Genomic DNA, 54967 nt, shown 5'->3' with positions numbered 1-54967 from the left:
TCTGATCGACGCGGACGGCACGGGTTCGGCGATCAGAGAATGCCGTTTTCCTGCATGAAGGTGCGGTAGCTCTGCAGCTCCTGCTGGAACGACTCGCGCAGCTTCTCGGGGTCGTCCTCGAACGCCTTTTCGACATGCGGGCTGTTCTTCAGGTATTCGGCGTATTCGGGGCTGTCGACGACCTTGCGGAAAGCCGCGCGCAGCTTCGCCTTCACGTCGTCCGGCGTGCCCTTCTTCAGGAAGATGCCCTGCCACTGATGGGAGATCGGGTAGACGTAGCCGAGCTCCTGGATGGTCGGGACGTCGGGCAGGGCGGGCGAGCGGGTCTCGTTCAGCACCACGAGGGTGCGGATCTTGCCGGCCTTCTCGTGCGGCATGATCTGGCCGATCGTGCCGAGCGCCGCCGGCACGTGGCCGCCGAGCAGGTCGCGCATGGCGTCGCCCGACCCCTGATAGGGGATGTGGATGACGGTGGCGCCGGCCGCGGAGAAGGCGGAAATGATGTGCTTGTGGTGGATCGAGCCGATCTTGTTGCCGGCGATGCCGATCGTGCCGGGGGCCAGCTTGGCGGCGGAGACGAGGTCGCCGAAGGTCTTGTACTTGCTGTCCGAGCGTACCGCGAGGCCGTAGATGAACTTCTCGACCTTCACCAGGAATTCGAGGTCGTCCGGCTTCACCGAGAAGGTCGGCAGGTTCATGTAGCCCGAGAAGCTGGCGCTCGCATGCAGCAGCGTGTAGCCGTCGGCGGGCCGGCTCATGACGTAGACGGCGGCCTCGTTTCCGGAACCCGCGCCCTTGTAGACGACGTTGACCGGGGTGCCGAGCACGTCCGGCTTGGCGAGCACCTGCGCCATCAGCTGGCACCACATGGCCGCGGTGGAGCCGGGCGAGGTCGAGCAGACCAGCTCGATCGGCTTGTCGGGAAAGGACTGGGCCTGAACGGCGGGTGCGCTCACGGCGGACAGAACTATGGCCGCGAGGCCGGCGGCGAACTTCATCATCGCGTTTCCTCCAGCGTTCTCCGGCGGCCTGGTTGTTCTGGTGGGTCCGCCGGTTCGACATGCGCCCTCATGGCGCGGGCAGTCGGCGTGAGCGGGGCTATTGGCGCAGCCCCGCGCACGCATGGTCGCTCAGCTCTTCGGTTCGAAGCCCTTCTCGTAGAACGCGCCGGTCTCCTGGCCGTCGGCGGCGATGCCGGCGATGCCGAAGGACAGGTCCTTGACCACGAAGAAGTAGACGTCCTCCTCGGGCAGGGCGACGGTGGCGTGAACCTTGTTGGCGGGGAAGAAGATCAGCGTGCCGGGGCCGGCGATCTTTTCCTCCTCACCCTCGATATGCACGCGCAGCCGCCCCTGCACGACGTAGTTCCACTGCTCGTTGGGATGCGAGTGCGGGCGGGCGCCGGTGCCCTTGGCCTTGCGCATCAGGCCGACCTGCGTGCGCTCGCCTTCGACGACCGACCCGAAGGCGGAGCTGTAATGTGCGCCGGCGGCCATCTTGGCGACGTTCGGCAGGTCGAACACATAGGCGCCGTCTCCCGCCTTGATCGCCCCTTCGTTCTTCGTCTTCCGCTCGGTGGTGGCGTCTGCGAGCATGGGCGTGATCCTCTCTTTGATTGCTGGTCCGACGGCCTCGTCCGGGCCGCTTCGGAATAAATGTCCGGACTTGGGTGGGCAGCGCTCCTGCGGGGGCGGCAGATCAAGTCCGGATGATAACGACAGATGGAGAATGTTCGAACATTTCATCCGAGTCAATTAATTCGCTGGGAAATCGCGCGCGCGCGACACCGTATGCCGACACAGGTGCGAGAGGCGCGTGCCGCTCCCGGCGCTGTCGCCAGCGCGTTTCGCCTTAAATGTCCAGACAATTAGGTGTGCATAGCAGCAGGCCCGGGGAGCCCGAATCCAGCCTCCGATGGCGCTCCCGGGCGGCTTTGCGCCGATCGGCGAGCCATGCCCGGTCAGTATGAGCCAATGGCGAAAGAGTATTTGAACGTCATGGCTCCCCATGGTCCGCTTGCCGGCAAATAACGCCGCAATCCGCGCCGCCGGATCCAAGAAGCCGCCATGTCGAGGCGGCCGGTTCGCGCGGGACGATCAGGGAGTTCCGTAGATGCCGCGCCTGTCGCCCAAGGGTATTGGTCTTGCCATTGTTGGCGCCGGCCGCGTGGGCCTCTTTCGCGGCGCCGTCGCGGCCCGCCATCCCGCAGTCGAATGGATCGGGCTCGCCGAGATCGATCCCGAGAAGGGCCGGCGGGTCGGGGCGGAGATCGGTGCGGATTTCGTCACCACCAGCCATGCCGAGTTGCTGAAGCGCCCGGAGGTGACGGCGGTCATCGTCGCCACCGACGAGCACCTGCATGTCGACCCGGTGATGGCCGCGCTCGAGCGCGGTCTGCCGATGCTGATCGAGAAGCCGCTCGCCACCCATCTCGACGATTCCGCCCGCGTGCTGCGCGAGATCGAGGCCGCGGGCGTCGACGCGGTGGTCGGCTACACCCAGCGCTTCCGCCGCCGCTGGCTGGCGGCGAAGGAGAAGGTGCGCACCGGGGCGCTGGGCGACGTCACCATGGTCACCTCGCGCGCCTTCATGAACCGGCTGGTCGCGATCGACAATTACCGCCGCTCCAACGCGCCCGAGACCATCTCGCCGATGGTGATCTCGGGCACGCACGCGCTCGACATCGTCATGTGGTACCTCGAGGCCAAGCGGCCGGTGGAGGTCTATGCCCGCTCGGTCGACAAGGTGCTGGGCCCGGACTGGCGCGGCATCGACGGCACCGCCGGCATGATCATGATGGAGGACGGCTCCCTCTATCACCTCAACATCTCCTGGGCGCTGCCGGTGACCTGGCCCGGCGCGGTCTACAGCCTCGAGGTCGGCATCGTCGGCACCAGCGGTGTGCTGACCATCGACGACACGCATCGCGACATCGTGCTCGCCGTGTCGGCGCCGCAGGAGGAGGGCTACCTGCCGGACCGCAGCCGCCTCGTCGACTTCATGGGCAGCTATCCGCCCGGCGACATGGCCCTCGGCGAACTGCGCGGGCCCATGCGCACCGAGACCGAATCCTGGCTCAACCGCATCGCGCTCGACCTGCCCACCCAGCACGCCACGGCGGCGGAGGCGCACAACCGGCTGATGCTCACCAAGGCGCTCGACCTCTCCGCCAAGCTTCGGCGGGCGGTGAAGTTGCCGCTGGAAGTCGAGGGAGAACGCGAACTCATGCGCGAGGCCGCTATGGCCTGACGCATCCGCAATCGTCACAGCAAGTCGAAGCGGGGCCATTCACAACAAAAACCGGCGCCGCAACCCTGGGAGGGAACGATGAAAGCGTCTACGCCTGTCACCCGTCGTGCCGGCCTCGCCGTCCTTCTGAGCGCCGCCGCCGGCCTCGCCTTGGCCTCGCCCGCGAGCGCGCAGTCCGACTACCCGAACCAGCCGATCACGGTCATCGTGCCGTTCGCGCCGGGCGGGGCGTCGGATTTCGCGGCCCGCCTGCTGCAGCCGCGCCTGTCGGAGATCCTCGGCCAGCAGATCGTGGTCGAGAACCGCGACGGCGCCGCCGGCAATGTCGGCATGGACATCGCCGCCCGCGCCAAGCCGGACGGCTATACGCTGTTCCTCGGCAATGTCGGCACGGTGTCGATCAATCCGTACCTGTTCTCCAGCCTGCGGGTGAAGCCGCTCGAGGACTTCATCCCGATCTCGATCGTCGCCGACACGCCCGGCCTGCTGATCGCCAATCCGGCCTTTCCGCCCAACAACGTCAAAGAACTGGTCGAGTACGTGAAGGCACGGCCGGGCGAGGTGAACTTCGCCTCGCCTGGGACCGGCTCGGTGAACCGGCTGGAGATGGAGGCGTTCCGCCGCGAGGCGGGGCTCGACATGGTGCACGTGCCCTACAAGGGCGGCGCCGGTCCGGCGACCGCCGACGTCATGGGCGGCCATGTCAGCCTTATGTTCGTCACCATCTCCTCGGGCATCAACCATGTGAAGGGCGGGCGGCTGAAGGCGCTCGGCGTCACCACCCGCGAGCGTGTGGAGCAGCTTCCCGACGTGGCGACCATGGCCGAGCAAGGCTACCCCAAGAGCGTGTCCTCCTCCTGGCAGGGCCTGCTGGCGCCGGCCGGCACGCCGCAGCCGATCATCGACAAGCTGCACGCGGCGGTGGTCGAGGCGATGAAGGACGAGACCATCAAGAAGCGGATGGCCGAATCCGGCGTCATCGCCGTGTCGAGCCCGAGCCCGGCGGACTTCAAGGCCTACATCCAGGCCGACGCCGCCAAATGGAGCGGGGTCATCCAGGAGATCGGCGCCAAGGCCGACTGACGCTCCCTAGACAACGGGCCGGCCCGCCGCCGGCCCGTCCATCGCCCGCCCGGCAGCGCTAACCGGCGCCGGCCGGCGGGAAGAGGTCCAGACCCCAGGGGGCGCATATATGGACATCAAGGTTTCATCGGATTTCCTCACCGGGCTGCTGTTCTGCGGCCTCGGCGCCGTGGCCATCATCATCGGCTCCAGCTACCCGATCGGCACGGCCTCGCGCATGGGTGCGGGCTATTTCCCGCTGATGATCAGCTCGGGCCTCGTCCTGCTCGGCGGCATCCTCATCATCCGCTCCTTCCTCGTCGAGACGGCGGAGGTCGGGCATGTCGATTTCCGCCCGCTGCTCATGCTGGTGGTGAGCATCCTGCTGTTCGGCCTGCTGATCGAGAGCTGGGGATTCCTGGTTGCGGGCGTGCTCGTCGTGGTCGGGGCGCGCGTCGCCGGGCGCCACTACGCGCCGCTGGAGACCGCGCTGCTCGCGGTCGGGCTGGCGGTCTTCTGCCTGCTTCTGTTCGTCTACGGGCTGGGCCTGCACCTGCCCGCCACGCATCTGTGGTGAGGGTTCGGCATGGAACTGTTCCACGACATCGGACTGGGCTTCAGCGTCGCGCTGACGCCCTGGAACCTCGTCTACGGCTTTCTCGGCGTGCTGCTCGGGACCATCATCGGCGTGCTGCCGGGGCTCGGTCCGGTGGCGACCATCTCCATCCTGCTGCCGGTGACCTTCACGCTGCCGGCGCCGGCAGCGCTGATCATGCTGGCCGGCATCTATTACGGCGCCCAGTATGGCGGCTCCACCACGGCGATCCTCGTCAACCTGCCGGGTGAAAGCTCCTCGGTCGTCACCGCGATCGACGGCTACCAGATGGCGCGCAAGGGCCAGGCGGGACTGGCGCTTGCCACCGCCGCGCTGTGCTCCTTCATCGCCGGCACGCTGGCGACGGTGGTGATCGCCGTCGCGGCGCCGGCGCTGGCGGAGGTGGCGCTGGACTTTGGGCCGGCGGACTATTTCTCGCTGATGCTGTTCGGCCTGGTGGCGGCGGTGATCCTCGCCCATGGCTCGGTCGTGAAGGCGGTCGGCATGATCCTGGTCGGCGTGCTGCTCGGCACCATCGGCATCGACGCCAATACCAGCCTGGAGCGTTTCACCTTCGGCATTCCCTCGTTCGGCGACGGCATCGACTTCGCCGTCGTCGCCATGGGCATGTTCGGCATCGGCGAGACCATCTCCAATCTGGAGCAGAAGGATTCGGCCCGCACCTTCGTGAAGGAGGTGACCGGGCTATGGCCGCGCTGGGCCGACATGCGCCGCTTCATCAAGCCGGCGCTGCGCGGCACCGCGCTCGGCGGCTGCCTCGGCCTGCTGCCGGGAGGCGGGCCGGTGCTCGCCTCGTTCTCGACCTATGCGCTGGAGAAGAAGCTGTCGAAGCGGCCGGCCGAGTTCGGGCGCGGCGCCATCGAGGGGGTGGCGGGGCCGGAGGCCGCCAACAACGCCGCCGCCCAGACCGCCTTCATCCCCATGCTCACGCTCGGCCTGCCCTCGAGCGCGGTGATGGCGCTGATGATCGGCGCGCTGATGATGCAGGGCCTCTCGCCCGGGCCGCAGCTCATGAACCAGCGGCCCGACCTGTTCTGGGGGCTGATCGCGTCGATGTGGCTCGGCAATCTGATGCTGGTGGTGCTCAACCTGCCGCTGGTCGGCATCTGGGTGAAGCTGCTCTCGGTGCCCTACCGCATGCTCTATCCCGCGATCATGCTGTTCTGCTGCATCGGCGTCTACAGCATCAACAACAACGCGCTGGACGTGGTGATGGCAGCGGTGTTCGGGGCGTTCGGCTACATCATGAAGCGCCTGCATTGCGAGCCGGCGCCGCTGCTGCTGGGCTTCATCCTCGGCCCGATGATCGAGGAGACGCTGCGCCGGGCGCTGCTGATCTCCCATGGCGACCCGATGGTGTTCCTCCAGCGGCCGATCAGCCTGTCCTTCCTCGTCATGACGGTGCTGCTGCTGCTCGTCCTCGTCGCGCCGATGATCCGGGTCACGCGCGAGCGGGCCTTCGAGGAAGGCGCGGACTGACGTCGCCTCCACCGACGCAAACGAAAACGGCCGCGCCCGAAAGCGCGGCCGTTCTGCCGTGAGCGGCGCGCGGTCTCAGGCCGCTCCGGCAAGCGTGCGCGGCTGCGGGGAGATGTCCGGCAGCGCGCTGAACAGCCCGCGCTGGGCGTGCGCGTCGATTTCCGCGCGCAGCAGCCCCATCACCGCCTGCACGGCCGCGCTCACCTTGTCCCCCACATGGGAGAGCATGATGGTGCGGCTGAGATTGACGCCGCCGATGGCGACGCCGGTGAGCTGTCCCTCGTCGATCTCCTTGCGGAAGGCCGAGATCGGCATGATGGTCACGCCCCGCCCGCGCAGCAGCATGCGGCGGATCGCTTCCACCGCGTCGACCTCGCAGTCGATCTCGAGGCACACGCCGTGCGAGGCGAGCTGCTCGTCGACGAGGCCGCGTATGCCGCGGGTGACGAGCATCGGCGTCGCGGCGAGCTCGTCGAAGGTGACGACCGGAGACACCCCGCGCGACTGGCGCGGCATGACCACGACGATCGGCTCGGTGACCACGGCGGTGAAGCGCAGGGCGCGGTTCGGCGGCGGGTTGGTGAGCAGGGCGATGTCGACCTGCCCGTTGACGAGGTCGGTCTGCAGCCGCCGGGTGAACTCCTCGACGATGGTGAGGCTGATCGCCGGATGGGCGGTGGTGCAGCGCTCGATGAGGCCGGGAGCGAGCAGCGAGGAGAGGGTGGGCGAGATGCCGACCACCACGCGGCCGGAGAGGCAGTCGCCGGCGATGTTCATGTCCTGCGTGGCGCGGGCGACCTCCTGCAGGATGTGCCGGCTGTGCTGCAGGAAGCGGCGCCCGGCCATGGTGAGCTGGACGCCGCGCGGCAGCCGCACCAGCAGCGAGGTGCCGAGCTCGGTCTCGATGCGCTGGATGTGGCGGCTGAGCGCGGGCTGGACGATGCCGAGATCGCGGGAAGCCCGGGTGATGCTGCCGAGCTCGGCGACCCTCACGAAGGCTTCGATGCTGCGCAGTTCCATGGCGTCTTCCTCCGTAAGGGGCCTGTTCTGGTTCTGCGCCCCGTTGCAAGGCTGCTCGTCAGGCCGGCGGTGGCACGCGAAACACCCGCAGGGCGATGGCAAGCATCGAATAGTAGCCGAGCAGTCCGGTGAGCTCGACGACGGTGCGCCGGCCGAAGCGGGCGACTGCCGCCTCGAACAACTCGTCCGGCACCTCGCGGTGGCGGTAGACGGCGGCGGCGAAGTCGTGCACCAGCGCGGCGTCCGGGTCGTCGAAATCCGGGCGCCGTCCCGCTTCCAGCGCCGCGATCTCGGCCTCCGGCACGCCGGCCTTGCGGGCCTCTCCCGCATGCACGCCGAACTCGTAGGCCGCGCCCCAATAGGCGGCGGTGGTGAGGATCGCGGTCTCCGACAGGCGCGGCGACAGGCCGGTCCGGTAGCGGCAGAACGCGCCGACCGCCTGGGCGGTGGCGGCGAGTTCCGGGCTTTCGACATAGATGTGGAACGGGGCCGGCACCTGGCCCGCGCGCGGGCGGCCGATGTCCTCGAAGATCCGGCGCTGCTCGGTGTCGAGCGTGGCGGGATCGAGCTCGAAATAGCGCGGCGGGCTGGCGGTGGTGCTGTCCATGGCGTTGTCCTCAGGCGGTCGCGGCCAGCGGCGGGTGCGCCGCCGTCACGGGAACAGGCGCGTTGCTCGCGACGGAGCGGCAGATGGCCTCGAGCACCGCGATATTGTCCACCTTCTGCTCGTCGGTGAAGACGTAGGGCGCGCCGGTCTCGATGGCGCGCGCGAAGGCTTCGAGATTGGCCCGCACGGTGTCGGTCCACTCATACTCGGTGACCTCGCGCCGCCCGTCCTTGTGCTGGATGGTGAGGGTGGTCGGGCCGGGCGTGTCGGGGTGCGTATGATTGCGCGCCTCCACCCAGGCCTCGGTGCCGAACACGGTGATGCCGATATAGAGCGGCGTCACCAGGATCGCGTTGAGATAGCCGGTCGCGCCGGAGGCGAAGCGGGTGTGCACCGAGACGACGTCACCGTTCGCGCGCTCGGAAGCGCGGCTGGCGGTGATGGCGTAGACCTCGCGGATGGGGCCGAAGATGTCGAGAAAGGCGTCGGTGAGGTGGATGCCCATCGCCGTCATGCCGGCCGCAGGCGCGTCCACCGGCGAGGCGCGCCAGTCGGTCTTGGGGACGGCGGCGAGCTTGTCGTGGCTGAAATTGGCCTCGACATGGGAGATGGTGCCGAGCGCGCCGGACTGCACCAGGCGCTTGATCTCCATCATCGCCGGCTCGTAGCGCCGCTCATGGCCGATGCCGAGCTTCACGCCCGCGGCACGGCAGACGGCGACCGAATGCTCCGCATCGGCGCGCGAGAGCGCCAGCGGCTTCTCGCAGAAGACGTGCTTGCCGGCCTTCGCCACCCGTTCGACCTGCGCCGTGTGCAGCGAGTGCGGCGTGCACAGGATGACCGCGTCGATCGCCGGATCGCCGAGCACCTCGTCCCAGTCGGTGGTGAAGCGCACGCCGTGCTCGGCCGCGAAGGCCTCCTGGGCCGGCGAGGTGTCGAGCGCGACCACGATGCGCAGCGCGTCCGAATCCGCCATGCGGCGGATCATGTGCTTGCCCCACCAGCCGAGGCCGACGATTGCGGCGCGGATCATGTTTCCTCCTTGTCTGCCGCCTTGTCCGGCGGCCTCGTTTCGTTCGTTCGGGTTCACTCGGCGGCGGCGGAGCGCCGGCCGGCATTCACGGCGGGCATCACCTTCTCGGCCATCAGCTCGAGCGAGCGGATCGCCAGCGTGCGGTCGGCCCAGTCATGGCCGGCATAGAGCAGGGTGCCGAACTCGCCGATCTCGTCCTGGAAGGCGGCGAGCTCGTCGGCGACCTTCTCGGGCGTGCCCCAGATGACGAGATCGGCCAGCACGCTGTCCACCGTGACCGAGGAATCGGGCGCGCTCTGGTCGCGCTTGAACAGGTTGGCGCGGCCGTTGCCGACCAGCTTGGTGGCGAGCGAGTTGTAATAGGCGTGGTAGGGGCTGCCCGGCTCCGTGGCGTACCGGCGGGCGGTGGCGAGGTCGTCGGCGACGAAGATGCTCTTGGCGACCCGCCAGTTCGCCGGGTCCGCCGGGCGCCCGCCCTTCTCGCAGCCCTCGACATATTTCGGCCAGTGGGTCTTCACCCAGCACGGCAGCAGGAAGTTGGCCGAGATCGGCTCCCAGCCGCGCTGCGCCGCCTCCGTCACGCCCTTGGAGAAGGGCGCCACCGCCGTGATGGCGATGGGGGGATGGGGACGCTGGTAGGGCTTGTGGATCGCGCCCTGGCCGAGGGCGGGGATGTGGGTGCGCTCGGTCGAGATGCTCCAGTGCTGGCCGACCCGGTTGTAGGGAGGCTCGCCCGACCAGATGCCGAGTATGTGGTCGATGGCCTCGACGAACATCTCGGTGCGGTTCTTGTCGAGATTGCCGAACACCTCGGCGTCGGAGAGCAGCCCGCCGGGGCTGATGCCCATGATGTAGCGGCCCTTCGCCATGTGGTCGAGCATGGCGACCTCGGCGGCGACGCGGGCGGGGTGCTGGTTGGGCAGGTTGATGGTGCCCGAGCCGAGCCGGATGGTCTTCGTCTCCTCCAGCAGCCAGGCGATGAAGATCAGCGAGGAGGTGATGGTCTCCGCCGCGTCGGTGATGTGCTCGCCGAAATAGCCCTCGCAGAAGCCCAGCTTCTCCGCGATGAGGCAGAACTCCCGGTCCTCGCGCAGCGTCTCGTGGAGCGGGCGGTGGAGCGGGTGGATCGGCATGGTGAAGAAGCCGAGTTTCATGACGCGCTTTCCTGGTTCGCGATTGTGTCGGTGGCCGGAGGGGCCGGCGGCAGCAGCGCGAGCCCGCACAGCGAGCCGGTGGCGAAGATCAGCGGCTCGCCGTCCCGGTGCGCCGCACGCAGCACCCGGCCGAGAAAGATGAGATGGTCGCCGGCCTCGATGACCTGCTCGGTGCGGCATTCGAAGCGGGCGATGGCGCCCTCGATCAGCGGCGAGCCGTGATCGCCGATGCTGTGCGGCACGGCCGCGAACTTGTCGTCGCGGGGCGTGGCGAAGTGCCGGCACAGATGCTGCTGGTGCGTGCCGAGCACATTGACGGCGAAGCATCCGGAGGTGGCGAAGCTCTCCAACGACGGCGCCTGCCGCCGCAGGCTCCACAGCACCATGGGCGGGTCGAGGGAGACCGAGGAGAAGCTGTTGGCGGTCAGGCCTTCGAGCTTTCCGTGCGCGGTCCGCGTGGTGACGACCGTGATCCCGGTCGCGAAGCGGCCGAGCGCGCGCCGGAAATGGCCGTGATCGTCAGCGGATCTGAAGTCGATGACGTGTTCGCTCATGGGGAGGAGCTTAGGTCGCGACTGATCGCTCCAGAAATGATATGATCTGCTCATCTCCATCAGGAAACGTAATGGCGATGAGCGAGACCCTGCGCGATGTCCGGCTGTTTGTGGCGGTCTATGAGGAGCTGTCCTTCACCGCCGCCGCCGAGCGCGAGAACGCGACCCAGTCCGGCGTCTCGCAGCACATCCGCAAGATCGAGGACCGGTTCGGCGTGAAGCTGTTCGCGCGCGGGGGCGGAAGCGTGCAGCCGACCCCGGCCGGGGAGAGCTACTACCGACACTGCATCGAGCTGCTGCGCCTCAACGAGATGGCCAACCGCTCGGTCGGGCGCTTCGGTGCCGGGCTCGACGGCGAGATGGTGGTCGGCCTGATGCCGACCATGACCCGCTCCGTGCTGGCGCCGGCGCTGGCGCGCTTCGTCGATCTCCATCCCAATGTCGGGGTGCGCATCTGGGAGGCCTATTCCGCCAACCTCACCCAGCAGGTGAGGGCGGGCGAGCTCGCCTTCGCCATCGTGCCGGCCTCGACCGGGACGGTGGGGGTGCGCACGACGCGCTTCGCCTTCACGCCGGAGGTGCTGGTCTCGGGCGCGCGGGCGGGGCGTGAGCACATGAAGCCGGTGCGGCTCGCCGATCTCGGGCCGCTGAAGGTGGTGGTGCCGAGCGGGCAGAACGCCCGGCGCGCCAATATCGAGACCTATCTCGCCTCCAACGGGGTGGCGGTGGAGCGGCGGCTGGAGCTCGACGCGATGATGGGAACGCTGGACTTCGTCGCCTCCACCGACTGGGTGGCGATCCTGCCGGGCCTGATGATGGCCGAGGAGGCGGAGCGGGCGCGCAGCTCCGACCTGCTGGGCCGCTTCACGGTGAACCCGATCGCCGATCCGGCGCTGGTCATGGACCTGGTGCTGATCGAGCCCGCCCGACGCCCGCTCGGCCCGGTGGCGGCCGCCTTCCTCGAGGTGCTGGCGCAGGAGACGGCGCGGATCGGGCGGGTCTGGGGCGAGCGGGCCGGCCTCTATGCGGAGGTCGGCGCGGCGTAGCCCGGTCGGCACCGGAGGCGGGCTCAGGCGCCGACGGCCTTGCGCTCCTCGCCGCCGACTCCAAGCCACCGGCTAGCGGTGCCACCGAGGATGGTCGCCTCGTCATCCGCCGTCAGCCCGGCGGCGCGCACCTGCCGGACGCCCTCCAGCGTGCCCATGTCGAACGGGTAGTCGCTGCCGAGCAGCACATGGTCGGCGCCGAACGTGTCGGTGAGGTAGCGCAGCGCCGGGCCGAAATGGGTCAGTGTGTCGAAATGCAGCCGGCGGATGGAGGCTTCCGGGCTCTCCTTCAGGAAGCGCCGGCATTCGGGGCGCTCCTTCCACCCATGCACCATGCGGCCGAGCTGGAACGGCAGGAAGCCGCCGCCATGCACCAGGCAGATGCGCAGCCCCGGGTGACGCTCCAGCACGCCGGAGAACACCAGCGAGGCGCCGGCGATGGTGGTCTCCAGCGGGTTGCCGATGAGGTTCTTGAGGTAGAATTCCCGGGAGCGCTCCCCTGCCGCCGGCTTCTGCGGGTGGATCAGGATGAAGGCGCCGAGCTCGTCCGCCGTCGCCCAGACCGGCTCCAGCGCCGGATCGTCGAGATTGCGGCCCTCGATATGCGAGCCGATCTGCGCGCCGTTCAGGCCGAGCCGGGTGACGGCGCGGCGCAGCTCGTCGGCGGCGCGCGCCGGGTCCTGCATCGGCAGGGTGGCGATGCCGCGAAAGCGCGCGGGATGCCTGCGCACCAATTCGGCGATGGCCTCGTTCTGGATCTCGCACAGCGCCGCGGTCAGCGCCGCCTCGCGGTCGTAGAGGAAGGTCTGCGGGCAGTTGGAGAGCACCTGCAGGTCGAAGCCGGCGATGTCGAGGTCGGCGAAGCGCCGGTCGAGGTCCCAGCCGCCGCGCGGGAACGGGCGCTGCACGATGTCGCCCACCTTCAGCACCCCGCCCTCGGCGTCGACCTCGCCGAGCGTCGGGCCGATATCGGGCGCCTCGCGGCGCATCCGGGCCATCATGTCCTCGGTGAGGATGTGGGCGTGAACGTCGATCGAGAGGGGGGAGTTCATGCGGGTGTCCTAGTCCGAGGAATGGGAGAGTGCCTCGCTCACGCCGGCCCGGCGGGCCGCGCGGCGGGCGAGGAGGAAGCTGGAGAGCGGCAGGGCGAGCGAGCCGATAACGAGCAGAGCGAGGATCGCGGCGAGCGGCCGCTGGACGAAGATCACAAGGCTGCCTTCCGAGAGCATCAGGCTCTGGCGCAGCGAACTCTCCATCAGCGGCGCCAGCACAACCGCCAGCACCAGCGGCGCGCGCGGAATGTCGGCGCGGATCAGCAGATAGCCGACCATGCCGAAGAACAGGGTGAGGCCCACATTGAACAGGCTGAGGCTGATGGCATAGGCGCCGACCAGCGACACGACGAGGATCCCCGGCACCAGATAGGAATAGGGAATGCGCAGCACGCTGGCGAAGAGCGGGGCGAGCGGCAGGTTTATGACCAGCAGGATGACGTTGCCGATGAACATGGAGGCGATGAGCCCCCAGACGAGGTCGGCCTGCTCGGTCAGCAGCATCGGCCCGGGGCGGATGCCGAGCAGCACCAGCGCCGCCAGCAGCACGGCGGTCGATGCCGAGCCGGGAATGCCGAGCGCCAGCATCGGCACCATCGCGCCGTGGGCGGCGGAATTGTTGGCCGACTCGGCGGCGGCGACGCCGTCCAGCGCGCCGTGGCCGAACCTCTCCGGGTGCGGGCTCGCCTTCTTCTCGACCACATAGGCGAGAAGCGCGGCCACGGTCGGCCCCGCGCCGGGCATCAGCCCGATGAGGAAGCCGACGATCCCGCCGCGCAGGATCGCCATGCGGCACTCCGCCCAGTCCTTCGCCGACAGCCACATGTCCTTGAGCTGGGTGCGAACTGCCTGCGCGGCCTGGCGCTGCTCCATCGAGACGAGGATCTCGGCGATGCCGAAGATGCCGATGGCGACGGGCAGGAAGTCGATCCCCTCCATCAGCTCGAGCGAGCCGAAGGTGAGGCGCGGCGTGCCCAGGATAGGGTCGGTGCCGACCAGCGCGATCATCAGCCCGAGCGTGGCGCCGATCATCGCCTTCATCGCCGAGCCGGTGCCGAGGCTCGCAGTGGCCGTGATGCCGAGCAGGGCGAGCAGGAAATATTCCGGCGCCGAGAAGCTGAGCGCGAAGGCGGCGAGCGCCGGGGTGAGGAAGACCAGCGCCGCGACCGCGCCGATGCCGGCGATGAAGGAGCCGATCGCCGCCGCCGCCAGCGCCTGCCCGGCGCGGCCCTGACGGGCGAGCTGGTTGCCGTCGACGGCGGTCATCACGCTCGCCGCCTCGCCGGGCACGTTCACCAGCACCGAGGTGAGCGTGCCGCCATACATGCCGCCATACATGATGCCCGAGAGCATCACGAGCGCGGTGACCGGCTCGAGGCCGAAGGTGACCGGCAGCAGCAGCGCCATGCCGGCCGAGGGGCCGATGCCCGGCAGCGCGCCGATGATCTGGCCGAGCGTGACGCCGATCAGCACGAACAGCAGGTTGGTCGGCGTTCCAGCGACCGCGAAGCCCTGGGCGAGGGAGGCGAGGGCGTCCATGGATGATCTCCCTGCGCCGTCAGATGCCGAACATGCCGGTGGGCAGGGCGATGCCGAGCCACGCGATGAAGACGCCGTAGACGAGCCCCGCCACCGCCGCGGTGGTGACGAGGCTCGGCACCAGAGGGCGCCGCTCGATGCCGAGTAGGAGGAAGAGGCAGAACAGGATGGCGGCCGGCAGGAAGCCGAGACGCGGGATGAGCAGGATCATCAGCCACAGCCCGGCGAGGAGCGCGACGACCCGCATCAGCCCGTGCCGGTCGGGGAATTCATGTGGCCGATGGCTGGAATCCATCGCCGTGGCGACGAAAAGGGCGAGGGCCAGCACGACGCCGACCGCGCCGACCCAGAAGGCTGCGAAGGCCGAGCCGGGCGCGAAGTCGGACCAGTAGGGCAGCTCCCGCGTGCCGAACTGCACGCCGAGCGACAGGGCGAGCAGGACGAGGGCGGCGATGAAATTGGTCGCGCGCATGCCGGTCTCCACGGCTTCCTTCGGCAGGGCGGGCAGAGAACTGGCGGGGCCGGCCGGGCCAGCCCCGCCCTGTCCCTCGTTCACTGAACCGGCGGCTGCTTGGCGAGGCCGAGGTCGCGCAGCAAGGCGAGGTGCTCTTCGTGCAATTTCTGCATATAGGGCTTCACCTCGGCCGCCGGGATCAGCTTGGAGCGCAGGAAATTCTCCTTGAGGCTGGCCTGCCATTCCGGGTTGGCGACGAGCTTGGCGATGGCGTCGTCCCAGAACTTCACGGTGTCGGCGTCGAGTTCGGGCGGGCCGGCGAGGCCCCAGGCCTGGCCCCAGACGATGTCGTAGCCCTGCTCCTTCGCCGTCGGGACGTCCTTCAGCTCCGGCTCGGGCCGGCGCTCGTCGGAGAGGATGGCGAGGATGCGCGCCTTGCCGGAGGTGACCAGCGGCATCGCCTCGCTCGGCGTCAACGTCATCAGGTCGACATTGCCGCCGAGGAACGCGGCCTGCGCGCTCCCGCCGCCGTCGAACGGAATATAGTTGAGCTTCACCTTGCCGGCCTTCTCGACCAGCCCGGCCACCATGTGGTCGGTGGAACCTGCCTGCGCGCCGGCGACCTTGAGCGAGCGCTCGCGCTGGCCGGCGAGCTCCATGAGTTGCTTGAGGTTCTTCACCGGCGAGTCGGGCTGCACCACGAGCACCAGATCGCCCTGGATGAACATGGCGATGGGGGTCAGCTTGTCATAGAGCGTCGGCAGGCCCTGGGTGATCGGCGTGGTGAGGATCGGCTGGGCAATGCACAGCACGACGTTGCGGTCGCCCTTCTTCCCCATCACGAAATTGCCGGCGACCATCCACGAGCCGCCGGTGCGGTTCTGCACCACGAGCGGGTTGGTGATGATCTTCTGCTCGTTGAGGATCTTGGCGGCCCGGCGCATCAGCACGTCCGGCGTGCCGCCGGGGCTGGTGCCGGTGGTGATCTCGATCGGCCCCGTCGGGGCGGACTGCGCCATCGCCGCGCCGGTCGCGCTCGCGCAGGCGAGCCCCAGCGCAAAGGCGAGGGCGGACGGTTTCAGGAGCGGGTGAAAAGGCCGGGCTGCACGAAGCGGGCTCATCTGGCGTTCCTTCCCATGCTGGCATTTGACGCAGCGTCTTGTGGGCGTCTTGTGCGGCGAAGAAAGGATGCTGACAACAAACTGTCAAGTGTAAACGGAATAAACCTGCCAGTATGACGTATAGCAAATCGGCATACGTATAGTACAAATAGGCATGGATAAAGAAATGAACTTATATCCATTTGTCGAGCGGCTTGCCGCACGCCATGGCCGGCCACGCTCCGGCGCGAGGCGCGCAGCCTCGATCCGCGGAATTATCCGCGATCGACTACCTTGAGATTGTTGTAATCGTGAAATTGTCGCGCGAAGCCAGCGAACGATAGGTTCCCACAGCTCTGGATTCGCCGTGAGGCTGTGCTACTTTTGTAAAAAACAAAGAGCGTATGGGAGGAATAAAATGTCAGTAATACTGACGCGTATGTTCCGGTATCTGCGTATATGCCTCATAGAGGCGGGAACGACTCATTGTATACATAATATCAACGATGTTCCCGCCGACCGGGCGGGGCCAGATCCGCGCCCTGTGTCACGCCGCCTCCCGCGCCGCGAGAACTTCAAGACTGTTGCGTAATGTTTGTGGCGCGATGTTGCGGGTGATGAAGACGATGCGGGTGGCGTGATCCTCGCTCGGCCAGGCGGCGAGCTGCACCGGAGGGTGCAGCACGTTCTGCACGGCGTGCACCACCATCGGCCGATCCTCGCCTTCCAGCGCCACGATGCCCTTCATCCGCAGCAGGTCGTTGCCGCGCAGCGAGAGGATCGAGCGCAGCCAGCGCCGCAGCGCCTCCCGGCGGACCGGCCGGTCGAGCGTGACGGCGAAGGCGGCGATGCCGCCGTCATGGTGGGAATGGGTTCCGGCCTGCGCCTCCTCGAAGGCACGCTCGTTCAGCCAGGCGAGCACGTCGCCGCCGGTCCGCGAGGGATGTTCCGGCACCAGGGCGAACAGCGCGTCCGGCGCGATGGCGCCGTGCTCCACCTGCCGGATGGCGGCGCCCGGGTTCAGCCGGCGGATGTCGGCCGCGAGCCGCTCGGGCGCGCCCGCCGGGGCGATGTCGGACTTGGTCAGCACCACGATATCGGCGAGCGCTACCTGGTGGCGCGCCTCCTCGAAGCTTTCGAGCTGGCCGGCGCCGTTCGCCGTGTCGAGCGTCGTGACCACCGCGCGCAGGGTGAAGCGCTCGGTGAGCAGGCGCTCGGTCAGGAAGGCGTGGATGAGCGAGGCGGGGTCGGCAAGGCCGGTCGTCTCGATGGCGATGCGCGAGAAGGGCGGCAACACGCCCTGCTCGACCTTGGCGCAGAGCTCGTCGAGCGTGTCGACGAGGTCGCCGCGCACGGTGCAGCAGATGCAGCCGCTCTGCAGCACCACCGCGTTCTCGACCGCGCTCTCGACCAGCAGGTGATCGATCGCGACATCGCCGAACTCGTTGATGACCACCGCCGTGTCGGCCATCCCGGGGTCGCGCAGCAGATGGTTCAGCAGCGTGGTCTTGCCGCTGCCGAGGAAGCCGGTGATCAGGATGACGGGGATGGGCGGCGAGCGATCCGGCATCGTCGGGCCTTTCGTCCGGGCGTCAGAAGTCGAGCTCCAGGATGTAGAGGCCGCCGGCGTGGCGATCGGCGCAATAGACGATGCCGTTCTCGTCGACATAGACCTCGTTGATCTGCGTCGCCGGCACGCGGGCATTGGCCGGGGCGCCCGGCACGAAGGCGGCCACTTCGCGCGGGACCAGCGGGTCGGAGATGTCGTGGACCCTCAGGCCGCCGTTGAACAGGGTCGAGAACAGCAGCGTCTCGGACTGCAGCGCCGTGTCGCGCGGCGGGTTCTCATGCACGTTGTGGCAGCCGAAGCGACCGCCCTTGTGCCGGTACTCCTCGAAGGAGGGCATGGGCAGCGTGCCGAGCGGCACCAGATTGTCCTCGCGCCGGGCGTCGATCAGCCAGGTCAGCTTCGGCCAGTCGAAGCCGTCATCGTGCACGCATTCATGGGTGGCGACGAGCAGGTCGCGTCCGAACAGCGGCAGCAGCGTGTGGGCGAAGCCGGGGAAGGGCGGGTTGGGATTGAAGCTCGAGATCACCGTCGGGCGCGACTTGTCGGAGATGTCGAACACGTAGAAGCCGCCGTCGATATAGCCGACATAGGCGCGGTCAGGCCGGGCGGGGTAGACGTTGGTGTTGTGGCAGCGGAAGCCGCTGTCGATGGCGAGCCGCTCCGGCGCGAGCGCGTCGTCGCCCTCCGCGGTGCCGGGCATCCACCAGCGCCCGGCCTCGACCGGACGCGAGGGGTTGCGCACGTCGATGATGCGGTAGGCCTGGTCGTCGAGCTGGTTGCGCGGCGTGAAGTCGGCGGCGCCGGCGGCGCAGTGGATGAACTCGCCGTCGACGAACCACACCTGGTGCACGCCGCGCGAATAGGGGCCCGAGCAGTCGAAGAAGCTGACGGAGCGCGGGTTCTCCGGCACCGAGATGTCGAACAGCTCGATGCCGGCCGGCTGCAGGCCGGGCGTCGCGGTCTGGTAGGCCACCGCCATCAGGTCGCCGCTGGTCTCCAGCGAGTTGGAGCGCACCATGTTGTGCGGCAGGTCGGTCTGGACGATCACGCGCGGCCGGCTGGGATCGGTGACGTCGACGCCGGTGAAGTTCTTCGGCGGTCCCTCATGCGCGAGCCACAGGATGCGCCGGCCGTCGGGCGCGCGCTGCAGCGACATACCCTCGCCGACCCCCCCGAAGCCGGAGAGCGGGTCGTGGGCGATGAGGCGCATGCCGGAGATGAGGTCGATCTTAACGTCGTCGGCCTTGATGTGATCGAGCATGCGTCGTCCTCCCGGCGGATCGGCGCGAGGCAAGGCCCGTCGAACGATCCCTGTGATTGTTAATTCCGAGGATGTTCGAACATATGCCCTATGTCAATAAATGAACCCCAAATTGTCCGGACAGGACCCTGCGAGGTTGGCCAGCCTACCGCCCGTCATTGCCGGCCGAGAGGCTGCGCGAGATTTCCTCGTAGTTGCGCATGAGCACGTCGACGCTGCCCTGGAAGTGCTCGGCGAGGATGGCGGTGGCGCGGTTGGCATCGCGCGCGATGGCCGCTTCGGCCACCGTGCGGTGCTGCTCGCGCACGCGCCGCAGCAGCGGCTCGGACGCCGAGGTGACGACGATCACCGCGCGCCGGTAGCGCTGGAAATGGTCGGAGAGCGCGCCGCAGAAGTGCAGCAGCCAGGGCGAGCCGCAGGCGGCGATCAGGCTGCGGTGAAAGCGGTCGTGGCGCTGCTCCCACTCGTCGATCGTCTTGCGCTCCCCCACCGAATGGGGAATCGGCGCACGCTCCAGCCGGTGCAGGGCGGCGAGGATTTCCGCTTCCCAGTTCTCGTCGCCGCTGGCGATGGAGCGGCGTAGCGCGTTGCAGCTCAGCTCGGTGCGCAGCGCACAGAGGTCGTGCAGGTCCGACAGCGACAGCGGCGCGACGGTGTAGCCGCGGTGCCCCTCGAAGCGCACGAGCTGGTCCGAGACCAGGCGCGAGAGCGCTTCGCGCAGCGGGGCGATGCCAACGCCGTAGGCGGCGCTCATCTGGCGGAAGCGCAGGCGCTCGCCGGGCTTGAGGTGGCCGGCGATCAGGTCGCGCCGGAGCCTCGAATAGATCTCGATGCCCAGGGTTGTGGTGTCGTCGTCATTGGTCGCGACGGGTTGCAGGGACACGGGACGCATACTCCGAAAGGGCGATGAAAAATCGCCACAATCATAAGCGCAGGACAGTTTCGATCAAAATGCCGATGTTCGAGCGCGTGCTGGAGAATGGTCTAATCCGCCGTTTCCGGGCTTTCGGCCAACCGCCGCAGCACCGAGCCGACGCCCTCGAGGAAGGTGTCGACCGCGTTGCGGATCATGGTCGAGCGGTCCACCGCCATCGGGAACCGGTACACGATCTCGCGCACGCCATAGTAGAAGATGCCGCCCTGAAGGGTCCAGAACAGCTCGATTTCCTCGGCCGCGGGCGGGCCGTCGCCGAGGCCGAAGCTCTTGCGGGTGGCGAGCGTGATCGGGCGCAGCACTTCGGCTTCCACGGTGGCGGCATAGCGGTGGTTGATGTCCACCCCGCGCAGGCCGGCGAACAGGTAGATGCGCAGCCATTCCGGGGTGAAGATGGTGCGCGTGTAGTCCTCGTAGAAGGCGATGATGCGGTCGCGGATCGGCTGGGTCTCGTCCAGCAGCCCCTCGCGCCACTGGGGCTTCCAGCGATTGACGTAGATCTCGCGATAGACCGCCGTGATCAGGTCGTCCTTGCTGGGGAAGTAGCGGTAGAGCAGGGGCTGGGTGACGCCGAGCCGCTGGGCGAGCTCGCGCGTGCCGGCCTCGAAGCCGACCTCGGCGAAGAGCTCGATCGCCTTGCGGACGAATTCCCTGTGCCGTTCCTCCGGCTTGTTGCGGGTGCGTCGCGGCGCCGGCTGGCGCTCGGCCGCCGCGACGGCTTTGGATAGGCGTTCGGCCATCTGCGGTTCGTCACATCCCCTCTTGTCCGGCCCGTGCGTGTCAGACGACCGGATTGTCCGCCTCCATGCCGAGTGCCAGACGGCCGAAGGCAGCATTGGCGACGTCGGTGCTGAAGGCAATATGCGCACTTATAGCATGCGCGTCGCGGAAGCGGCGCTGCTGGCTCCCGGCAAGGTAGAGCGCCTGCGCGCCGCTGGCGGCGTTGACCTCGTCCACGGCCTGCGTCGCGAGCTGGGTGGCGAAGGCGAGGTCGCGCCGGTAGGCGAACTTCGTCGTCATGTCCGGGACATGGCCGCGCCCGGCGTCGCGCATCGCCTCCTCGCAGATGGCGAGCATCATCCGGCGCGAATGGGCGAGCCGGGTGGCGGCGCTGCCGATGTGGATCTGGACGCTCTGCAGCTCCGCGAGCCTTGCGCCCGTGTAGTTGCCCGCGCGCTTGCGGGTCGAGGCGACATGGTCGGTCAGCGCGCCTTCGCCATTGCCGAGACCGACGCCGGACAGGATGGCGGGGAACAGCGCGAACACCGGCAGCCGGTAAAGCGGGGCGGGATGGCGCTCGCCGCCGGGCGTCGGCCCGCCTTTCAGATGCTCGGCCGAGACCGTCATCTCCTCGGGCACGAACACGTCGGTACACACGACGTCGTTGGAGCCGGTGCCCTTCAGGCCGGTGACATGCCAGGTGTCGAGGATCTCGTAGTCGGCGCGCGGGACGAGGAAGATCCGGTGGTCGGGCGCCTCGCCCTCGGTCCGCACGATGCCGGCGAGCATGTTCCAGCCGCACACGTCGACGCCGGAGGAGAAGGGCCAGCGGCCCGAGAGCTCGTAGCCGCCCGCCACCTTCTTCACCTTGCCCGCCGGGAAGATGAAGGACGAGGCGATGAGCGCGTCGGGGTTTTCCTTCCAGACGCGGTCCTGCGCGGCGGGCGGGAACATCGCCAGCATCCAGTGGTGGCTGGCGAGATTGGTGAGGTTCCACGCGCTCGAGGCGCAGCCGGCGGCGAGCGCCGCGCCGATGGTGATGAGGCATTCATAGCCGAGCTCGGCGCCGCCGACCGCCCGCGGCTGGAGCATGCGGTAGAGCCCGCTGTCATGCAGGTCGCGCTCGTTCTCGGGCGGCAGGCGGCGCAGCGCCTCGGCCTGCGGCGCGCGGCCGGCGAGGATGGAGGCGAGGTCGGTGGCGCGCTGGAGCAGTTCGTCATGCCGGCTGTCGGCGGGCGAGCGCACCGCCGGGGGAGCGGCGGTCGGGGAGGTGGTCCGGGTCATCGTCGCCTCCCTCAGGCCCGCCGGCGGCGATCGAGGAACAGCGTCGCCTCCAGATTTTCGCCCACCTGCTCGAAGCGGTCGGCGAGGCGCTTCAGTTCGGGAATGCGGGAGGTGTCGAGGCTCGCCACGTCCGGCCAGTCCACCTCCACGAGATTGCCGCCGGGATCGCGCAGATAGAGCTGCACGGTGCCGTCCGGCATCTCGTTGACGCCGTTGCCGAAGGTGGCGTGGTCGATCAGCCCGGCCTCGCGGGCGCGCTCGTACACGCCCATGAAGTCATCCACATTGATGGCGAAGTGCTGGTAAACCGGCGTGGTGTCCGGCAGGCCGAAAATGTGCAGCTGCTGGTCGCCGCAGCGCAGATACTGTGTGCGGAAACCGAAATTGTAGGTGGGAATGGTCTCCATGCCGAAAACCTCGACATAGAAGCGCACGGAGGCATCGACGTCCCTGGCGCCGATGGACAGATGATTCAGGCCTGTGGCTCGCATGGCGTTCCTCCATATTAATTATCAGTTGATAAATTAACATGGCGGGCGATGGCGGCGCAAGGCCAGCTTGACACCTCGGGAGAAATTAGTTTTCACTCGATAAATAACAACGTTCGGCCTTGTTCCGCAAGGCTTGACTGAGGGCGCCACAGCGACAGCGCCGGGAGGAAGATTCATGGCCCGCCATCTCAAGACGGCGCGTTCCATCGCGGAGCGTGCCGATGCCGACGCGCAGGTGCGCGCCACCGTCGAGACCATCCTCAAGGAGATCGAGGCGGGCGGCGACGCCGCGGTGCGCTCCTATTCGGAGCGGTTCGACAAATGGTCGCCGGCGAGCTTCCGGCTGTCGGAGCAGGACATCGAGGCGGCGCTGTCGAAGGTCTCGAAGTCCGATCTCGACGACATCCGCTTCGCCCAGGCGCAGGTGCGCAACTTTGCCGAAAAGCAGCGCGCCTGCCTGACCGACCTCGAGGTCGAGACCCTGCCCGGCGTCATCCTCGGGCACCGCAACGTGCCGGTGGAGCGCGTGGGCTGCTACGTGCCGGGCGGCAAGTACCCGATGGTCGCCTCCGCCCATATGAGCGTGGTGACGGCCAAGGTGGCCGGCGTGCCGAGCGTTGTGGCGGCAGCGCCGCCGTTCCAGAACGGGCCGCACCCGGCCATCGTCGCGGCCATGCACCTTGCCGGCGCGGACGAGATCCTGGTGCTCGGCGGCGTGCAGGCGGTGGCGGCGATGGCGCTCGGCACCGAGACCATCGCGCCGGTCGACATGCTGGTCGGCCCCGGCAACGCCTATGTGGCGGAGGCCAAGCGCCAGCTCTTCGGCCGCGTCGGCATCGACCTGTTCGCCGGCCCCACCGAGACGCTGGTGATCGCCGACGAGACGGTGGACGCGGAAATCTGCGCGACCGACCTGCTGGGGCAGGCCGAGCACGGCCCGACCTCGCCGGCGATCCTGCTGACCAATTCGGAGAAGCTCGCGCGCGAGACGCTGGCGGAGATCGACCGGCTGCTGTCGATCCTGCCGACGGCGGAGATCGCCTCCGTCTCCTGGCGCGACTTCGGCGAGGTGATCGTGTGCGACGGCTATGAGGAGATGGTGGCCGAGGCCGACCGCATCGCCTCCGAGCATGTGCAGGTGATGACCGCCGACCCCGACTACTTCCGGAACAACATGCGCAACTATGGCGCGCTGTTCCTCGGCCCGCGCACCAACGTCGCCTATGGCGACAAGGTGATCGGCACCAACCACACGCTGCCCACGCGCCGCGCCGCGCGCTACACCGGCGGCCTGTGGGTCGGCAAGTTCATCAAGACCTGCACCTACCAGAAGGTGACGAGCGATGCCGCGAGCGCCGAGATCGGCGCCTATTGCTCGCGGCTGTGCGTGCTCGAAGGATTCCTCGGTCATGCCGAGCAGGCCAATGTCCGTGTGCGGCGCTATGGCGGCGACAACGTCGCCTATGCGAGCGCGGCGCGGGCAGGGCGCTGACCGCTATCCTTCCTGATCGGCGTCCTCCAAGACTCGGCCGGAGCTCGCTCCGGCCGATTTTTTTGTCCTGAGATATCTCGAATTTCAAACAGTGAGATATCAGGAATGGCAGCGGACGAGGCCATGTCCATGTTACGCAATGGTATTCCATGAATTCATCCCTTTCATCGAGCTCATGTTGACGTTATCGAGCGATCAATATAACGTTCGTGATATCTCAGGTATGAGGTCGTTCGCATGAACCTGGTTCGCAACAGGGTGTATGAGATGGTCCGGCGGGACATCCTGTCCTGTGCCATCGTGCCCGGTTCCGAGCTGCGGGAGGCGGACCTCGCCGAGCGCTTCGGCGTCAGCAAGTCGCCCGTCCGTGACGCCATGCAGAAGCTGGAGCATGAGGGGCTGGTCGAGATCGAGCCGCGGCGCGGCCATCGCGTGCGCCCGGTCTCGGTGAGCGACGCGGCCGACCTGCTGGAGCTTCGCCTGATCCTTGAGGCGGCCGGCGTGCGCAAGGCCGCTTCCGTGGCCAGCGACGCCGAGCTGAAGGACCTCGACGCCTTCCGCAACGCCGACACGGCCTCGATCCCGCTCTTCACCGAGTATAACCGCCGCTTCCACTGCCATCTGGCCTCGCTCTCGCGCAACAAGAGGTTGTGCGAGGAGATCGGCCGGATGATGGATCTCTATGAGCGCCTGTGCATGCTCGGCCTCACCGTGGTGAGGACGCACAACCAGCATGTCGGGCCGCTGCACGAGCACAACGACATTATCGACGCCCTGCAGGCCCGCAACGGCAACGCCGCCGCGCGCATGCTGAGGCGCCATATCGGCCAGTCGCAGGACCAGATCCTGCGCGCCCTCGAAAGCCGTCCGATCGTCGCCTGACGGGACGGCCTTCGCCGCGCATCCGGCGGATGTCGGCTGCGCCTTACTCCGGAAGAACCCCTCATGGGGAAGCCGCAGACCCGTCCCGCCCTTCAGAAGGCGGGCTGCGGCGAGGAAACGCCACAGGTCGTCCCGACGCCTCGCCGGCGAATGCCGGCGGCTGCGCGCGACACGGAGGAGCTCCATGAACGCCTTTTCCAACACCATCGTCGCCGCCGATCGGGCAAGGCCCGCGATGGCCGGGGGCGACCCGGACATCGTCATTTCCGCCGACGGGCTGGTGAAGACCTTCAACGGCGAGGTCATCGCCCTGGACCGCGCGACCTTCGACATAAGGCGCGGCTCGTTCGTCTCGCTGGTCGGGCCGAGCGGCTGCGGCAAGTCCACCCTGCTGCGCCTCGTCGCCGGGCTGATCGCCAAGACCGGCGGCGAGCTCAGCGTCCTCGGCCACGGCGTGAACGGCCCTTCCAGCGACGTGGCGATGATGTTCCAGCGCCCGACCCTGCTCGACTGGCGCACGGCGGTGGAGAACGTGCTGCTGCCGACCGAGGTGAAGCGCTCCGCCACCAATGCCGACCGCCGGCGGGCGATCGACCTGCTGAACCTCGTCGGCCTGAAGGATTTCGCCTTCAGCTTTCCGCGCCAGCTCTCGGGCGGCATGCAGCAGCGCGTGGCGCTCGCCCGGCTGCTGCAGACCGGCGCCAACATCCTGCTGCTCGACGAGCCCTTCGGCGCGCTGGACGAGTTCACCCGCGAGCGGCTGAACCTCGAGCTGATGCGCATCGTCGAGGACGTGGACGCCACGGTGCTGTTCGTCACCCACAACATCGCCGAGGCGATCTTCCTCGCCGACCAGGTGATGGTGATGACGCCGCGCCCGGGCCGGCTCGCCCGGATCGTCGACGTGCCGTTCGAGCGGCCGCGCGGCGTGGAGCTCATGCAGACGCCGGAGTTCAACGGCCTCGTCGGCGAGGTCCGCTCCATCCTGGGAGGGCATTGAGATGAGCCTCGCCGCCAACGAGCACTTCGCCGGCAGCCCGCAGGCCGGCTCCGCCCGCGCGCTGGTCATCGGGCGCATCGCCCGCCATCTCGCGCTGTTCCTGTCGATCATCGCCGTCTGGGAGCTGGCCAGCGCGACGCAGTTCGTTGACCCGCTGATCCTGCCGCGCCCGAGCGCCATCGTCGTCGCGCTCTACGGCATGCTGTTCGTGCAGGGCAACGCCTGGTACCACATGGGCATCACGCTGTGGGAGGCGCTGGCCGGCTTCGTCATCGGCTCGGTGGTCGGCATCGCGCTGGCGGTGGCGGCCGGGCTCAGCGAGACCTTCCGGCGCTACATCTCGCCCTATGTGATCGTGCTGCAGGTCATTCCGCGCATCGCGCTGGCGCCGATGATCATCGCCTGGCTCGGCTTCGGCACCAGCCCGAAGATCGCCATCGGCGCGCTGATCTGCTTCTTCCCGCCCTTCATCAACACGCTGACCGGCCTCGTCAACACCGACGAGGACGCGAGCGAGATGTTCCGCTCGCTCGGCGCCAGCAAGCGGCAGATCTTCTTCAGCCTGATGCTGCCCAACGCCATGCCGATCATCATGGCCGGGCTCAAGGCGGCGATCTCGCTCGCGCTGATCGGCGCCATCGTCGGCGAGTTCATCTCGGCGGGCGAGGGGATGGGCGTGCTGATGCAGCGCTACAGCTTCGCGCTCAACATGGCGGCGTCCTTCGCGGTGCTCGTGATGCTGACCGCGGTCGGCTACCTGCTCTTCGTCGCCATGGAGGAGGTTGATGAGTACCTCGTCTACTGGCGCAGCGACGCGCGCATGGCGGCGATGAGCCGCCGGTGCGCCAAGGCCTGGCGGGCCGACTGAGGTCCCGCCGCGCCGTCACCTGAAAATACCGGAAGAACCGCTTCAACGAGACGACCCGCAAAGGGTCGATGGGAGGATTTTGCCATGTTCAAGAGCGATGCATTGGTCGCCGGCAGGCGAGCGACCGAAACGAAGAGTGCCGGCGGGATACGTACCGGTGGCATATGCGCCGGGTTGGCTGCGCTGGCGCTCGCCGCCACGCTGCTGCCGGCCCCGACCCCGGCAAAGGCCGACGAGCTGAAGACGGTGAACGTCATCATGCCGCTGCCGCGTTCGGCCAATTTCTACCCGATCGTCGCCGGCGAGGCGCTCGGCTACTTCGCCGACGAAGGCATCGAGGTGAACCTGCTGCCGTCCTCGACCACGGTTCCCTACGTCGCCTTCGTGCAGAACGGCCAGGCCGAGCTCGCCATGCTCGACGCGCCGCAGACCTTCCAGGCGGTGCAGGCCGGCATCAAGATCAAGGTGATCTACGAGGCGCACCAGAAGGCGCCGGAAGGCGTCGCCGTGCTCGCCGACAGCCCCTACAAGTCGGTCGCCGACCTCGAGGGCAAGACGGTCGGCCTCGTCAGCGACCGCGATCTGGTGACGCTGACCATCGCCCTCAACCACAAGGGCGTGCCGATCTCCGACGTGCATACGGTGGTGGTCGGCGAGGCCGGCCCGACCATGGCGTCCGCGCTGAAGAGCGGGCGTGTGGTCGCCATCGCCGGCGCGACGCCGGACTGGCTGTCGCTGGAGGCGGCCGGCATGGACATCCGCCTCATCACCCCGACGGAGATGGAGGACCAGCCGGCCAACTCCTTCGTCGTCTCGGCCGACCGGATGGACGAGTTGCGCAAGACGCTGGAGGGCTTCTTCCGCGCCTATTCGAAGGGCATGGAGGTCGCGAAGATCGACCCGCAGGTCCTCTCCGCCATGCTGAAGAAGGCGGTGCCGGAGGAATGGCCCAACGAGGAGTTCGGCCAGAAGTTCGTCGATGCCTCGGTCGACCTCGCCTATTCCATCACCGACAAGAAGGGCGACGTGCAGGCCGAGGTCTGGAAGGCCGTGCAGCCGCCGCTGGTGAAGGTGGGCGAGCTGAAGGCCGAGATCGACCCGGCCACCTTCCTCGACGCCTCCATCATCGGCCCCGCCAACGACTATTCGCGCGACGAGATCGTCGCCGACGTCGCGGCCTGGAAGCAGAAGAACATGTGAGCGACGGCCGGCGGGCGGATCTTCCGTCCGCCGGCGCTTCGCCGCGCATCACGGGACGGCGGCGCGCGAGCCGAGCCCGCGCAAGCACCGACCTGCAGAGGACTGACCCGAGGACTGACTCATGGATCACAGCATCATCGACACCGCCACGCTGGGCGGCAACGTGAACCGATACGGCCCCACATCCGCCCGCAAGCCCTCCGCCGACCCGGCGCGGCTCGACACCGTCACGGTCGACATCCACGCCCATATCGGCGTGCCGGAGGCGCAGGCCTATGTCGCCCCGCATCTCGATGTGAGCGGGATCGCCATGGTGAAATACTCCAATGAAGAGACGCGGGCGGTGAACCAGCGCCAGGACCAGGACCGCGCGGGGACGATGGTGGACATCGACGACCGCATCAAGGTGCTGGACAAGCTCGGCATCTCGATCCAGGTCGTCGCCCCTCCGCCGTTCCAGTGCTACTACGCGGTCGATGCCGCCCATGGCGTCGTCGCCAACCGCATGGTCAATGACGGCATCGCCGCCTTCGTGGCGAAGCGCCCGGACCGCTTTGCCGGCCTCGGCACCCTCGCCATGCAGGACCCGGAAAGCGCGCCCGCCGAGCTCGAGCGCTGCGTGCGCGAGCTCGGGCTCAAGGGCGTCGAGCTGCTGACCAACGTCAACGGCCGCGAGCTCTCGGCGCCGGAATTCGAGCCGGTCTTCGCCAAGGCGGAGGAGCTCGGCGCGCTGGTGATGATCCACCCGAACGGCTTCACCGGCGGCGAGCGCTTCACGCGGTTCTACTTCAGCAACATCATCGGCAATCCGCTCGAGACTACGGTCGCGCTGCACTACCTGATCTTCGACGGCGTGCTGGAGCGCCATCCGAAGCTCAAGCTGCTGGCGGTGCATGGCGGGGGCTACCTGCCGGCCTATTCGGGCCGCATCGACCACGCCTGGGGCGCGCGCCGCGATTCCAATGCCGGTCTTCCGCGCCCGCCGAGCGACTATCTGCGCCTCGTCTATTTCGACAGCGTGGTGTTCACCCCGCACCAGCTCGAATATCTCGTGAACACCTATGGCGCCGACCATGTGGTGATGGGGACGGACTATCCCTACGACATGGCCGACTATGACCCCGTGCAGCACGTGCTCAGCGTCGACAGCTTCGACGACGAGACGCGGGCCCGGGTAGCCGGCGGCAATGCGGTCGGGCTGCTCGGACTGTGACGATGGGATTGCTGAGCGAGCGCGCGCCGTTCCAGGCGTTTCCGGACCGGCCGCGCATGCACCTTCCGGGCGATGCCCGGGTGGCGGTGTGGATCATCGTCAATGTCGAGGAGTGGTCGATCGCGCGGACCATGCCGCGCACCGTGCTGCCTCCGCCCATGGGCCAGCCGCTGATGCCGGACCTGCCCAACTGGGCGTGGCATGAATACGGGATGCGTGTCGGCTTCTGGCGGATCCTGAAGGCGCTGGAGACGCGGGGCCTGCGGGTCACCTTCGCCGTCAACGGCCATGTGTGCCGCAGCTATGAGCGGGTCGCCCGCGCCGCGCACGATGCGGGCTGGGAGTTCATGGGGCACGGCTATCTGCAGCGCCCCATGCACCAGCTCGAGGACCAGCGGGCGGCGATCGTCGACACGGTCGAGACCATCCGCGCCTTCACCGGGGGTCCGCCTCCGGGCTGGGAAAGCCCGGGCCTGACGGAGAACGAGCAGACGCTCGACCTGCTGAAGGAAGCCGGGATCGGCTATGTCGCCGACTGGGTGATCGACGACCTGCCGTTCGAACTCGCCACCGCGCACGGGCCGATGCTCTCGGTGCCCTATTCGGTCGAGACCAACGACATCGTCGTGCACGCGGTGCAGCACCAGCCCTCCGACGCCTTCCGCCGCCGCTGCCTCGACCAGTTCGACCGGCTGTGGGAGGAGGGGGCGGAGAACGCCCACGTCATGGCGATCAGCACCCATCCCTACCTGACCGGCGTGCCGCACCGCATCGCCCATTTCGAAGCGCTGCTGGACGATGTGCTCGGGCGTGGCGGCGTGGCGATGATGACGGGCGAGGAGATCGCCGACTGGTATCGCGCCGAGAAGGCCCGGATCGACGGGGAACCGGCCCGCTAGGTCCGGCGGTCTCCCGCCCGTGCCGTCAAAACTCGGGCAAGGGCGGGGCGCCCGGCGCGACGGGAAGCGCCTCGTCGCGCCAGAAGTCCGCCCCGAGGGGGCCGAGCAGGGCGGCGAAGGTCTCCGGCTTCGTCAGGTCCCCGGCGGCGAGGGCGGCGATCTCGACGCCGACGGCCAGCAGGTGCTCGCGCCGGCGCCGCTCCGCGCCCGGCAGCAGCGGCGAGGGCGAGAACAGCACCGCCTTCGCCCGCTGCCCGTCCCAGAACAGCATGTCGGCCGGCACCCATTCGCTTCCGTTCGCGGATGGCACGCGGACCAGCGCGCGCGGCAACGGCAGCGGCGCGGAATAGAGCGTGTCCTCGGGTGCGAACAGGCCGGCGAGGGGGGCGAGCCGGTCGAGGATGGCGCCGCGATGGGTCTCGATCTGGCTTTGCAGGTAGGCGAAATAGGCGTCGACGAAGGACGCGGCGAGACGGTTCCACGGGCCCGACAGGCGCTTGAGGTGGTCGGCGAGGCGCTGGTCGAGCGGCACGTGCCCCTGCCCGATGGGCGGCGGGGGCAGCACGAAGCGCTCGCTGTTCAGCCGCAGCGCCTCGCCCGGCACGAGGCTTATGCGTGGAACGCTTTCGGCGGGCGCCGCGCCCGCCGCCGGCCGGTCGGCGCCATAGGCGACGTCGACCGGAGCGGCAGATGGAACGCCCGAACCCTCCCGCGTCAACGGCGGGTCTCGGGATGCCAGGCGAGGATCCGCCGGCGCAGCAGTTCCACCGACTTCACCACCAGGAAGCCGAGGATGATGATCTGGACGATGCCGGAGAACACGCCGACCGAGTCGGCAAAGCGCCCGGCCATGATCATCGCGCCGCCCACGCCGCGCCCGCCCATCAGCATCTCGGTGACGATGGTGGTGATCATGCCGACCGGCAGGGCCACCTGAAGGCCGGTGATGATCTGCGGCATGGCCATGGGCAGGTAGACTTCCCACAGCAGCTCGCGCTCCTTGGCCCCGAACGAGCGGGCCGACCAGATCGGCCATTTGTCGAGGCCCGCCGTGCCGGCATAGGTCGCCGAGACGATGGGGAAGAAGCAGGAGAACGCGACCATGATGATCTTCGAGGTGTCGTAGATGTCGAACCAGAGCACAAAGATCGGCAGGAAGGCGATCTTCGGCATCGGGAAGCCGATCGACACCAGCGGGTCGAGAAACCAGCGCACCACGGCGGAACGAGCCATCAGGATGCCTGCGGGAATGCCGATGATCGCCGCGATCACGAAGCCCACCAGCGCGCGGTAGAGCGTCAGCCCCACATCGACGAGCGCCGTGCCGGCGAGGATGTCCTCCCAGAGCCGCTCCAGCACCACGCTGAGCGGCGGCAGCAGGAAGGGGTTGAGCGCGCCGAAACGGGCGCCGAACTCCCAGATGCCGGCGATGACGGCGACCACCGTCACCTGCACGCCGATGTCGATCACCTGCGGGGCGATGCTGCGCGAGGGGCGCGGGGCCTTGCGCACGGGAGAGTTGGGGGCGCGCGCCAGCGGCCTTGCCTCGGCCATGTCGATCATGCCTCCCTCCAGCGAAGGAGCCGCCGGGCGAACGCCGCATAGGTGCGGTCGGCCGCGAAGCCGATTCCGGCGACGAAGAAGATGGCGGCGAACATGGCCGGATACTGGCCGCCGTCGCCGAGCGAGCTGATGAGGAAGCCGACGCCGTCGGTGGCGATGACGAACTCCGAACTCACCATCAGGATGAAGGAGAAGGCGAGCGCGGTCCGGCATCCGCTCAGGATGTCGGGCATCGCCGCCGGCAGCACCACCTCGCGCAGCACGTCGAAGCGCGAGGCGCCAAGGCTCGCCGCCGACCACAGGAGGAACGGGTTGACCCCGCGCGCGCCGTTGTAGGTGCCGACCACCACCGGCAGCATGCAGCCGAGGAAGATCAGCAGGATCTTGGAGCTGTCGCCGAGCCCGAGCCAGATCATCACCACCGGGATCAGCGCCGATTTCGGCATCGGGTAGAAGATCTGGACGATCGGGTTGAACAGCAGCCGGGCGGAGCGGAACGAGGCCATCAGCAGCCCCAGCATCACGCCGACCACGATCGCTCCCGCGAGCCCGGTCGCCGCGCGCCCCACCGAGCGGGCGGTGTTGTAGAGCAGGTCGCCGTTCAGCAGCATGCTCATGAAGGCGCTGCCGATCTCGCCGAAGCCGGGCAGCATCTGCTGCGAGATCAGGCCGCTGAGGCCCAGCGCCTCCCAGAGGAGGGCGAGGAGCAGGACCGGAGAGAAGCGCACCAGCACGCTGATCAGCGTGTAGGAAAAGCCGGGCCCGCGGCTTCGTGGGGCGTCGAGGGTGCTGCTCATCAGTGCGCCCCCCGCGTCGCCGCCACCGCCTGTTCGCGCACCAGCCGCCAGATATGCTCGCTGAGCTGGATGAATTCCGGGTTTTCAAGGATCGTCTCGTCGCGGTCCTTGGGCATGTTCACGTCGATCACGTGCTGCACCCGGCCGGGGCGGGCGCTCATGATCGAGATGCGGTCGGCGAGGAAGACCGCCTCCTGCACGTCATGGGTGACGAAGACCACGGTCTTGCGGCTGTTGCGCCAGATGGCGCGCAGTTCCTCCTGCATGACGCGCCGCGTCTGCGCGTCGAGCGCGCCGAAAGGCTCGTCCATCAGGAGGATGCCGGGGTCGACCGCGAGCGTGCGGGCGATGGCGGCACGCTGCTGCATGCCGCCGGAGAGCTGGGAGGGGTAGGCGTTCTCGAAGCCGGTGAGGTGCACCATGTCGATGTAGCGCTGCGCCCGCTCGGCGCGCTCGGCCGGGCCGAAGCCCGCCTTCTTGAGCCCGTAGAGCACGTTGTCGCGCACCGTCTTCCAGGGAAACAGCGCGAAGTTCTGGAACACGATGCTGCGGTCGGGCCCCGGCGCGGTGACGCGGCCGGTCGCGGTCGAGATCTGCCCCGACTGGACGGGGATGAAGCCGCCGATCAGGTAGAGCAGGGTGCTCTTGCCGCAGCCCGAGGGACCGAGGAGGCAATGGAACTCGCCATCCTCGATGTCGATGTTGATGCCGTCGAGCGCCAGCGTTCCCGCGCCGCGTGCCCCATAGGTATGGGACACGTCCTGGACCGAGATGCCGCTGGGGGCATGGGCGGCCTGCCGGCGCGCCGTGGCGGCGAGCTGGGTCGCGCTCATTGGCCCGCCTCGATCCGCTTCTGGGCTTCCTTTACGAAGCTGAGGTCGACATGCTCCGGCGAGACCTGGATGCCGCGCGGGGCGAGGCCGAGATCGACCGCGATGTCGATGCTGTCCTGGATCGACTTGACGTTCGGCACCATGAACGGATCGCGGTAGTAGTCCTCCTTGGTGAAGAGGTAGCTCAGCGAATCCGGCGGCTGCTGCATGAAGTCGGCGATGATCTTGATCGCCTCCTTCCGGTTCTTCGGGTCGGTGAACCAGCGCACCGCGCGCACGTGATCCTCGAAGAAGTCCATCAGCGCGGCGCGGTTGGCGTCGAGGAACTTGCCGTTGGCGGCGAGGAAGACCAGCTGGGACGGGCCCATCGCGTCGGCCGAGGTGAACAGCACCTTGTACTTGCCGGTGTCGAGAAGCTGCTTCGACATTGGCTGCAGCACCGTGCCGAGGTCGATCTTGCCCTCGTCGAGCATGGCCGGGATGTTCGGGAAGGCGACCTCGACCATGGTGAAGTCGCGCTTGTCCTGCATCTTGTTCTTGCGGAACATCGCCCGCATCGCGGTGTCGGAGGCCGAGCCGATGGCGTTGGTACCGACGCGCTTGCCCTTCATGTCCGTCACCTTCTCGATCCCCGAGTCGGCGCGGACCAGGAAGGTCTCGCTGTGCGAGCCGTTGACGCCGTCCTGGATGATGTCGGCGACGACCTTCACGTCGAGATGGGCGTTGGTCACGGCCAGCGCGAGCACCAGCGGGCCGAAGGCGGCCATGTCGATCTCGCCCGCCGCCATGGCGGTGATCTGGGGCGAGGAGCCGCGGAAGCGGATCGGCTCCACCGTGTAGCTCTTGCCGTAGTGCTTCAGGATGTCCGGCTTGCTGTACAGCACCGGAATGAGATGGCCGGGCATGGTCGACCAGCCGATGCGGATCTTCACGGGGTCGGCACTTGCCGTCGAAATGGCGCCAGGGGTCAGGGTGAGGGCCGCCAGAGCGGCCGCGAGCGCAAGTGCGTCGCGTCGAGTAGCCATGGACGTATTCTCCCGTTGCTCCCGGATCGTTGCCGGGTGACGTGTTTTTCTGGGCAGGTAGGACCGGATGAAACATCGGACCCCCTTTTTGCGGGGGTTGGCCGTCCGGTCGATTTGGCGTCGCGTGCCATCGGTAGGGTATCCGGCATCGCCTGCTTATTTATCGTTAGATAATCAGGCAAATGTTCGATCATGTCAACGATGCATGAGAATTCCCCGGCTGTTCAGGCGGGAGATTCGACGCGTCGCTCAGCGCCCGCCCGACACCGGAAGGATCGCGCCGGTGACATAGGAAGACGCGGGCGAAGCCAGCCACAGCACGGCGGCGGCGACTTCCTCCGCCGTGCCGGGGCGCTGCATCGGAACGGCCGGCCCGAGCCGGGCCAGCCGGTCCGGGGCGCCGGCCGCCGCGTGCAGGTCGGTGGCGATGAGGCCGGGGGCGACCGCGTTGACGCGGATGCCCTCGGCCGCCACCTCGCGGGCGAGGCCGGCGGTCAGGCTGTCGATCGCCCCCTTGCTGGCGGCGTAGTGGATCCATTCGCCCGCGCCGCCGAGCTCGGCCGCCCGCGAGGACATGTTGACGATGGCGCCGCCGCGCCCGCCCTTGCCGGTCGACATGCGCCGCACCGCCTCGCGGCAGCACAGGAAGCTGCCGACGACGTTGATCGCCAGAACGTCGTGGAGGGCGGCGGCGCTGATCGCCTCGAGTCGGCCGAGCGGGCCGACGCCGCCGGCATTGTTGACCAGCACGTCGGGCGGGCCGAACGTCGCGTCGACCGCGCTGAACAGCGCGAGCACGTCCTCCTCGCGCGCCACGTCGGCGGAGATGACGAGCGCCTCGCCGCCGGCCTTCTCGACGTCGCGGGCGACGCTTTCAGCGCCGGCGGCGTCGGAACGGTAGGTCAGCGCGACGCGGTAGCCGGCCGCGCCGGCGGCCCGCGCGATGGCGGCGCCGATTCCCTTGGAGCCGCCTGTCACGATCATCGTTCGATCAGTCGTCGGCATGGCTGCCCTCCTATGTGACGGTTACGAAACGATCCTGGCCGGCCGCGGCGATGATCGCCTCGAGCACGGCGACGCCGTGGACCATCTGCGCGGCGCTGATGGGGTAGGGCGCGCCGCCGCCGGCCGCATGAGCGAAGGCTTCGAGCTCCGCGCGCACCGTGTCGAAGCCGGAAAGGGTCTCGACGAGCGGCGGCAGGGCGGGCTTGCCCGGCCCGCGCGCGGCGGGCCGGATGGTCATCTGGTCGAGCGTCGGGCCCTCGATGGAGACCACGGCCTGCGAGCCGTAGACGGTGAAGCGGAACACGGGGGCGGTGGCCGAGAAGGCGAGCAGCGTGGCGGTGACCCCGCTGCGCAGCCGCAGCGAGACGCTGGTCGTGTCCTGCGCGCCCGAGGGTGCGGCGCGGTTGAGGCTCTGGCAGGCCACCGCGTCGATCTCGCCGAGAAGGTCGATCATCAAATCGACGAGGTGGATGCCGAGCCCGGTCATGCCGCCGGCGGGCGACTGTTCCGGGTCGGTGCGCCACACGCCGCCCGGCAGGAACAGCGCGCTGGAGGAGGTCATCTCCGCGTGGCAATGCAGCACGGTGCCGACCTCGCCGGCGCGCAGCATCTCCCGCAGCCGGGCGACATGGGGATGGAAGCGCCGGTTGTGGCCGAGGCCGAGCGCGATGCCCGCCTTTGCGGCGGCTGCCACCGCGGTCTCGGCGCTGGCCCGCGTCATGGTGAAGGGCTTCTCGACGAAGACGTGCTTGCCGGCGGCCGCCGCCTGCACGATCTGCCCGGCGTGCTGGAGATGGGGCGTCGCCAGCACCAGCGCGTCGACGCCCGGCGCCGCCAGCACCGCCTCGTAGCTGTCCTCGAGGGCGATGCCGGCGAGGGCGGCGTAGTCCGCCGCCCTGGCGCGGTTGCCGGTCGCCGCACGGGTGAAGCGGATCAGCCCGCTCTTGCCCTGCACGGCGTCGACGAGGGTCCGGCCCCAACTGCCGAGCCCGATGATCGCGGCATTGAGCATGAGGCCTCCCTCAGAACGCGACCTGGTCCGCGCCCTTGAGCTGAAGGATCTCGCGCGCCTCGTCCGGGGAGGCGAGCTCGAGGCCCATGCCTTCGAGGATCTGCCGTGCCTTGCGCACCTGCGCGCCGCTGGAGGGGGCGAGCTCGCCCGGCCCGATCCACAGCGAATCCTCGAGGCCGACGCGCACATTCGCGCCCATCGAGGCGGCCATGGCGGCGACCCGGAGCTGCGAGGCGCCGGCCCCCAGCACCGACCAGCGGTACTGGTCGCCGAACAGCCGGTCGGCGGTGCGCTTCATGTGCATGATGTCCTCGGGGTGGGTGCCGATGCCGCCGAGGATGCCGAACACCGACTGCACGAACAGCGGCGGCTTGACGAGGCCGCGGTCGAGGAAGTGCTTGAGGTTGTACAGGTGGGCGATGTCGTAGCACTCGAACTCGAACCGGGTGCCGTTGTCGTAGCAGGTCTCGAGAATGTACTCGATGTCCTTGAACGAGTTACGGAAAACGAGATCGCGCGTCGCCTCGAGATGCTGCCGCTCCCAGTCGTGCTTGAAGTCCTTGTAGCGGTCGAGCAGGTGGTAGAGGCCGAAATTGATCGAGCCCATGTTGAGCGAGGCGACCTCCGGCTTGTAGGTCGCGGCCGGCAGCACCCGCTCCTCGACCTTCATGTAGGGGCTGCCGCCGGTGGTGATGTTGATGGCGGCGGAGGTCTGCTGCTTGATCTGCGGCAGGAAGCGGCCGAACGCCTCGGGCGTCTGGTCCGGCTTGCCGGTTTCGGGATTGCGGGCGTGCAGGTGAAGGATCGCCGCGCCGGCCTCGGCGGCGCCGATCGCGTCGGCGATGATCTCGTCCGGCGTGACCGGCAGGTGCGGCGACATGGAAGGGGTGTGGATCGCGCCCGTGCAGGCGCAGGTGACGATGACCTTGCGGGCAGTGGCCATGGATCGGCTCCGGGAATGAGCGGAATGGGGACGGCGGCGCCGTGCCGCCGTCCTGCGGTGCGGTCCGGAACGCGGGCTACTTGATCGCCTGCGGGTTGATCGGCGAGCCGGTTCCCCCGGTGATGATGAGCGGCGGGCCGCAGAAGAAGAACTCGTAGACGCCGTCCTTCGCGCAGTCCTCGGCGAGCTCCTTCAGGTAGAAGATCTCGCCCATGCACAGGCCCATGGCTGGGATCACCACCCAGTGCCAGGGCTGGTTGGCATCCGTGGTCTCGTTCGGCCGCACCTCGACGCCCCAGGTGTCGGAGCAGATCGCGGCGATCTCCTTCTCGTGGCACCAGTAGCAGTTCTCGAACTTCACGCCCGGCGCGTCGCCGCCGGCATAGCCGCCCCATTCGCCCTCGGCGAGACAGCGCTCCATCTGGCCGGTGCGGATGATGACGAAGTCGGCCTTGCGGATCTCGACCCCCTGCTTCTTGGCGCAGGCGTCGAGCTCGTCGTTCGAGATCGATTCGCCATCCTGCAGCCAGTCGACGCCGCGGAAGCGGGCAATGTCGAGCAGCACGCCGCGCCCGTTCATCTTCGCCCGCGAATGCTCGATGCCGAGCACGGACAGGCCGCGCGAGTCGATCAGCTTGGCGTCGTGGCCGTTATAGGCCTTGTCCTCGTAGAAGACGTGGCCCAGCGCGTCCCAGTGCGTCGCGCCCTGCACGCACAGGTGCAGCGTGTCGTCGGCGTAGCGGATCTTGTTCCAGTCCTGCTGCCCGCTCACCGCATCGGTGCCGGTGGCGAGCATCTGGTGGATCGGGTTGAAGCGCCCGCCGAACAGCCCGTTCTGCGGGCCCTCGCGGTCCAGCGGGATGCCGAGCGAGAAGACGCGCCCGCTCTTGATGAGCTTGGCGGCGTCGACGATGTCCTGCGGCGTGACGTGGTTGAGCGTGCCGCTGTGATCGTCCTTGCCCCAGCGCCCCCAGTTCGAGAGCTTGCGGGAAGCTTCCGCGATTGCGTCGCGTCCGACGGTGATATCCATGGGTTTCCTCACTTTTTTCGGATTCTTTTGAGCCGGCGACAGGCCCGGCACGGCCGGGAAAGGCAGCGCCGCATGCCGATGCCGGCGGGCGGCGCCCAGATGGCGCGACGGGCTTTTCAATGCCGTCGAATTTGTTTATCGTCTGATAAATATCAGAACGAATGACCGGCTTTGTCAATCGTCAGATGAGCTCGAATCGCAGGGAGGGGGATAGCGCGGCGGGCGCCGGCGGGCAGGCGGGGCATCAGCGATCCTGATCGGCGCGATCAGAACTCATGGTTTCGCCGCGCGCCCGCGCCCTCGCTAGCGTCACCTAAGGACCGGAGGCGGCAAACGCCCCGGCGGACAATCGGGAGAGGAGACGTGCCATGACGGGTTCAACCGGGCCGGAGATCACGGATGTCGTCGCGTCCGGCGACGCGCAGCTCGCCGCGCGGGTGGACGGGCCGGAGGGCCTGCCCTGGATCGTGCTTTCCAATTCGCTCGCGACCGACCTCACCATGTGGGACGACCAGATCCCGTTCCTCACAAAGGCCTACCGCGTGCTGCGCTACGATACGCGCGGCCATGGCCGCTCCAGCGCGCCGTCGGGACCTTATGATTTCGACATACTGGTGGCGGACCTCGTGGCGGTGATGGACCATTTCGGCGTCGGCCGGGCCGATGTCCTCGGCCTCTCGCTCGGCGGCATGACGGCGCTCGGCCTCGGCCTTGCCCATCCCGGCCGGGTGGGGCGGCTGGTCTGCGCCGATGCGCGCGCCGATGCCCCGCCGCCCTTCGTGGCGGGCTGGGACCAGCGCATCGCCGCCGTGTCGGGGCACGGCATGGGCGCGGTGCTGGCGGGCACGATGGAGCGCTGGTTCACCGAGGCGACGCGGCAGGAGCGCCCGGAGGTGATCGACCGCGCCGCCCGCATGGTTCTGTCGACCTCGCCGGTCGGCTATATCGGCTGCGCCGAGGCGCTGAAGGGGCTCGACTATCTGCGCCGGCTGCCCGGCATGAAGCCGCCGGTGCTGTTCATCGGCGGCGCCGAGGACGGCGCCGCGCCGGCCGACGCCATGCGCGCCATGGCCGATGCGACGCCCGATGCGCGCTTCGATTCGATCCCGGGTGCGGCGCATATCGCTAATATGGAAGACGTTGCCGGCTTCAATGCCCGGCTGGCGGATTTCCTCGACCTTTCCAGACAAGCTGCGGAGTCGGTTGCGTGACAGTTGAGACGAAGAAGGAGGCCGTCGGCATCGTCGGCCTCGGCATCATGGGCTCCGCCTATGCGAAGAACCTGCTGGAGCGCGGCTACGAGGTCGTCGGCACCGACGTCACCGAGCCCGCCATGGCGACGCTCACGGCGCAGGGCGGGCGCGCCGTCGGTTCGGCCTGGGAGGTCGCCGAAGGGGCCGATATCCTTCTGCTGGCGCTGCCTTCGGTGAAGGCGCTGGAGATCGTGACCGCCGACCTCGCCGGCGCGCTGCGCCCGGGTGCCGTGGTGTGCGAGATGGGCACGCTGCCGATCGAGGCCAAGGAAGCCTGCCGCGCCGCGCTGGAGCCGAAAGGCGCCATCGTGCTGGACTGTCCCGTCAGCGGCACCGGTGCGCAGGCGGCGATGCGCGACCTCGCCATCTATGCGAGCGGCGAGGAGGCGGGCTTCCGCAAGGTCGAGGCGGCCTTCGGCGCCTTTGCCCGCGACGTGCGCTACTGCGGCGGCTTCGGCACCGGCATCAAGCTCAAATACATCGCCAACCTTCTGGTGACGATCCACAACCTCTCGACCGCCGAGGCGCTGCTGCTGGCCGAGCGCTCGGGGCTCGACCTCAACCTCGTCTTCGACGCGATCCGCTCGGGTGCCGGCAATTCGCGCATGTTCGAGGTGCGCGCGCCGCTGATGATCGAGAACCGCTACGAGCCGGCGACGATGAAGCACGACATCTACATCAAGGACTTGCAGCTCATCATGGACTTCGCTCGCGAGATGCGCACGCCGACCCCGCTGATGGCGGCGTGCCTGCCCTTCTACTTCGCCGCGCTCGCCGAAGGGCGGGGCAAAGAGGACACCGCCTCGCTGTTCGCCGTGCTCAAGGGCATGACCGAGCCGCGCGGCACGGAGGATTGAGCGATGGCCGATCTTTCGCTGGAGCAGGCCGACATCATCGCCCGGGTGACGCTGGAAAAGGCGCGGGGCCTCGACGCCCAGCCGCTGACCGTGGTGGTGCTGGACGCGGGCGGGCACGTGAAGCTCGCCAAGAGGGAGGACGGCAGCGGGATCGTCCGCTTCGAGATCGCCTACGGCAAGGCGTGGGGCGCGCTCGGCATGGGCATCTCGAGCCGGGGCCTCGCCGCGCGGGCGGCGAAGATGGGCACCTTCTTCAACGCGCTGGCCGCGGCCTCGGACGGGCGCATGGTGCCGGTGCCGGGCGGCGTGCTGGTGCGCGACGCGGACAGCCGGATCATCGGCGCGGTGGGCGTGAGCGGCGACACGTCGGACGTCGACGAGACCTGCGCGCTCGCCGGCATCGCGGCGGCCGGGCTCGTCGCCGATACCGAGGAGCGCTGAGCGGTGGGCGGCATCACGGGCGGGCGCATGCTCGAGGGGCGCACGGCGCTGGTGACGGGCGCGGGCAAGGGCATCGGCCGGGCGACCGCGCTGGCGCTGGCGCGGGAGGGCGCGCATGTCGTCGCCGTCGCGCGCACGGCCGGCGACCTCGAGACGCTGGCCGGGGAGGGTGACGGGCGCATCGAGCCCCTCGCCGCCGATGTGCGCGACGATGCCTTCCTCGCCCGGATCGAGGCGATGAGCGGGCTCGACATCCTCGTCAACAATGCCGGCGGCAACCGGCCCCGGATGATGGTCGACGTCGACGACGAGACGCTCGACTGGATGATCGATCTCAACATCCGCTCGGTCTATCGCGTCGCCCGCGCCGCCACGCGGGTGATGGGATCGGGCGGGGTCATCGTCAACATGTCCTCGCAGATGGGCCATGTCGGCTCGCCCAAGCGCACCGTCTACTGCATGAGCAAGCACGCGGTGGAGGGGCTGACCAAGGCGATGGCGGTGGAGCTCGCGCCGCGCGGCATCCGCGTGGTGTCGATCGCGCCGACCTTCGTCATGACGCCGATGACGAAGGGCATGTTCGAGGACCCGGAGTTCAAGCGGTTCGTCTACGACATGTTGCCGATGAACGATTTGCCGACGCCCGAGGACATCGCCGAGTCGATCCTCTACCTGGTGTCGCCCGCCGCGCGCTTCGTGACCGGCGACAGCCTGCGGGTCGATGGCGGCTGGACGGCGCGGTAGATGATCTCCCGCGCGGGTGCTCAGGCGTGGAGCACCTTGCGCAGCGAGGCTTCGATCTGCCCGCCGCAATAGGCGTCGCCATAGTCCTTCCGGGCCCTGGCGGCGAGCTCGGCGAGCGCGGGCACCTCGGCGACGCGCCGCGTCAGGGCGGCGGTCATCGGCGCGGCCTCGTCGAGCAGGGTGCCGATCGCGCCGAAGCGCTCGGTCATGGTGGACCAGAGGGTGGCGGTCACGACGTCGGCGATGCCGGGAGCCTTGCCGCCGAGCAGGAAGCCGGACGTCTTCTTCAGCCCGTGGCGGCGCCCGGTCTCCTCCCAGAACGACATCCATTTCTTCAGGCGCGGGACGAATTCCTCCCAGCGGCTCTCGGTCCACATCTGCCGGCCGCCATCCAGCGTGATCTCGTCGATCACGTCGTTGGCGTCGTTGACGATCTTCATCGTCATGGCGCGCAGGGCCGGGGTGTCGGGCATCAGGTCCAGCGTCTCGCCGAGATAGAGGATGATGGCGGGCATCTGGGCGATGGCGAGGTCGGCCTTCCTGTCGACCAGCAGGGGCGGGCCCATGAAGGGCACGGGCATGTCGCGCGCCGCCTTGTCCATCAATTCGCCGATCGCGGCATCGCCGCCCTCGGTCCAGCTCTTCCCGGCATGGGCGAGCACGGCACGCACGAACTGGCCGCGGAAGGGGACGGACCAGTAATAGAGTTCGTAGTCGGACATTTCACGGATTCCCGGTCGCAGGATCGGTTTCAGCCGATAGCCTTAGCTAATGCAGGATCGCGCCCGGTCCAGCGCCGCCGGCACCGCCCGCGGCACTTTCGGGGCGATACCCGGCGGTTCCGCAGGGCCGCCGGGCAAGCATCGGCCCGCGCCATGTCGCGTGGATGAAGGCCGCCCGGCGACGACGGAGAGCCGCCGGGCGACCCTCTGGTCAGTTCTGGCGCACGCTGCTGGCGGTCTGGCCGAACAGCAGCTTCTTGCCTTCCTCCGTCACCGCCGGCTGGGCGGAGTAGGCATCCGCCCGCGCATAGGCGCGCTGGGTGGCGGGGCGCTCGCGGATAGCGTCGAACCAGCGGCGCAGATTGGCGAAGTCGTCGAGGTTCTGCTGCTGGCGCTTCCACGGCACGATCCACGGATAGCAGGCCATGTCGGCGATGGAGTAGTCGTCGCCGGCGATGAAGGCGCGCCCTTCCAGCCGGCGGTCGAGCACGCCGTAGAGCCGGTTGGTCTCGTTCACGTAGCGGTTGATGGCGTAGGGCAGCTTCTCGGGCGCGTAGACGCCGAAATGGTGGTTCTGCCCGGCCATCGGGCCGAGGCCGGCCATCTGCCAGAACAGCCATTCGAGCACGGTCTTGCGCCCGCGCGTGTCGGCGGGAAGGAAGCGGCCGGTCTTCTCGGCGAGATAGACCAGGATCGCCCCGGATTCGAACACCGTGATAGGCTCGCCGCCATCGGCCGGGTGGAGGTCGATGATGGCGGGCATGCGGTTGTTCGGCGAGAAGGCCAGGAATTCCGGCTTGAACTGGTCGCCGGCGCTGATGTTGACGGGGTGGATGGTGTAGTCCAGCCCCGCCTCCTCCAGGAACATCGTGATCTTGTGGCCGTTCGGCGTCGGCCAGTAATAGAGTTCGATCATCTCGCTCACTCGCTTGTCGTGATGGGCGCTCGCGGCAGGGCCGTCAGAGCGCGGAATGGTCGCGGACCGCCTCCTCGAGCGCCGGCTTCAGGCCGAGGAAGCGCTCGTCGACGGCGGCGGGATCGTCGCGGTTCATGGCGATCATCCTGGCGCGGGCCTCGCCGCCGCGGACCACCTCGAAGGCGCCCGCCTCCATGCCCTCGACGATGGCCTCGGCGACCGCCGAGGCCGGCTCGCGGGAGAAGCCGAGCTCCGGCCCGGCACGGTTGGAGGCCATCATCGGCGTCTCGGTCGCGCCGGGATAGGCGGTCAGTACGTGCACGCCCTCGCCCTTCAGCTCGCGCCGCAGCGCCTCGCCGAAGCGGGCGAGGCCGGCCTTCACCGCGGCATAGCTCGTATAGAAGGGCGCGCCGATGAGCGCGATGCCCGAGGCGACGTTGACCACCATGGCGTCGCCGCCGGCCCGCAGCGCGGGAAGCGCCGCGCGGGTGAGCAGGATCGGCGCCAGCAGGTCGACCGTCACCATCGCCTCGATCTCGGCCTCCGAGGTGTTCTCGAGCCGCCCCGCGCGCACCCCGCCGGCGTTGTTGACGAGGATGTCGAGCCCGCCCAGCGTGTCGAGCGCCTGCTTCAGCGTCGCCGCGCGTCCCTCGGCGGTGCCGACATCGGCGGCGACGCCATGGACCTCGCCGCCGGTCTTCCTCAACTCGTCCACGGCGGCAGCGAGCGTGTCCGGCCGCCGGCCGGTGACGACCACCTTCGCACCCTTGCCGAGGAGCACCCGGGCGATGGCGAGGCCGATGCCGCTGGAGCCGCCGGTGACGAGGACCTTCTTGTCCCTGAGCTGCATGACGGCCTCCTCACGCCACCGGGGACGGGTGGTAGTTGGACGGGAAGAGCGCGCGCCTGGTCTCCTCGTCATTGACCTTCTTGAAGTCGTGGCCGGCGCCGACCTGCCGCGCGCGGGCGACGGCCGGGCGTGCGTCCACCGTCTCGAACAGCCGCTTGAGATTGGGGTAGGGGCCGAGCGGGTCCTCCTCGCCCTTGCGCACGCGCGACGCCCGGTCGAGCCATCCCCAGGCCGAGATGTCGGCGATGGTGTAGCTGTCGCCGACGATATGCTCGCGTCCTTCCAGATGGTCGTTCAGCACCTGGTAGTGGCGCTCGGCCTCGCGGCGGTAACGGTTGCGCGCATAGACCGCGTCTTCCGGCGCCGCGAACTGGAAGTGCACCGACTGGCCGGAGAACGGGCCGAGCCCGGAGGCGAGGAACATCAGCCAGGACAGCAACTCGGGCCGGTCGGCCGGCGCGCCGAGCAGCTTGCCGGTCTTCTCGGCGAGGTAGAGGAGGATCGCGGTGGAATCGAACACGCGCGTCTCCTTACCCCCCGGCCCCTCGGTGTCGACGATGGCGGGCACCTTGCCGTTCGGGTTGATGGCGCGGAAGGCGGGCGCGTGCTGCTCGCCCTTGCTGGTATCGACCGGGACGACCTCGTAGGGCAGGCCCGTCTCCTCCAGGAAGAGCGCGACCTTGGCGGGGTTCGGCGTAGGGTGGAAATAGAAGCGGATCATGGGCGTCTCCTCGGATCAGGTGGATGGGGACGTTCGCCGGTCCGGCGTCGGCCGGGCGGCGAGCAGCACGCCGGCGACGATGACGGCGATGGCGGCGGCTTCGGGAAGGCTCGGCACCTCGCCGAGAATCGGCACCGCCAGCAGCGAGGCGACCGCCGGCAGCAGGGCGATGATGGCGGTGGCGGCGCTGGAGCCGAGCAGGGCGACCGAGCGGTTGAAGGTGATGATGGCGACGCCGCTCATCAGCACGCCCTGGTAGACGACCTGCAGCGCGATCTCGCCCGCCGAGGCATCGGAAAAGCGGCTGAGGCCGAGCAGCCAATAGGCGGGAAGGAACAGCACCGCCGACCAGACGCAGATCAGCGCCGCCGACTGGATCGGGTTCAGCCCGCTGCGGCGATAGAGCAGCGTGTAGGTGGCCCACATGGCGGCGGCGAGCGCGAGCGCGCCGAGGCCGGCCGGGCTCGGTGCACCGTGGACGGCCGCACCCGCGGCGACGAGGGCGGCCATGCCGGCGACGATGGCGCCGTAGCCCACCCAGCGGGCGCGCCCCTGTCGTTCGCGCAGGAAGGTCCAGGCGAAGACCCCGGCGAAGACCGGCATAAGGGCGGGGGTGATCGACGCGGCCTGGGCGGCGGTCGTCAGGCGAAGGCCCAGCGCCACCAGCAGCACGAAGGGAACGCCCCACAGCAGCATGAAGACGAGGCCCTCGCCCCAGGCGGCGAGCGGCAGTCCGCGGCCGGGGCGCAGCACGGCGGGCGCGAGCAGCACCGCGCCGATGCCGAAGCGCAGGGCGGTGATGTCCCAGATCCTGAGCTCGCGCGTGACGCTGAAGCGCGTGACCACGAACCAGCCGGAGAAGATGGTCACCGTCAGCGCCGCCCAGCCGAAGCCGATGAGCAGAGACCGGCTCAGGCGCGGCGCCCGGGCGGACGTACCCGCCTCCCTGTCACGCGGCAGCGCGTCGTCAGCGTTCATCGGGCGACCGCGCCAGCCACGCGGCCGAATTCCGCGTCGAGCACGGCGGGCGGTCGGTTGCGTTCCATGGTGATCGTCCTTCCGGCCCGCTCCGGCGGCTTGAGGCGCCTCGGCCGGCCCTGGTGCGGCGCAGCGCGGCCGCCACCTTGAGTTTTAGTACGTTCATTCTAGAATGCATGCTCGCGCGGAAGCTGGCAAGATGCCGCAAGCGAAGGCGAGCGGGTGAAGGGATGGCGAGGCCGAGGGAATTCGACGAGCAGACGGTGCTGGAGGTGGCGGTGCGGTGCTTCTGGCACCGGGGCTACGACTCCACCTCGGTCAGGGACCTGGTGGAGAGCACCGGCATCACCGCCGCGAGCCTCTACAACGCGTTCGGCGACAAGCGGGCGCTCTACCGCAGGGCGCTCGATCACTACATCGAGAGCAGCATCGCCGACCGCATCGAGCGCTGCGAGACGCTGGCGCCGCGCGCGGCGATCGCGGCCTTCTTCGAGGAGATCGTGGCCCGCTCGCTCGGCGACCACGAGCACAAGGGCTGCATGCTGGTGAACGCAGCGCTCGAGGTGGCGCCGCACGATCCAGGCTTCCGCAAGCTGGTCGCCGACGTGCTGGTCCATATCGAGGACTTCTTCCTCGACCGCGTAAGGGCCGGGCAGGCCGACGGCACGATCACGCGCGCGCAGCCGGCGGAGATGCTGGCCCGCCACCTGCTCGGCGTGCTGATGGGCGTGCGGGTGCTCGCCCGCGTGCGGCCCGAGCGGGCGCTGCTGGAGGGCGTCGTCGCGCCGGCGCTGGCGCTGCTCGCCGGTACCGAGTGGCAGGGCGAGGCCCCCGCCGCGACCCGCCCCCAGTGAGAGCGGGCCGGCGCCCCCCTTGCAGGCCAGCCTTGCTCAGAACAGGCTCTTGCCGCGCAGATTGGTGCGGGCGAGCTCCATCACCTCGTCGCCGCGCCCGTTCATGATCGCCTTCATCAGGAACAGGCTGAAGCCCTTGGCCTGTTCGAGCTGGATCTTCGGCGGCATCGCGAGCTCCTGCTTGGCGGTCACCACGTCGACCAGCACCGGGCCGTCATGCGCCAGTGCCGCCTTCAGCCCGTCCTCCAGCGCGGCGGGCTGCTCGATGCGGATGCCGCGCAGGCCGATCGCCTCCGCCATCGCGGCGAAGTTCGGGTTGTCGAGGCTGGTGTTGCTGTCGAGATAGCCCGCCGCCTTCATCTCCATGGCGACGAAGCCGAGCACGCCGTTGTTCAGCACGACGATCTTCACCGGCAGGTCGAGCTGGCGCAGCGACAGCACGTCGCCCATCAGCATGGAGAAGCCGCCATCGCCGGAGAGCGAGATCACCTGCCGCCCGGGGAAGGCGGCCTGCGCGCCAAGCGCCTGCGGCATCGCATTGGCCATCGAGCCGTGGTTGAAGGAGCCGATCAGCCGGCGCCTGCCGTTCATCTTCAGGTAGCGCGCCGCCCACACGGTCGGGGTGCCGACATCGGCGGTGAAGATCGCGTCCTCCGACGCCAGCTCGCTTACCAGCCGGACCAGATGCTGGGGGTGGATGCGGGGGTCGTCGGCCTTCGGGTAGGCCAGCGCGTCGAGGCCCTTGCGGGCGTCGGCGTAGTGGGCGCGGGCATTGTCGAGGAAGCCGCGCTCGCCCTTGCGCTTGAGGCGCGGGCGCAGCGCCTTCAACGTCGCGCCGATGTCGCCGACGAGGCCGAGCGCGACCGGCGCGCGGCGCCCGATGGCCTCGGGCCGGATGTCGATCTGGGCGATCTTCGCCTTCGTCGGATAGAAGTTGCGGTAGGGAAAATCGGTGCCCAGCAGCAGCAGCGTGTCGCAGTTCTCCATCGCGTGGTAGCCGGAGGAGAAGCCGATCAGCCCGGTCATGCCGACGTCGAACGGGTTGTCCCATTCGACATGCTCCTTGCCGCGCAGCGCATGCACCACCGGCGCGCCCAGCGTCTCCGCCAGCGCCACCACCTCGCCGTGGGCGCCCGCGCAGCCGCTGCCGCACATCAGGGTGACGGCCTGCGCGCCGTCGAGGAGCCCGGCGAGCCGGTCGAGATCCGCGTCGGCGGGCAGGACCACCGGCGGCGCGGCAGGGGCGATCCGCTCGGTGGCGCCGGCCGGGGCGGGCTTCAGCGAGACGTCGCCGGGCAGCACAATGACCGCGACACCGCGGCGCCCGATGGCGGTGCGGATCGCGGTCTCAAGCACGCGGGGGAGCTGCTCCGGGTTGCTGACGAGCTCCACATAATGGCTGCATTCGCGGAACAGCTCCTGCGGGTGGGTCTCCTGAAAATAATGCAGCCCGACCTCGGAGGAGGGGATGTGGGAGGCGATCGCCAGCACCGGCACATGATTGCGGTGGCAGTCGAACAAGCCGTTGATGAGATGGAGGTTTCCGGGCCCGCAGCTTCCCGCACAGACGGCGAGATTGCCGGTCGCGGCCGCCTCGGCCCCGGCCGCGAAGGCGCCCGTCTCCTCATGGCGCACATGCATCCAGCGGATGCTCCCGAGGCGGCGCAGGCTGTCGTTGAAGCCGTTGAGGCTGTCGCCCGTCACGCCCCAGATGCGTTCGACGCCGATCTCGGCGAGCGTGCTGGCGATGAGGTCGGCGCAGGTCGGTGCGGGCATGTCACTCTCGCTTCCAGTTTTGCTTTGCCGGCGCACTATAGGGCGGCCGGACGACACGTCCGCCGGGCGACGCGATGCCGGCATGGAGCCGAACGGCCGGCCCCGGCGGGTACTCCGGGCCCGACAATGCCTGCGTAGCAGAGAGAGGTCGAGCCGGGGCCGGGGTGGAAGCGTGCGATCCCGACCTCGCGCCGGCGGCCGAGGGGGCATGCCGCCAGTGCGGCAACGCGGCCCGGGCGTCGGAAATCGCCTACGGCGCCTTCACATGCTCCTGCCGGAAGCCGAGGCCGATCAACCGGCCGGAGAGGTGGGCGAGGATCGGCCAGCGGGCGATCCAGCGCATGAAGGCGGGCGGGCCGCTGCGCGCGGGCGCCGTCTCGGCTCTGTTTCCGTGGCCCTCTCCTTCGCGCTTGCGCCGGTCGCGGCGCATCATGAGCTGGAGCTTCTGCGTCGCCTTGGTCGGGAAGCTGCGGCGCGATTCGACCGCGGCGAGGTCGCGCTCGCTCAGCGTTCCATCGCGCAGCGGCCGGGAGAGGATGTTCGCGGCCGCCACCGCGTCCTGGATGGCGAGGTTCACGCCGAATCCGCCGATCGGCGACATGGCGTGGGCGGCGTCGCCGATGCACAGCACGCCCGGCCGCCACCAGCGTTTCAGCCGGTCGATCCGCACGCTGAGCAGGTGTACGTCGGCCCAGTCGCGGATCTCCTCCATGCGCGAGGCGGGCAGGGGCGAGACCTGCGCGACCGCGGCCCGCAGGGCGTCGAGCCCGGCCTCCTTCACCTCGGCGAAGCTGCCCTTGCGCACCACATAGCCGCACTGCCAGTAGTCGCCGCGATCGACCATCACGAAGCCCTGGCGCGGGCCGCCATGGCCCATCGTGTAGGGCGGATCGTCCGGCTGGTGGGAGAGCTTCATCCACAGCACGTCGCTCGGGCTGCCGAAGCTTTCCACCTCCAGCCCCGCCTTTTCCCGCACCACGGAGTGGCGCCCGTCCGCGCCGACGACGAGCGCGGCGCGCACCGTCAGATCGCCATCCGGCGTGCGGGCGACGAGGCCGGCGACCTTCACCGATTCGTCAATGATGTCTGTCACTTCCGCCTGAATGATGAGACGGAAATTCGGATGCCGCGCGGCCTCGCGGGCGACGTAGTCGAGAAACTCCCATTGCGGCATGAAGGCGATGAAGCGGCACTGCGTGGGCAGGCGCGAGAAGTCGGCGATGGTGATGTCGCGTCCGCCGATCTCGGCGTGCAGTCGCGGCGCCTCGGTGTGCGGAAGCGCGAGCAGGCCCTCGAGCAGGCCGAGCTCGCGCATGATCTCCAGCGTCGAGGGATGGATGGTGTCGCCGCGAAAGTCGCGCAGGAAGTCGCCGTGCTTTTCCAGCACCGTGACGTCCACCCCGGCGCGCGCCAGCAGCAGTCCGAGCATGAGCCCGCCGGGCCCGGCGCCGACGATGGCGCAACCTGTCTCGATATCAGCCATGCCCTGCCTCCTCACCGCATTCCGGGTCTTTCCTCGAGCCGCCGTCCTCACCCTCCGTTACGGCCGATGGCGGCCGGCGGACGCTACGGGAAACGTTCGCGCCCGGCGATCGGGTGAAGAACCTACGGTCCGCCGAGGTGGGATATTTCGACGCAAGCGCCGCGCGAAAACAATGTTGCCGGCGGCAAGCATCGGCCGGGGCGACGTCCGGTTGCGGAAGGATTCTGGGCGCCGGGCGGCTTCATCGTCCGCGACGAAATGCGCCGCGATATGGACCTATGTCGGGGCTGGACCTTTTTTCGTCTAGCATCATTCTAAGTGTTCGGCGGCGCTGCGAGCTGCCTGACAAGTTCCGTACAAGCCCCGTCATAAGGGCGCCACGAACGATCTCTGCCTGGAAGGACGCCATGAATCGCTACATCACAGCCGCCGCCCTGCTTGTGCTGGGCACGACCGCCGCTCTTGCCCAGAGCCCCGAGGCCGGCGACGCCGACAAGGGCGCCAAGGTCTTCCGCAAATGCATGGCCTGCCATGCGGTCGGCGAGAACGCCAAGAACAAGGTCGGCCCGGAGCTCAACGGCGTCGTCGGGCGGAAGATGGGCTCGATCGAGGGCTTCAGCTATTCCGACACGCTGAAGGAGCACAACGCCAAGGGCGATGTGTGGACCGCCGAGGTGCTCAACTCCTATCTCGAAAACCCCAAGGGCTTCATGCCGGGGGTCAAGATGGTCTTCGCCGGGCTGCCCAAGGAGTCCGACCGCGCGAACATCATCGCCTACCTGTCCAGCTTCAACGCGGACGGCACGCCGAAGAAGTAGCCGCGAGGAAGTAGCCGCCGCGGGTTTCCGCGGGGGAACCGCGCGGAGGCTGCCATGCCTGACGTGCCGAGGCCCGACCGTCGTTCCTTCCTCGCGCTCGCTGCCGCGCTCGTCGCCGGCGGCGGGCGCGCGCGCGCCGCATCGGACCCGCCGGCTGCGGGACCGTCCGGCGGTGCCGCGCCCGTGCCGCTGGAGAAGGTCGCCGACGGCATCTTCGTGTTCCGCGCGCCTTACGAGATCATCGCTCCGTCCAATGGCGGCGCGATCGCGAACATGACGCTGATCGTCGGCGCGGAGGCGGCGGCGGTGGTCGACACCGGCAACAGCCGGCTGGCGGGCGAGCGCATGCTGGCGGCGGTCCGCGCGACGACGGGCCGGCCGCTGCGCTACGTCGTCAACACCCACATGCACCCCGACCACACGCTGGGAAATGCGGCGTTCGAGGCGCAAGGGGTGCGCTTTGTCGCGCATCACAAGATGCCGCGTGCGCTCTCCGTGCGCGCCGACACCTATCTGGCGCAGGTGGACCGGATGCTCGGCGAGCAGGGCAGGGGCACCCGCATCGTGCTGCCGGACCTGCTGGTCGACGACACGCTGACGCTCGACCTCGGCGGGCGCGTGCTGGAGCTGGCGGCGCGCCCGACCGCCCATACGGACAACGACCTGACCATCCGCGACCGGAACACCGGGACCTGGCTGCTCGGCGACCTGCTGTTCGTCGGCCATGTGCCCACCCTCGACGGCAGCCTGCTCGGCTGGCTCGACCTGCTCGGGACGCTCGCCGGCGAATCGGCCCCGCGCGTCGTTCCCGGCCACGGGCCGGCCAGCGTCGAATGGCCGGCGGCCTCCGAGGCCGAGCGGCGCTATCTGGCGGCGCTGCGCGACGATGTGCGCCGGCTCATCGCCGAGGGGCGGCCGATGGGCGACGCCCCCGCCGCGACCGCCCAAAGCGAGCGCGGATCATGGTCGCTGTTCGACGAGTTCAACGCCCGCAACGCCATCGCCGCCTATCACGAGCTGGAGTGGGAATGAGCATGCCGCAGCGCAGCATGACCGCGCCGGCGGCGGGGTAGTTATCTCACGCGCGAGCGACGCGCATACGCACGGGGCAACGGGGCGGGAATTAAGTATAGTTGTCTGGTATATTGTATATTCTTCGCGCTTGCAGCAAAATCATAATAAGACCTATTTCTCATAAGAGTTCTTATTGCGCGTTGTAGGAATTCGGATTAGCCTTCCTTACGTCTTCGGCTTCAACGGCTTTCGAGGGGCAATCCTTCGATCCGGTTCGTAGGCCAGCTTGGGGCAGGAGCCCCCGTGAAGATCCGGCTGATTCTCCCCCAGCCGGTCGTGACACGCTGCCGAGGACGAAAGCTCAGAACGGCAACAAGCCGCGACGGGCCGACCTGTTGGTCGGTCCCGGAGGATCGTTCAGGAGGAGATTTAGGCATGCGCAAGGTTTTGGCAGCAGCATTCATCAGTGCTGCGGCAGCCTATGCTTGGCCGGCTATGGCCAATGACGGGCTGATGACTATCATGAAAGACCCCAAGCAGTGGGGTATTCAGACCGGCGACTACGCCAACACCCGTTATTCCAAGCTCGACCAGATCAATGCCGGCAATGTCGGCAAGCTTCAGGTGGCCTGGACGTTCTCGACCGGTGTGTTGCGCGGCCATGAAGGCGGCCCGCTCATCATCGGCGACATGATGTACGTGCACACGCCCTTCCCCAACATCGTCTACGCGCTCGACCTCAACAACGATGGTCGCATCGTGTGGAAATACGAGCCGAAGCAGGATCCGAACGTCATTCCGGTGATGTGCTGCGACACCGTCAACCGCGGTCTCGCCTATTCCGACGGCATGATCTTCCTGCACCAGGCCGACACGACGCTGGTGGCGCTCGACGCCAAGACCGGCGAGAAGAAGTGGTCGGTCGTCAATGGCGATCCGAAGAAGGGCGAGACCAACACCGCGACCGTACTGCCGGTCAAGGACAAGGTGATCGTCGGCATCTCGGGTGGTGAGTTCGGCGTGCGCTGCCACGTGACCGCCTATGACGCCAAGACCGGCAAGCAGGTCTGGCGCGGCTACTCGATGGGCCCGGACAGCGAGCTCCTCGTCGACCCCGAGAAGACGACCGCGCTCGGCAAGCCGATCGGCAAGGATTCGTCGCTGAAGACCTGGGAAGGCGATCAGTGGAAGATCGGCGGCGGTTGTACCTGGGGCTGGTACTCCTACGACCCCGAGACCAACCTCGTCTATTACGGCTCGGGCAACCCCTCCACCTGGAACCCGTCCCAGCGCCCCGGCGACAACAAGTGGTCGATGACCATCTGGGCCCGCGATGCCGACACCGGCATGGCCAAGTGGGTCTACCAGATGACCCCGCATGACGAGTGGGACTTCGACGGCGTGAACGAGATGATCCTCACCGATCAGCAGTTCAACGGCCAGCCGCGCAAGCTGCTCACCCACTTCGACCGTAATGGCTTCGGCTACACGCTGGACCGCGTGACCGGCGAGCTGCTGGTCGCCGAGAAGTACGATCCGGCGGTCAACTGGGCCACCAAGGTCGACATGGACAAGAACAGCCCGACCTATGGTCGTCCGCTGGTCGTCGCCAAGTATTCGACCCAGGAGCAGGGCGAAGACGTGAACACCAAGGGTATCTGCCCGGCGGCGCTCGGCACCAAGGACCAGCAGCCGGCGTCCTACTCGCCCAAGACCAACCTGTTCTACGTGCCGACCAACCACGTCTGCATGGACTACGAGCCCTTCCGCGTCAGCTACACGGCGGGCCAGCCCTATGTCGGCGCCACCCTGTCGATGTTCCCCGCGCCGAACAGCCATGGCGGCATGGGCAACTTCATCGCCTGGGACAACACCAAGGGCAAGATCGTCTGGTCGCTGCCCGAGCCGTTCTCGGTGTGGTCGGGTGCCCTCGCCACCGCGGGTGACGTGGTGTTCTACGGCACGCTGGAAGGCTACCTGAAGGCGGTCGACGCCAAGACGGGCAAGGAGCTCTACAAGTTCAAGACCCCGTCCGGCATCATCGGCAACGTCACCACCTATGAGCACAACGGCAAGCAGTACATCGCCATCCTGTCGGGCGTCGGGGGATGGGCGGGCATCGGCCTCGCGGCCGGCCTGACCGATCCCAATGCCGGCCTCGGCGCGGTGGGCGGCTATGCGGCTCTGTCGAACTACACCAACCTCGGTGGTCAGCTCACGGTGTTCGCGCTGCCGAACTGAGAACGTGCTTGGAGGCGCTCCGCACGCGGGGCGCCCTCCTGAACGAAGGGGGCCTGGCCGCCGGCTTGTCCGGTGTGCCGGGCCCCGCCGTCTCGGGCCACCCAAGTTTATGAAGTTCTTAGAACAATTCCGAATCCAGGCACACGCTGCCCCCTGTGACCGGCCCGCGCCGGCCTCGCCGATCCCGGCGCTCCGGCCTCCTGACCCAGCGGCGCCCTGAGGAGACTGATCGATGAAGAATCCTGTTCGCGGATGGCTTGTTTCCGGCATCCTGCCGGCGTCCGCCGGCGTATCGGCCCTGGTCCTCGCGACCACCCTCGTGATGCCGATCCCCTCCCATGCCCAGGAAGCCGCGGCCCCGGCCTCGGCCGCCGAGCCGGTGACCAAGGAAAAGGACGATCTGGGCGAGTACACGCTTCCGGACGGGACACCGACCTACAACATCGGCAAGGACGGCACGGTCGACTGGTACACGTACAGCGGATACCGGCGCTATCACGCCGAATGCCATGTCTGCCACGGCCCCGACGGCATGGGCTCGACTTACGCCCCCGCGCTCGCCGACTCGCTGAAGACGATGACCTACGAGCAGTTCATGGAGACGGTCGTCAACGGCAAGAAGAACATCGGCGTGGGCACGGCGGACCAGGTCATGCCGTCCTTCGGCGAGAACAAGAACGTCATGTGCTATCTCGACGACATCTACATCTATCTGAAGGCCCGCGCCGACGGCGCGCTCGGCCGTGTCCGGCCGAGCAAGCGCGAGGACAAGTCCAATGCGTACAAGGAAAACGAGGACCAGTGCTTCGGCCGGGCGGGCTGAGGCGATGGGTGCGCTCGCGCGCGCCGCGTCGCGCTGCCTGCCCGCGGCGGCGGCCGGGCTGCTGGTCGCCGCGCTCGGCGGCGTGACACCGGCTTCGGCCCAGGTCTCCGATCTCGTCGATCGCTCGACCCTGCGCGTGTGCGCGGATCCCGCCAACATGCCCTTCACCAACGAGGAGGGTGAGGGGTTCGAAAACAAGATCGCCGAGCTTCTCGCCAAGAAGCTCGGCCTCGAGCTCGACTACACCTGGTTCCCGCAGGCCACCGGCTTCTACCGCAAGACGCTCGGCTCGCGGGTTTGCGACGTGGTCATGGGCTATGTGGTCGGCGCGGATCCGGTGCTCAACACCAATCCCTACTACCAGTCGGCCTGGGTGCTGATCACCCGGAAAGACGGGGACCTCGCCGGCGTCGACACGCTGGAGGACCCGCGCCTCAAGGGACGGCACATCGGCGTGGTGGCCGGCACGCCTCCGGCGGACCTGCTGGC

55 protein-coding genes (1 of these 55 running past the window's edge) are annotated in these 54967 nt (G+C 68.5%); 22 read left to right on the top strand and 33 right to left on the bottom strand.

Going from position 1 to position 54967, the window contains the following annotated elements; all coding sequences use genetic code 11:
• Positions 1 to 32: 32 nt before the first annotated feature.
• Positions 33 to 1001, bottom strand: coding sequence for a Bug family tripartite tricarboxylate transporter substrate binding protein (locus NVS83_RS17985; protein ID WP_258740543.1), 969 nt, complete (start codon positions 999 to 1001; stop codon positions 33 to 35).
• 129 nt (positions 1002 to 1130) lie between these two features.
• Entirely contained in the window at positions 1131 to 1595 is a 465-nt protein-coding gene (locus NVS83_RS17980) for a cupin domain-containing protein (protein ID WP_258740542.1), read from the bottom strand.
• Between the two features lie 517 nt (positions 1596 to 2112).
• On the opposite strand from NVS83_RS17980, the gene NVS83_RS17975 reads away from it, so the two are divergent.
• The 4 genes from NVS83_RS17975 (at position 2113) to NVS83_RS17960 (ending at position 6406) form a co-directional block, all read left to right on the top strand.
• Entirely contained in the window at positions 2113 to 3249 is a 1137-nt protein-coding gene (locus NVS83_RS17975; protein WP_258733459.1) for a Gfo/Idh/MocA family protein, read from the top strand.
• A 78-nt stretch (positions 3250 to 3327) separates the two neighbouring features.
• Positions 3328 to 4332 carry a Bug family tripartite tricarboxylate transporter substrate binding protein gene (locus NVS83_RS17970; protein ID WP_258740541.1) on the top strand — a complete coding sequence of 335 codons (1005 nt, stop codon included), beginning with the start codon at positions 3328 to 3330 and terminating at the stop codon, positions 4330 to 4332.
• A 109-nt stretch (positions 4333 to 4441) separates the two neighbouring features.
• Entirely contained in the window at positions 4442 to 4888 is a 447-nt protein-coding gene (locus NVS83_RS17965) for a tripartite tricarboxylate transporter TctB family protein (RefSeq protein ID WP_258740540.1), read from the top strand.
• 9 nt (positions 4889 to 4897) lie between these two features.
• The gene (locus tag NVS83_RS17960) at positions 4898 to 6406 is read left to right on the top strand and encodes a tripartite tricarboxylate transporter permease (RefSeq protein ID WP_258733456.1); all 1509 of its coding nucleotides are present in this window, start codon (positions 4898 to 4900) and stop codon (positions 6404 to 6406) included.
• A gap of 75 nt (positions 6407 to 6481) precedes the next feature.
• Here the strand turns inward: NVS83_RS17960 and NVS83_RS17955 are convergent, their stop codons facing one another.
• From NVS83_RS17955 to NVS83_RS17935, 5 genes are read right to left on the bottom strand one after another with little or no spacing between them, the layout of a single operon-like run.
• Positions 6482 to 7426, bottom strand: coding sequence for a LysR family transcriptional regulator (locus tag NVS83_RS17955; RefSeq protein WP_258733455.1), 945 nt, complete (start codon positions 7424 to 7426; stop codon positions 6482 to 6484).
• A 58-nt stretch (positions 7427 to 7484) separates the two neighbouring features.
• Positions 7485 to 8033: a carboxymuconolactone decarboxylase family protein gene (locus NVS83_RS17950; protein ID WP_258740539.1), complete on the bottom strand. Its 549-nt coding sequence runs from the start codon at positions 8031 to 8033 to the stop codon at positions 7485 to 7487.
• Positions 8034 to 8043: 10 nt separating this feature from the next.
• Positions 8044 to 9066: a Gfo/Idh/MocA family protein gene (locus NVS83_RS17945; RefSeq protein WP_258740538.1), complete on the bottom strand. Its 1023-nt coding sequence runs from the start codon at positions 9064 to 9066 to the stop codon at positions 8044 to 8046.
• Between the two features lie 53 nt (positions 9067 to 9119).
• Positions 9120 to 10220 carry an LLM class flavin-dependent oxidoreductase gene (locus NVS83_RS17940; protein ID WP_258740537.1) on the bottom strand — a complete coding sequence of 367 codons (1101 nt, stop codon included), beginning with the start codon at positions 10218 to 10220 and terminating at the stop codon, positions 9120 to 9122.
• Complete coding sequence (locus NVS83_RS17935) at positions 10217 to 10774, bottom strand: flavin reductase family protein (RefSeq protein ID WP_258740536.1); 558 nt, start codon at positions 10772 to 10774, stop codon at positions 10217 to 10219. The genes NVS83_RS17940 and NVS83_RS17935 overlap by 4 nt, the downstream gene beginning before the upstream one ends.
• 77 nt (positions 10775 to 10851) lie before the next feature.
• Between NVS83_RS17935 and NVS83_RS17930 the strand changes: the two genes are divergently transcribed.
• Positions 10852 to 11820: a LysR family transcriptional regulator gene (locus tag NVS83_RS17930; protein ID WP_258740535.1), complete on the top strand. Its 969-nt coding sequence runs from the start codon at positions 10852 to 10854 to the stop codon at positions 11818 to 11820.
• Positions 11821 to 11843: 23 nt separating this feature from the next.
• On the opposite strand, the gene NVS83_RS17925 is transcribed toward NVS83_RS17930, so the two are convergent.
• From NVS83_RS17925 to NVS83_RS17880, 10 genes are all read right to left on the bottom strand, one after another.
• Positions 11844 to 12872: an amidohydrolase family protein gene (locus NVS83_RS17925; protein WP_258740534.1), complete on the bottom strand. Its 1029-nt coding sequence runs from the start codon at positions 12870 to 12872 to the stop codon at positions 11844 to 11846.
• Between the two features lie 9 nt (positions 12873 to 12881).
• Positions 12882 to 14411: a tripartite tricarboxylate transporter permease gene (locus NVS83_RS17920; RefSeq protein ID WP_258740532.1), complete on the bottom strand. Its 1530-nt coding sequence runs from the start codon at positions 14409 to 14411 to the stop codon at positions 12882 to 12884.
• 19 nt (positions 14412 to 14430) lie between these two features.
• Entirely contained in the window at positions 14431 to 14883 is a 453-nt protein-coding gene (locus tag NVS83_RS17915) for a tripartite tricarboxylate transporter TctB family protein (protein WP_258740531.1), read from the bottom strand.
• 80 nt (positions 14884 to 14963) lie between these two features.
• On the bottom strand, positions 14964 to 15986 hold the full coding sequence (locus NVS83_RS17910) for a Bug family tripartite tricarboxylate transporter substrate binding protein (RefSeq protein WP_258740530.1): 1023 nt from the start codon (positions 15984 to 15986) through the stop codon (positions 14964 to 14966).
• Between the two features lie 526 nt (positions 15987 to 16512).
• Positions 16513 to 17535: a CobW family GTP-binding protein gene (locus NVS83_RS17905; RefSeq protein WP_258740529.1), complete on the bottom strand. Its 1023-nt coding sequence runs from the start codon at positions 17533 to 17535 to the stop codon at positions 16513 to 16515.
• A gap of 22 nt (positions 17536 to 17557) precedes the next feature.
• The gene (locus NVS83_RS17900; protein ID WP_258740528.1) at positions 17558 to 18796 is read right to left on the bottom strand and encodes an LVIVD repeat-containing protein; all 1239 of its coding nucleotides are present in this window, start codon (positions 18794 to 18796) and stop codon (positions 17558 to 17560) included.
• Positions 18797 to 18941: 145 nt separating this feature from the next.
• Positions 18942 to 19679, bottom strand: coding sequence for an FCD domain-containing protein (locus NVS83_RS17895; RefSeq protein WP_258733443.1), 738 nt, complete (start codon positions 19677 to 19679; stop codon positions 18942 to 18944).
• Positions 19680 to 19780: 101 nt separating this feature from the next.
• On the bottom strand, positions 19781 to 20470 hold the full coding sequence (locus NVS83_RS17890) for a TetR/AcrR family transcriptional regulator (RefSeq protein WP_258740527.1): 690 nt from the start codon (positions 20468 to 20470) through the stop codon (positions 19781 to 19783).
• A gap of 40 nt (positions 20471 to 20510) precedes the next feature.
• Positions 20511 to 21734, bottom strand: coding sequence for an acyl-CoA dehydrogenase family protein (locus tag NVS83_RS17885; RefSeq protein ID WP_258740526.1), 1224 nt, complete (start codon positions 21732 to 21734; stop codon positions 20511 to 20513).
• 11 nt (positions 21735 to 21745) lie between these two features.
• Complete coding sequence (locus NVS83_RS17880; protein WP_258733440.1) at positions 21746 to 22225, bottom strand: VOC family protein; 480 nt, start codon at positions 22223 to 22225, stop codon at positions 21746 to 21748.
• Positions 22226 to 22400: 175 nt separating this feature from the next.
• Here NVS83_RS17880 and hisD point away from each other — a divergent pair, with 175 nt between their 5' ends.
• The 7 genes from hisD to NVS83_RS17845 all read left to right on the top strand — a co-directional run bounded on the left by hisD (position 22401) and on the right by NVS83_RS17845 (position 29779).
• Complete coding sequence (gene hisD, locus NVS83_RS17875; protein WP_258740525.1) at positions 22401 to 23717, top strand: histidinol dehydrogenase; 1317 nt, start codon at positions 22401 to 22403, stop codon at positions 23715 to 23717.
• A gap of 237 nt (positions 23718 to 23954) precedes the next feature.
• Positions 23955 to 24599, top strand: coding sequence for a GntR family transcriptional regulator (locus NVS83_RS17870; protein WP_258740524.1), 645 nt, complete (start codon positions 23955 to 23957; stop codon positions 24597 to 24599).
• Positions 24600 to 24783: 184 nt separating this feature from the next.
• Positions 24784 to 25599 carry an ABC transporter ATP-binding protein gene (locus NVS83_RS17865; protein WP_258740523.1) on the top strand — a complete coding sequence of 272 codons (816 nt, stop codon included), beginning with the start codon at positions 24784 to 24786 and terminating at the stop codon, positions 25597 to 25599.
• Between the two features lies 1 nt (position 25600).
• On the top strand, positions 25601 to 26467 hold the full coding sequence (locus tag NVS83_RS17860; RefSeq protein WP_258740522.1) for an ABC transporter permease: 867 nt from the start codon (positions 25601 to 25603) through the stop codon (positions 26465 to 26467).
• An 84-nt stretch (positions 26468 to 26551) separates the two neighbouring features.
• Positions 26552 to 27667 carry an ABC transporter substrate-binding protein gene (locus NVS83_RS17855; RefSeq protein ID WP_258740521.1) on the top strand — a complete coding sequence of 372 codons (1116 nt, stop codon included), beginning with the start codon at positions 26552 to 26554 and terminating at the stop codon, positions 27665 to 27667.
• A 121-nt stretch (positions 27668 to 27788) separates the two neighbouring features.
• Entirely contained in the window at positions 27789 to 28880 is a 1092-nt protein-coding gene (locus NVS83_RS17850) for an amidohydrolase family protein (protein ID WP_258740520.1), read from the top strand.
• A 2-nt stretch (positions 28881 to 28882) separates the two neighbouring features.
• Positions 28883 to 29779, top strand: a complete 897-nt coding sequence (locus NVS83_RS17845; RefSeq protein WP_258740519.1) for a polysaccharide deacetylase family protein — start codon at positions 28883 to 28885, stop codon at positions 29777 to 29779.
• 25 nt (positions 29780 to 29804) lie between these two features.
• Here the strand turns inward: NVS83_RS17845 and NVS83_RS17840 are convergent, their stop codons facing one another.
• The 9 genes from NVS83_RS17840 to NVS83_RS17800 all read right to left on the bottom strand — a co-directional run bounded on the left by NVS83_RS17840 (position 29805) and on the right by NVS83_RS17800 (position 37987).
• Complete coding sequence (locus tag NVS83_RS17840; RefSeq protein ID WP_258740518.1) at positions 29805 to 30497, bottom strand: hypothetical protein; 693 nt, start codon at positions 30495 to 30497, stop codon at positions 29805 to 29807.
• Positions 30494 to 31342, bottom strand: a complete 849-nt coding sequence (locus tag NVS83_RS17835) for an ABC transporter permease (RefSeq protein WP_258740517.1) — start codon at positions 31340 to 31342, stop codon at positions 30494 to 30496. The genes NVS83_RS17840 and NVS83_RS17835 overlap by 4 nt, the downstream gene beginning before the upstream one ends.
• A complete protein-coding gene (locus NVS83_RS17830) occupies positions 31339 to 32139 on the bottom strand; it encodes an ABC transporter permease (RefSeq protein WP_258733430.1) in 801 nt (266 codons plus the stop codon). The genes NVS83_RS17835 and NVS83_RS17830 overlap by 4 nt, the downstream gene beginning before the upstream one ends.
• The gene (locus NVS83_RS17825) at positions 32139 to 32972 is read right to left on the bottom strand and encodes an ABC transporter ATP-binding protein (RefSeq protein ID WP_258733429.1); all 834 of its coding nucleotides are present in this window, start codon (positions 32970 to 32972) and stop codon (positions 32139 to 32141) included. Before NVS83_RS17825 ends, NVS83_RS17830 begins: the two co-directional genes overlap by 1 nt.
• On the bottom strand, positions 32969 to 33997 hold the full coding sequence (locus NVS83_RS17820; protein WP_258740516.1) for an ABC transporter substrate-binding protein: 1029 nt from the start codon (positions 33995 to 33997) through the stop codon (positions 32969 to 32971). Before NVS83_RS17820 ends, NVS83_RS17825 begins: the two co-directional genes overlap by 4 nt.
• A gap of 249 nt (positions 33998 to 34246) precedes the next feature.
• Positions 34247 to 35002 (bottom strand): SDR family oxidoreductase, encoded by a 756-nt coding sequence (locus tag NVS83_RS17815; RefSeq protein ID WP_258740515.1) that lies wholly within the window; start codon positions 35000 to 35002, stop codon positions 34247 to 34249.
• Positions 35003 to 35012: 10 nt separating this feature from the next.
• Positions 35013 to 36014, bottom strand: coding sequence for a Gfo/Idh/MocA family protein (locus tag NVS83_RS17810; protein ID WP_258740513.1), 1002 nt, complete (start codon positions 36012 to 36014; stop codon positions 35013 to 35015).
• A 10-nt stretch (positions 36015 to 36024) separates the two neighbouring features.
• Complete coding sequence (gene kce / locus NVS83_RS17805) at positions 36025 to 36957, bottom strand: 3,5-dioxohexanoate:acetyl-CoA acetone transferase (protein WP_258733425.1); 933 nt, start codon at positions 36955 to 36957, stop codon at positions 36025 to 36027.
• Between the two features lie 76 nt (positions 36958 to 37033).
• The gene (locus NVS83_RS17800) at positions 37034 to 37987 is read right to left on the bottom strand and encodes a cyclase family protein (RefSeq protein WP_258733424.1); all 954 of its coding nucleotides are present in this window, start codon (positions 37985 to 37987) and stop codon (positions 37034 to 37036) included.
• Positions 37988 to 38355: 368 nt separating this feature from the next.
• Between NVS83_RS17800 and NVS83_RS17795 the strand changes: the two genes are divergently transcribed.
• The 4 genes from NVS83_RS17795 to NVS83_RS17780 are packed head-to-tail and all read left to right on the top strand — an operon-like array spanning position 38356 to position 41282.
• Positions 38356 to 39198, top strand: coding sequence for an alpha/beta fold hydrolase (locus tag NVS83_RS17795; protein ID WP_258740511.1), 843 nt, complete (start codon positions 38356 to 38358; stop codon positions 39196 to 39198).
• Positions 39195 to 40097, top strand: coding sequence for an NAD(P)-dependent oxidoreductase (locus NVS83_RS17790; RefSeq protein ID WP_258740510.1), 903 nt, complete (start codon positions 39195 to 39197; stop codon positions 40095 to 40097). Before NVS83_RS17795 ends, NVS83_RS17790 begins: the two co-directional genes overlap by 4 nt.
• A gap of 3 nt (positions 40098 to 40100) precedes the next feature.
• The gene (locus tag NVS83_RS17785; protein WP_258740509.1) at positions 40101 to 40538 is read left to right on the top strand and encodes a GlcG/HbpS family heme-binding protein; all 438 of its coding nucleotides are present in this window, start codon (positions 40101 to 40103) and stop codon (positions 40536 to 40538) included.
• Positions 40539 to 40541: 3 nt separating this feature from the next.
• Positions 40542 to 41282 (top strand): SDR family NAD(P)-dependent oxidoreductase, encoded by a 741-nt coding sequence (locus tag NVS83_RS17780; RefSeq protein ID WP_258740508.1) that lies wholly within the window; start codon positions 40542 to 40544, stop codon positions 41280 to 41282.
• A gap of 20 nt (positions 41283 to 41302) precedes the next feature.
• Here NVS83_RS17780 and gst read toward each other — a convergent pair whose 3' ends face one another.
• The 5 genes from gst to NVS83_RS17755 all read right to left on the bottom strand — a co-directional run bounded on the left by gst (position 41303) and on the right by NVS83_RS17755 (position 45469).
• The gene (gst, locus tag NVS83_RS17775) at positions 41303 to 42004 is read right to left on the bottom strand and encodes a glutathione transferase, Atu5508 family (protein WP_258740507.1); all 702 of its coding nucleotides are present in this window, start codon (positions 42002 to 42004) and stop codon (positions 41303 to 41305) included.
• Between the two features lie 211 nt (positions 42005 to 42215).
• The gene (locus NVS83_RS17770) at positions 42216 to 42920 is read right to left on the bottom strand and encodes a glutathione binding-like protein (RefSeq protein WP_258740656.1); all 705 of its coding nucleotides are present in this window, start codon (positions 42918 to 42920) and stop codon (positions 42216 to 42218) included.
• 43 nt (positions 42921 to 42963) lie between these two features.
• Entirely contained in the window at positions 42964 to 43770 is an 807-nt protein-coding gene (locus tag NVS83_RS17765; protein ID WP_258740506.1) for an SDR family NAD(P)-dependent oxidoreductase, read from the bottom strand.
• Positions 43771 to 43780: 10 nt separating this feature from the next.
• The gene (locus NVS83_RS17760; protein ID WP_258740505.1) at positions 43781 to 44491 is read right to left on the bottom strand and encodes a glutathione S-transferase family protein; all 711 of its coding nucleotides are present in this window, start codon (positions 44489 to 44491) and stop codon (positions 43781 to 43783) included.
• Positions 44492 to 44506: 15 nt separating this feature from the next.
• Positions 44507 to 45469: a DMT family transporter gene (locus NVS83_RS17755; RefSeq protein ID WP_258740504.1), complete on the bottom strand. Its 963-nt coding sequence runs from the start codon at positions 45467 to 45469 to the stop codon at positions 44507 to 44509.
• 230 nt (positions 45470 to 45699) lie between these two features.
• On the opposite strand from NVS83_RS17755, the gene NVS83_RS17750 reads away from it, so the two are divergent.
• Positions 45700 to 46323: a TetR/AcrR family transcriptional regulator gene (locus NVS83_RS17750; protein ID WP_258740503.1), complete on the top strand. Its 624-nt coding sequence runs from the start codon at positions 45700 to 45702 to the stop codon at positions 46321 to 46323.
• Between the two features lie 36 nt (positions 46324 to 46359).
• Here the strand turns inward: NVS83_RS17750 and poxB are convergent, their stop codons facing one another.
• Positions 46360 to 48099: a ubiquinone-dependent pyruvate dehydrogenase gene (gene poxB, locus NVS83_RS17745; protein WP_258740501.1), complete on the bottom strand. Its 1740-nt coding sequence runs from the start codon at positions 48097 to 48099 to the stop codon at positions 46360 to 46362.
• A gap of 250 nt (positions 48100 to 48349) precedes the next feature.
• Positions 48350 to 49582, bottom strand: a complete 1233-nt coding sequence (locus NVS83_RS17740; RefSeq protein WP_258740500.1) for an FAD-dependent oxidoreductase — start codon at positions 49580 to 49582, stop codon at positions 48350 to 48352.
• 407 nt (positions 49583 to 49989) lie between these two features.
• On the opposite strand from NVS83_RS17740, the gene NVS83_RS17735 reads away from it, so the two are divergent.
• The 5 genes from NVS83_RS17735 to NVS83_RS17715 all read left to right on the top strand — a co-directional run.
• On the top strand, positions 49990 to 50400 hold the full coding sequence (locus NVS83_RS17735; protein ID WP_258740499.1) for a c-type cytochrome: 411 nt from the start codon (positions 49990 to 49992) through the stop codon (positions 50398 to 50400).
• Between the two features lie 54 nt (positions 50401 to 50454).
• Positions 50455 to 51432 carry a quinoprotein relay system zinc metallohydrolase 2 gene (locus tag NVS83_RS17730; protein WP_258740498.1) on the top strand — a complete coding sequence of 326 codons (978 nt, stop codon included), beginning with the start codon at positions 50455 to 50457 and terminating at the stop codon, positions 51430 to 51432.
• Positions 51433 to 51909: 477 nt separating this feature from the next.
• Positions 51910 to 53655, top strand: coding sequence for a lanthanide-dependent methanol dehydrogenase XoxF5 (xoxF5, locus tag NVS83_RS17725; RefSeq protein ID WP_309486217.1), 1746 nt, complete (start codon positions 51910 to 51912; stop codon positions 53653 to 53655).
• Between the two features lie 232 nt (positions 53656 to 53887).
• Positions 53888 to 54478, top strand: a complete 591-nt coding sequence (locus NVS83_RS17720; RefSeq protein ID WP_258740496.1) for a c-type cytochrome, methanol metabolism-related — start codon at positions 53888 to 53890, stop codon at positions 54476 to 54478.
• A gap of 4 nt (positions 54479 to 54482) precedes the next feature.
• Positions 54483 to 54967, top strand: the 5' portion of a protein-coding gene (locus NVS83_RS17715) for a substrate-binding domain-containing protein (RefSeq protein ID WP_258740495.1). 373 nt of this gene lie beyond the right edge of the window; 485 of the gene's 858 nt are visible here — the first part of the coding sequence; it begins with the start codon at positions 54483 to 54485; its stop codon lies off the right edge, out of view.

It is taken from the genome of Ancylobacter mangrovi, from assembly GCF_024752335.1.
Lineage (GTDB): Bacteria > Pseudomonadota > Alphaproteobacteria > Rhizobiales > Xanthobacteraceae > Ancylobacter > Ancylobacter mangrovi.
Note: the sequence above shows the minus strand (reverse complement) of the source record. Positions and strands in the feature narration are given on the sequence as shown.

Coding starts and splice junctions, on each gene's coding strand:
- NVS83_RS17985 (WP_258740543.1), bottom strand. CDS start 1,001: ATGATGAAGTTCGCCGCCGGCCTCGCGGCCATAGTTCTGTCCGCCGTG.
- NVS83_RS17980 (WP_258740542.1), bottom strand. CDS start 1,595: ATGCTCGCAGACGCCACCACCGAGCGGAAGACGAAGAACGAAGGGGCG.
- NVS83_RS17975 (WP_258733459.1), top strand. CDS start 2,113: ATGCCGCGCCTGTCGCCCAAGGGTATTGGTCTTGCCATTGTTGGCGCC.
- NVS83_RS17970 (WP_258740541.1), top strand. CDS start 3,328: ATGAAAGCGTCTACGCCTGTCACCCGTCGTGCCGGCCTCGCCGTCCTT.
- NVS83_RS17965 (WP_258740540.1), top strand. CDS start 4,442: ATGGACATCAAGGTTTCATCGGATTTCCTCACCGGGCTGCTGTTCTGC.
- NVS83_RS17960 (WP_258733456.1), top strand. CDS start 4,898: ATGGAACTGTTCCACGACATCGGACTGGGCTTCAGCGTCGCGCTGACG.
- NVS83_RS17955 (WP_258733455.1), bottom strand. CDS start 7,426: ATGGAACTGCGCAGCATCGAAGCCTTCGTGAGGGTCGCCGAGCTCGGC.
- NVS83_RS17950 (WP_258740539.1), bottom strand. CDS start 8,033: ATGGACAGCACCACCGCCAGCCCGCCGCGCTATTTCGAGCTCGATCCC.
- NVS83_RS17945 (WP_258740538.1), bottom strand. CDS start 9,066: ATGATCCGCGCCGCAATCGTCGGCCTCGGCTGGTGGGGCAAGCACATG.
- NVS83_RS17940 (WP_258740537.1), bottom strand. CDS start 10,220: ATGAAACTCGGCTTCTTCACCATGCCGATCCACCCGCTCCACCGCCCG.
- NVS83_RS17935 (WP_258740536.1), bottom strand. CDS start 10,774: ATGAGCGAACACGTCATCGACTTCAGATCCGCTGACGATCACGGCCAT.
- NVS83_RS17930 (WP_258740535.1), top strand. CDS start 10,852: ATGAGCGAGACCCTGCGCGATGTCCGGCTGTTTGTGGCGGTCTATGAG.
- NVS83_RS17925 (WP_258740534.1), bottom strand. CDS start 12,872: ATGAACTCCCCCCTCTCGATCGACGTTCACGCCCACATCCTCACCGAG.
- NVS83_RS17920 (WP_258740532.1), bottom strand. CDS start 14,411: ATGGACGCCCTCGCCTCCCTCGCCCAGGGCTTCGCGGTCGCTGGAACG.
- NVS83_RS17915 (WP_258740531.1), bottom strand. CDS start 14,883: ATGCGCGCGACCAATTTCATCGCCGCCCTCGTCCTGCTCGCCCTGTCG.
- NVS83_RS17910 (WP_258740530.1), bottom strand. CDS start 15,986: ATGAGCCCGCTTCGTGCAGCCCGGCCTTTTCACCCGCTCCTGAAACCG.
- NVS83_RS17905 (WP_258740529.1), bottom strand. CDS start 17,535: ATGCCGGATCGCTCGCCGCCCATCCCCGTCATCCTGATCACCGGCTTC.
- NVS83_RS17900 (WP_258740528.1), bottom strand. CDS start 18,796: ATGCTCGATCACATCAAGGCCGACGACGTTAAGATCGACCTCATCTCC.
- NVS83_RS17890 (WP_258740527.1), bottom strand. CDS start 20,470: ATGGCCGAACGCCTATCCAAAGCCGTCGCGGCGGCCGAGCGCCAGCCG.
- NVS83_RS17885 (WP_258740526.1), bottom strand. CDS start 21,734: ATGACCCGGACCACCTCCCCGACCGCCGCTCCCCCGGCGGTGCGCTCG.
- NVS83_RS17880 (WP_258733440.1), bottom strand. CDS start 22,225: ATGCGAGCCACAGGCCTGAATCATCTGTCCATCGGCGCCAGGGACGTC.
- hisD (WP_258740525.1), top strand. CDS start 22,401: ATGGCCCGCCATCTCAAGACGGCGCGTTCCATCGCGGAGCGTGCCGAT.
- NVS83_RS17870 (WP_258740524.1), top strand. CDS start 23,955: ATGAACCTGGTTCGCAACAGGGTGTATGAGATGGTCCGGCGGGACATC.
- NVS83_RS17865 (WP_258740523.1), top strand. CDS start 24,784: ATGAACGCCTTTTCCAACACCATCGTCGCCGCCGATCGGGCAAGGCCC.
- NVS83_RS17860 (WP_258740522.1), top strand. CDS start 25,601: ATGAGCCTCGCCGCCAACGAGCACTTCGCCGGCAGCCCGCAGGCCGGC.
- NVS83_RS17855 (WP_258740521.1), top strand. CDS start 26,552: ATGTTCAAGAGCGATGCATTGGTCGCCGGCAGGCGAGCGACCGAAACG.
- NVS83_RS17850 (WP_258740520.1), top strand. CDS start 27,789: ATGGATCACAGCATCATCGACACCGCCACGCTGGGCGGCAACGTGAAC.
- NVS83_RS17845 (WP_258740519.1), top strand. CDS start 28,883: ATGGGATTGCTGAGCGAGCGCGCGCCGTTCCAGGCGTTTCCGGACCGG.
- NVS83_RS17835 (WP_258740517.1), bottom strand. CDS start 31,342: ATGATCGACATGGCCGAGGCAAGGCCGCTGGCGCGCGCCCCCAACTCT.
- NVS83_RS17830 (WP_258733430.1), bottom strand. CDS start 32,139: ATGAGCAGCACCCTCGACGCCCCACGAAGCCGCGGGCCCGGCTTTTCC.
- NVS83_RS17825 (WP_258733429.1), bottom strand. CDS start 32,972: ATGAGCGCGACCCAGCTCGCCGCCACGGCGCGCCGGCAGGCCGCCCAT.
- NVS83_RS17820 (WP_258740516.1), bottom strand. CDS start 33,997: ATGGCTACTCGACGCGACGCACTTGCGCTCGCGGCCGCTCTGGCGGCC.
- NVS83_RS17815 (WP_258740515.1), bottom strand. CDS start 35,002: ATGCCGACGACTGATCGAACGATGATCGTGACAGGCGGCTCCAAGGGA.
- NVS83_RS17810 (WP_258740513.1), bottom strand. CDS start 36,014: ATGCTCAATGCCGCGATCATCGGGCTCGGCAGTTGGGGCCGGACCCTC.
- kce (WP_258733425.1), bottom strand. CDS start 36,957: ATGGCCACTGCCCGCAAGGTCATCGTCACCTGCGCCTGCACGGGCGCG.
- NVS83_RS17800 (WP_258733424.1), bottom strand. CDS start 37,987: ATGGATATCACCGTCGGACGCGACGCAATCGCGGAAGCTTCCCGCAAG.
- NVS83_RS17795 (WP_258740511.1), top strand. CDS start 38,356: ATGACGGGTTCAACCGGGCCGGAGATCACGGATGTCGTCGCGTCCGGC.
- NVS83_RS17785 (WP_258740509.1), top strand. CDS start 40,101: ATGGCCGATCTTTCGCTGGAGCAGGCCGACATCATCGCCCGGGTGACG.
- gst (WP_258740507.1), bottom strand. CDS start 42,004: ATGTCCGACTACGAACTCTATTACTGGTCCGTCCCCTTCCGCGGCCAG.
- NVS83_RS17770 (WP_258740656.1), bottom strand. CDS start 42,920: ATGATCGAACTCTATTACTGGCCGACGCCGAACGGCCACAAGATCACG.
- NVS83_RS17765 (WP_258740506.1), bottom strand. CDS start 43,770: ATGCAGCTCAGGGACAAGAAGGTCCTCGTCACCGGCGGCTCCAGCGGC.
- NVS83_RS17760 (WP_258740505.1), bottom strand. CDS start 44,491: ATGATCCGCTTCTATTTCCACCCTACGCCGAACCCCGCCAAGGTCGCG.
- NVS83_RS17755 (WP_258740504.1), bottom strand. CDS start 45,469: ATGAACGCTGACGACGCGCTGCCGCGTGACAGGGAGGCGGGTACGTCC.
- NVS83_RS17750 (WP_258740503.1), top strand. CDS start 45,700: ATGGCGAGGCCGAGGGAATTCGACGAGCAGACGGTGCTGGAGGTGGCG.
- poxB (WP_258740501.1), bottom strand. CDS start 48,099: ATGCCCGCACCGACCTGCGCCGACCTCATCGCCAGCACGCTCGCCGAG.
- NVS83_RS17740 (WP_258740500.1), bottom strand. CDS start 49,582: ATGGCTGATATCGAGACAGGTTGCGCCATCGTCGGCGCCGGGCCCGGC.
- NVS83_RS17735 (WP_258740499.1), top strand. CDS start 49,990: ATGAATCGCTACATCACAGCCGCCGCCCTGCTTGTGCTGGGCACGACC.
- NVS83_RS17730 (WP_258740498.1), top strand. CDS start 50,455: ATGCCTGACGTGCCGAGGCCCGACCGTCGTTCCTTCCTCGCGCTCGCT.
- xoxF5 (WP_309486217.1), top strand. CDS start 51,910: ATGGCCAATGACGGGCTGATGACTATCATGAAAGACCCCAAGCAGTGG.
- NVS83_RS17720 (WP_258740496.1), top strand. CDS start 53,888: ATGAAGAATCCTGTTCGCGGATGGCTTGTTTCCGGCATCCTGCCGGCG.